At 57.2% G+C, this 56,229-nt stretch carries 52 protein-coding genes and 1 tRNA gene (1 of these 53 only partly in view); 22 read left to right on the top strand and 31 right to left on the bottom strand.

Annotation, left to right across the window (positions count from 1 at the left end; translation table 11 throughout):
• The 3 genes in view from lpxK to ACYVG7_RS20445 are tightly spaced (at most 42 nt apart) and all read right to left on the bottom strand, a layout consistent with a single transcriptional unit that may run on beyond the window.
• Positions 1 to 211, bottom strand: the start of a protein-coding gene (gene lpxK, locus ACYVG7_RS20455) for a tetraacyldisaccharide 4'-kinase (RefSeq protein ID WP_460884951.1). The gene continues 776 nt to the left of window position 1, outside the view; only the first 211 of its 987 coding nucleotides appear in the window; the start codon lies at positions 209 to 211; the stop codon falls past the left edge of the window.
• A complete protein-coding gene (msbA, locus tag ACYVG7_RS20450; RefSeq protein WP_460884950.1) occupies positions 208 to 1,974 on the bottom strand; it encodes a lipid A ABC transporter ATP-binding protein/permease MsbA in 1,767 nt (588 codons plus the stop codon). The genes lpxK and msbA overlap by 4 nt, the downstream gene beginning before the upstream one ends.
• A 42-nt stretch (positions 1,975 to 2,016) precedes the next feature.
• Positions 2,017 to 4,212, bottom strand: coding sequence for a DNA internalization-related competence protein ComEC/Rec2 (locus ACYVG7_RS20445; RefSeq protein WP_460884949.1), 2,196 nt, complete (start codon positions 4,210 to 4,212; stop codon positions 2,017 to 2,019).
• Positions 4,213 to 4,261: 49 nt separating this feature from the next.
• Here ACYVG7_RS20445 and ACYVG7_RS20440 point away from each other — a divergent pair, with 49 nt between their 5' ends.
• Complete coding sequence (locus tag ACYVG7_RS20440) at positions 4,262 to 4,789, top strand: DUF2062 domain-containing protein (RefSeq protein WP_460884948.1); 528 nt, start codon at positions 4,262 to 4,264, stop codon at positions 4,787 to 4,789.
• A gap of 175 nt (positions 4,790 to 4,964) precedes the next feature.
• Positions 4,965 to 5,585: a DedA family protein gene (locus ACYVG7_RS20435; RefSeq protein ID WP_460884947.1), complete on the top strand. Its 621-nt coding sequence runs from the start codon at positions 4,965 to 4,967 to the stop codon at positions 5,583 to 5,585.
• Positions 5,586 to 5,838: 253 nt separating this feature from the next.
• Here the strand turns inward: ACYVG7_RS20435 and lolE are convergent, their stop codons facing one another.
• From lolE to ACYVG7_RS20420, 3 genes are read right to left on the bottom strand one after another with little or no spacing between them, the layout of a single operon-like run.
• Positions 5,839 to 7,086, bottom strand: coding sequence for a lipoprotein-releasing ABC transporter permease subunit LolE (lolE, locus tag ACYVG7_RS20430; protein ID WP_460884946.1), 1,248 nt, complete (start codon positions 7,084 to 7,086; stop codon positions 5,839 to 5,841).
• Positions 7,086 to 7,772 carry a lipoprotein-releasing ABC transporter ATP-binding protein LolD gene (gene lolD, locus ACYVG7_RS20425; RefSeq protein WP_460884945.1) on the bottom strand — a complete coding sequence of 229 codons (687 nt, stop codon included), beginning with the start codon at positions 7,770 to 7,772 and terminating at the stop codon, positions 7,086 to 7,088. Before lolD ends, lolE begins: the two co-directional genes overlap by 1 nt.
• Positions 7,765 to 9,000, bottom strand: coding sequence for a lipoprotein-releasing ABC transporter permease subunit (locus ACYVG7_RS20420; protein WP_460884944.1), 1,236 nt, complete (start codon positions 8,998 to 9,000; stop codon positions 7,765 to 7,767). The genes lolD and ACYVG7_RS20420 overlap by 8 nt, the downstream gene beginning before the upstream one ends.
• A gap of 82 nt (positions 9,001 to 9,082) precedes the next feature.
• Here ACYVG7_RS20420 and ACYVG7_RS20415 point away from each other — a divergent pair, with 82 nt between their 5' ends.
• From ACYVG7_RS20415 to ACYVG7_RS20400, 4 genes are read left to right on the top strand one after another with little or no spacing between them, the layout of a single operon-like run.
• On the top strand, positions 9,083 to 9,652 hold the full coding sequence (locus tag ACYVG7_RS20415) for a PilZ domain-containing protein (protein ID WP_460884943.1): 570 nt from the start codon (positions 9,083 to 9,085) through the stop codon (positions 9,650 to 9,652).
• Positions 9,653 to 9,661: 9 nt separating this feature from the next.
• Positions 9,662 to 13,123, top strand: a complete 3,462-nt coding sequence (mfd, locus tag ACYVG7_RS20410; protein WP_460884942.1) for a transcription-repair coupling factor — start codon at positions 9,662 to 9,664, stop codon at positions 13,121 to 13,123.
• A gap of 7 nt (positions 13,124 to 13,130) precedes the next feature.
• Positions 13,131 to 13,778: a CsiV family protein gene (locus ACYVG7_RS20405; protein WP_460884941.1), complete on the top strand. Its 648-nt coding sequence runs from the start codon at positions 13,131 to 13,133 to the stop codon at positions 13,776 to 13,778.
• Positions 13,779 to 13,791: 13 nt separating this feature from the next.
• Positions 13,792 to 14,271: a DUF2919 family protein gene (locus tag ACYVG7_RS20400; RefSeq protein ID WP_460884940.1), complete on the top strand. Its 480-nt coding sequence runs from the start codon at positions 13,792 to 13,794 to the stop codon at positions 14,269 to 14,271.
• A gap of 80 nt (positions 14,272 to 14,351) precedes the next feature.
• Here ACYVG7_RS20400 and ACYVG7_RS20395 read toward each other — a convergent pair whose 3' ends face one another.
• From ACYVG7_RS20395 to hinT, 8 genes are all read right to left on the bottom strand, one after another.
• The gene (locus ACYVG7_RS20395) at positions 14,352 to 15,665 is read right to left on the bottom strand and encodes an NAD(P)/FAD-dependent oxidoreductase (protein WP_460884939.1); all 1,314 of its coding nucleotides are present in this window, start codon (positions 15,663 to 15,665) and stop codon (positions 14,352 to 14,354) included.
• A 67-nt stretch (positions 15,666 to 15,732) separates the two neighbouring features.
• Entirely contained in the window at positions 15,733 to 16,272 is a 540-nt protein-coding gene (ycfP, locus tag ACYVG7_RS20390) for an alpha/beta hydrolase YcfP (protein ID WP_460884938.1), read from the bottom strand.
• Between the two features lie 129 nt (positions 16,273 to 16,401).
• Positions 16,402 to 17,247 carry a DUF6279 family lipoprotein gene (locus tag ACYVG7_RS20385; protein WP_460884937.1) on the bottom strand — a complete coding sequence of 282 codons (846 nt, stop codon included), beginning with the start codon at positions 17,245 to 17,247 and terminating at the stop codon, positions 16,402 to 16,404.
• Positions 17,244 to 18,062, bottom strand: coding sequence for a phosphotransferase (locus ACYVG7_RS20380; protein WP_460884936.1), 819 nt, complete (start codon positions 18,060 to 18,062; stop codon positions 17,244 to 17,246). The genes ACYVG7_RS20385 and ACYVG7_RS20380 overlap by 4 nt, the downstream gene beginning before the upstream one ends.
• Complete coding sequence (gene lpoB, locus ACYVG7_RS20375) at positions 18,056 to 18,655, bottom strand: penicillin-binding protein activator LpoB (protein WP_460884935.1); 600 nt, start codon at positions 18,653 to 18,655, stop codon at positions 18,056 to 18,058. The genes ACYVG7_RS20380 and lpoB overlap by 7 nt, the downstream gene beginning before the upstream one ends.
• 2 nt (positions 18,656 to 18,657) lie before the next feature.
• On the bottom strand, positions 18,658 to 19,059 hold the full coding sequence (locus ACYVG7_RS20370; protein WP_460884988.1) for a YcfL family protein: 402 nt from the start codon (positions 19,057 to 19,059) through the stop codon (positions 18,658 to 18,660).
• A 27-nt stretch (positions 19,060 to 19,086) separates the two neighbouring features.
• Positions 19,087 to 20,544, bottom strand: coding sequence for a COG3014 family protein (locus ACYVG7_RS20365; protein ID WP_460884934.1), 1,458 nt, complete (start codon positions 20,542 to 20,544; stop codon positions 19,087 to 19,089).
• 4 nt (positions 20,545 to 20,548) lie between these two features.
• On the bottom strand, positions 20,549 to 20,899 hold the full coding sequence (gene hinT, locus ACYVG7_RS20360; RefSeq protein ID WP_460884933.1) for a purine nucleoside phosphoramidase: 351 nt from the start codon (positions 20,897 to 20,899) through the stop codon (positions 20,549 to 20,551).
• Between the two features lie 223 nt (positions 20,900 to 21,122).
• Between hinT and ACYVG7_RS20355 the strand changes: the two genes are divergently transcribed.
• The gene (locus ACYVG7_RS20355; protein WP_460884932.1) at positions 21,123 to 23,129 is read left to right on the top strand and encodes a methyl-accepting chemotaxis protein; all 2,007 of its coding nucleotides are present in this window, start codon (positions 21,123 to 21,125) and stop codon (positions 23,127 to 23,129) included.
• A 72-nt stretch (positions 23,130 to 23,201) separates the two neighbouring features.
• Here the strand turns inward: ACYVG7_RS20355 and ACYVG7_RS20350 are convergent, their stop codons facing one another.
• Positions 23,202 to 24,077, bottom strand: coding sequence for a 6-carboxytetrahydropterin synthase (locus ACYVG7_RS20350; RefSeq protein WP_460884931.1), 876 nt, complete (start codon positions 24,075 to 24,077; stop codon positions 23,202 to 23,204).
• Positions 24,078 to 24,415: 338 nt separating this feature from the next.
• Between ACYVG7_RS20350 and ACYVG7_RS20345 the strand changes: the two genes are divergently transcribed.
• Positions 24,416 to 24,492, top strand: a tRNA-Pro gene (locus tag ACYVG7_RS20345).
• A 205-nt stretch (positions 24,493 to 24,697) separates the two neighbouring features.
• On the opposite strand, the gene ACYVG7_RS20340 is transcribed toward ACYVG7_RS20345, so the two are convergent.
• A complete protein-coding gene (locus tag ACYVG7_RS20340; RefSeq protein WP_460884930.1) occupies positions 24,698 to 25,162 on the bottom strand; it encodes a DUF3465 domain-containing protein in 465 nt (154 codons plus the stop codon).
• Between the two features lie 248 nt (positions 25,163 to 25,410).
• Between ACYVG7_RS20340 and ACYVG7_RS20335 the strand changes: the two genes are divergently transcribed.
• Positions 25,411 to 25,908 carry a hypothetical protein gene (locus tag ACYVG7_RS20335; RefSeq protein ID WP_460884929.1) on the top strand — a complete coding sequence of 166 codons (498 nt, stop codon included), beginning with the start codon at positions 25,411 to 25,413 and terminating at the stop codon, positions 25,906 to 25,908.
• A gap of 12 nt (positions 25,909 to 25,920) precedes the next feature.
• Here the strand turns inward: ACYVG7_RS20335 and ACYVG7_RS20330 are convergent, their stop codons facing one another.
• From ACYVG7_RS20330 to nifB, 3 genes are read right to left on the bottom strand one after another with little or no spacing between them, the layout of a single operon-like run.
• Complete coding sequence (locus ACYVG7_RS20330; protein WP_460884928.1) at positions 25,921 to 26,538, bottom strand: nitrogen fixation protein NifQ; 618 nt, start codon at positions 26,536 to 26,538, stop codon at positions 25,921 to 25,923.
• Positions 26,502 to 26,717, bottom strand: a complete 216-nt coding sequence (locus ACYVG7_RS20325; protein ID WP_460884927.1) for a 4Fe-4S dicluster domain-containing protein — start codon at positions 26,715 to 26,717, stop codon at positions 26,502 to 26,504. The genes ACYVG7_RS20330 and ACYVG7_RS20325 overlap by 37 nt, the downstream gene beginning before the upstream one ends.
• Positions 26,717 to 28,174 (bottom strand): nitrogenase cofactor biosynthesis protein NifB, encoded by a 1,458-nt coding sequence (gene nifB / locus ACYVG7_RS20320; protein ID WP_460884926.1) that lies wholly within the window; start codon positions 28,172 to 28,174, stop codon positions 26,717 to 26,719. The genes ACYVG7_RS20325 and nifB overlap by 1 nt, the downstream gene beginning before the upstream one ends.
• 565 nt (positions 28,175 to 28,739) lie before the next feature.
• On the opposite strand from nifB, the gene pykF reads away from it, so the two are divergent.
• Both pykF and mscK read left to right on the top strand, forming a co-directional pair.
• On the top strand, positions 28,740 to 30,149 hold the full coding sequence (gene pykF, locus ACYVG7_RS20315; protein ID WP_460884925.1) for a pyruvate kinase PykF: 1,410 nt from the start codon (positions 28,740 to 28,742) through the stop codon (positions 30,147 to 30,149).
• 161 nt (positions 30,150 to 30,310) lie between these two features.
• A complete protein-coding gene (mscK, locus tag ACYVG7_RS20310; protein WP_460884924.1) occupies positions 30,311 to 33,703 on the top strand; it encodes a mechanosensitive channel MscK in 3,393 nt (1,130 codons plus the stop codon).
• 262 nt (positions 33,704 to 33,965) lie between these two features.
• On the opposite strand, the gene nifA is transcribed toward mscK, so the two are convergent.
• Positions 33,966 to 35,534 (bottom strand): nif-specific transcriptional activator NifA, encoded by a 1,569-nt coding sequence (gene nifA, locus ACYVG7_RS20305; RefSeq protein ID WP_460884923.1) that lies wholly within the window; start codon positions 35,532 to 35,534, stop codon positions 33,966 to 33,968.
• The gene (gene nifL, locus ACYVG7_RS20300) at positions 35,531 to 37,054 is read right to left on the bottom strand and encodes a nitrogen fixation negative regulator NifL (protein ID WP_460884922.1); all 1,524 of its coding nucleotides are present in this window, start codon (positions 37,052 to 37,054) and stop codon (positions 35,531 to 35,533) included. The genes nifA and nifL overlap by 4 nt, the downstream gene beginning before the upstream one ends.
• 350 nt (positions 37,055 to 37,404) lie before the next feature.
• On the opposite strand from nifL, the gene rsxA reads away from it, so the two are divergent.
• The 9 genes from rsxA (at position 37,405) to ACYVG7_RS20255 (ending at position 44,843) form a co-directional block, all read left to right on the top strand.
• Positions 37,405 to 37,983, top strand: coding sequence for an electron transport complex subunit RsxA (rsxA, locus tag ACYVG7_RS20295; protein WP_460884921.1), 579 nt, complete (start codon positions 37,405 to 37,407; stop codon positions 37,981 to 37,983).
• Positions 37,984 to 37,998: 15 nt separating this feature from the next.
• On the top strand, positions 37,999 to 38,535 hold the full coding sequence (locus tag ACYVG7_RS20290) for an RnfABCDGE type electron transport complex subunit B (RefSeq protein ID WP_460884920.1): 537 nt from the start codon (positions 37,999 to 38,001) through the stop codon (positions 38,533 to 38,535).
• A complete protein-coding gene (gene rsxC / locus ACYVG7_RS20285; protein ID WP_460884919.1) occupies positions 38,528 to 39,970 on the top strand; it encodes an electron transport complex subunit RsxC in 1,443 nt (480 codons plus the stop codon). The genes ACYVG7_RS20290 and rsxC overlap by 8 nt, the downstream gene beginning before the upstream one ends.
• On the top strand, positions 39,967 to 40,941 hold the full coding sequence (locus ACYVG7_RS20280; protein WP_460884918.1) for an RnfABCDGE type electron transport complex subunit D: 975 nt from the start codon (positions 39,967 to 39,969) through the stop codon (positions 40,939 to 40,941). Before rsxC ends, ACYVG7_RS20280 begins: the two co-directional genes overlap by 4 nt.
• The gene (gene rsxG / locus ACYVG7_RS20275) at positions 40,938 to 41,585 is read left to right on the top strand and encodes an electron transport complex subunit RsxG (protein WP_460884917.1); all 648 of its coding nucleotides are present in this window, start codon (positions 40,938 to 40,940) and stop codon (positions 41,583 to 41,585) included. The genes ACYVG7_RS20280 and rsxG overlap by 4 nt, the downstream gene beginning before the upstream one ends.
• 3 nt (positions 41,586 to 41,588) lie before the next feature.
• Entirely contained in the window at positions 41,589 to 42,290 is a 702-nt protein-coding gene (locus ACYVG7_RS20270) for an electron transport complex subunit E (protein ID WP_460884916.1), read from the top strand.
• On the top strand, positions 42,287 to 42,550 hold the full coding sequence (locus ACYVG7_RS20265; protein WP_460884915.1) for an RnfH family protein: 264 nt from the start codon (positions 42,287 to 42,289) through the stop codon (positions 42,548 to 42,550). Before ACYVG7_RS20270 ends, ACYVG7_RS20265 begins: the two co-directional genes overlap by 4 nt.
• Positions 42,551 to 42,725: 175 nt before the next feature.
• Complete coding sequence (locus ACYVG7_RS20260) at positions 42,726 to 44,051, top strand: SLC13 family permease (RefSeq protein ID WP_460884914.1); 1,326 nt, start codon at positions 42,726 to 42,728, stop codon at positions 44,049 to 44,051.
• 255 nt (positions 44,052 to 44,306) lie between these two features.
• On the top strand, positions 44,307 to 44,843 hold the full coding sequence (locus ACYVG7_RS20255; protein WP_460884913.1) for a flavodoxin: 537 nt from the start codon (positions 44,307 to 44,309) through the stop codon (positions 44,841 to 44,843).
• A gap of 734 nt (positions 44,844 to 45,577) precedes the next feature.
• Here the strand turns inward: ACYVG7_RS20255 and ACYVG7_RS20250 are convergent.
• From ACYVG7_RS20250 to ACYVG7_RS20210, 9 genes are all read right to left on the bottom strand, one after another.
• Positions 45,578 to 45,865: a type II toxin-antitoxin system RelE family toxin gene (locus ACYVG7_RS20250; RefSeq protein ID WP_460884912.1), complete on the bottom strand. Its 288-nt coding sequence runs from the start codon at positions 45,863 to 45,865 to the stop codon at positions 45,578 to 45,580.
• Positions 45,855 to 46,097 (bottom strand): type II toxin-antitoxin system RelB/DinJ family antitoxin, encoded by a 243-nt coding sequence (locus tag ACYVG7_RS20245; RefSeq protein WP_460884911.1) that lies wholly within the window; start codon positions 46,095 to 46,097, stop codon positions 45,855 to 45,857. Before ACYVG7_RS20245 ends, ACYVG7_RS20250 begins: the two co-directional genes overlap by 11 nt.
• Positions 46,098 to 46,334: 237 nt before the next feature.
• Complete coding sequence (gene nifM / locus ACYVG7_RS20240; RefSeq protein ID WP_460884910.1) at positions 46,335 to 47,186, bottom strand: nitrogen fixation protein NifM; 852 nt, start codon at positions 47,184 to 47,186, stop codon at positions 46,335 to 46,337.
• Positions 47,183 to 47,707 carry a nitrogen fixation protein NifZ gene (locus ACYVG7_RS20235; RefSeq protein ID WP_460884909.1) on the bottom strand — a complete coding sequence of 175 codons (525 nt, stop codon included), beginning with the start codon at positions 47,705 to 47,707 and terminating at the stop codon, positions 47,183 to 47,185. The genes nifM and ACYVG7_RS20235 overlap by 4 nt, the downstream gene beginning before the upstream one ends.
• Complete coding sequence (locus tag ACYVG7_RS20230; RefSeq protein ID WP_460884908.1) at positions 47,704 to 48,027, bottom strand: nitrogenase-stabilizing/protective protein NifW; 324 nt, start codon at positions 48,025 to 48,027, stop codon at positions 47,704 to 47,706. Before ACYVG7_RS20230 ends, ACYVG7_RS20235 begins: the two co-directional genes overlap by 4 nt.
• Complete coding sequence (nifV, locus tag ACYVG7_RS20225) at positions 48,012 to 49,190, bottom strand: homocitrate synthase (protein ID WP_460884907.1); 1,179 nt, start codon at positions 49,188 to 49,190, stop codon at positions 48,012 to 48,014. The genes ACYVG7_RS20230 and nifV overlap by 16 nt, the downstream gene beginning before the upstream one ends.
• Positions 49,191 to 49,594: 404 nt before the next feature.
• The gene (nifS, locus tag ACYVG7_RS20220) at positions 49,595 to 50,803 is read right to left on the bottom strand and encodes a cysteine desulfurase NifS (RefSeq protein ID WP_460884906.1); all 1,209 of its coding nucleotides are present in this window, start codon (positions 50,801 to 50,803) and stop codon (positions 49,595 to 49,597) included.
• A 22-nt stretch (positions 50,804 to 50,825) separates the two neighbouring features.
• Positions 50,826 to 51,716 (bottom strand): Fe-S cluster assembly protein NifU, encoded by an 891-nt coding sequence (nifU, locus tag ACYVG7_RS20215; protein WP_460884905.1) that lies wholly within the window; start codon positions 51,714 to 51,716, stop codon positions 50,826 to 50,828.
• 21 nt (positions 51,717 to 51,737) lie between these two features.
• Entirely contained in the window at positions 51,738 to 52,079 is a 342-nt protein-coding gene (locus ACYVG7_RS20210) for a hypothetical protein (protein WP_460884904.1), read from the bottom strand.
• 308 nt (positions 52,080 to 52,387) lie between these two features.
• Here ACYVG7_RS20210 and ACYVG7_RS20205 point away from each other — a divergent pair, with 308 nt between their 5' ends.
• The gene (locus ACYVG7_RS20205; RefSeq protein ID WP_460884903.1) at positions 52,388 to 53,845 is read left to right on the top strand and encodes an HDOD domain-containing protein; all 1,458 of its coding nucleotides are present in this window, start codon (positions 52,388 to 52,390) and stop codon (positions 53,843 to 53,845) included.
• 472 nt (positions 53,846 to 54,317) lie between these two features.
• Here ACYVG7_RS20205 and ACYVG7_RS20200 read toward each other — a convergent pair whose 3' ends face one another.
• Complete coding sequence (locus ACYVG7_RS20200) at positions 54,318 to 55,289, bottom strand: integron integrase (RefSeq protein ID WP_460884902.1); 972 nt, start codon at positions 55,287 to 55,289, stop codon at positions 54,318 to 54,320.
• Positions 55,290 to 55,560: 271 nt separating this feature from the next.
• Here ACYVG7_RS20200 and ACYVG7_RS20195 point away from each other — a divergent pair, with 271 nt between their 5' ends.
• Positions 55,561 to 56,142: a PIN domain-containing protein gene (locus tag ACYVG7_RS20195; protein ID WP_460884901.1), complete on the top strand. Its 582-nt coding sequence runs from the start codon at positions 55,561 to 55,563 to the stop codon at positions 56,140 to 56,142.
• Positions 56,143 to 56,229: the final 87 nt, after the last annotated feature.

Raw genomic sequence — 56,229 nt, 5'->3', positions numbered from 1 at the left:
CCACCAACCAGATCACCAGTGGTGTCTTGCCATTACCACCCACCGAGATATTTCCCACCACGATGACAGGTACATCGGGTCGATATCGGGGCAGCAGGCCATTACTATACAAGGCTCGACGACCATGACTAACCAGCCAAAACAGAAGGCTCAACGGACTCAACAACCAGATCCAGGGATTGGCGCGGTACCACAATTGCTGCAACTTCATGCCGACTCCCCGAACTGGGTATTGCGCAACATGGCATAGGCGCCGTTGAGCTGCATCAGTTCGCTATGGGTACCGCGCTCGATGATCCGCCCCTCGTCCACCACCAGGATCTCGTCCGCCTGCTCAATGGTCGAGAGCCGATGGGCGATCACCAGGGTAGTTCTATCTTTAGACAGCGCATCCAGTGCGCTTTGAATATGGCGCTCTGATTCGGTATCCAGAGCTGACGTCGCCTCATCCAGCAGCAGGATAGGCGCATCCCGCAACAGGGCCCGCGCAATGGCCAAGCGTTGGCGCTGACCACCGGAGAGATTGGAGCCATTCTCGCCAATCACCGTATCGTAACCGGCCGGCATCTGGCGGATAAAACCGTCAGCATTGGCGACTCGCGCCGCCTGCTCAATCTGTTCGCGTGTGAAATCCCCCGCCGCCGCATAGGCAATATTATTGGCCACAGTATCGTTGAACAAATGCACGTTCTGGGAAACCAGAGCGAACTGGCGTCTGAGGGACATCAGACGATAATCGCGAATATTGACCCCATCGAGCAGGATTTCCCCCTCGCTGATGTCATAAAAGCGGGTCAACAAGCTGGCAATAGTGCTCTTGCCCGACCCCGAGCGGCCGACCAACGCCACGGTTTTACCCGGCTCGATCACCAGAGAGACATCCCGCAGAGCAGGCTGCTCTTTGGTCGGATAAGTGAAGGTGACATGGCGTAACTCGATGCGCCCCTGAGCACGAGTAAGCTCTCGCGTGCCATGATCTTGCTCCAGCGGTTGATCCATCAACTCAAACAGGCTCTGACTGGCGGTGATACCTCGCTGGAACTGGTTGTTGATCTGGGTCAGGCTCTTGAGTGGTTTGAGCAGCATCATCATGGAGGTGAGGATCAAGGAGAAAGCACCGGCGGTCAGATTACTCAGCACCCCGGGCATGGATGCCACCACCAGCAGCACCGTCAAGGCGCTGGAGGCGATGACCTGCACCATGGAGGATCCCAGCGCATCCACCACCACCATTTTCATATTCTGTTGCCGCATGTGATTACTGACATTGGCAAAACGCTCGGACTCCACTTCCTGGCCCCCGAACATCAGCACCTCTTTATGACCGCGTAACATCTGTTCGGTCGAGGTAGTAATATTGCCCATCGCCTGCTGAATTTGCCGACTCAAGCGACGAAAACGGCGACTGATGACAGAGAGTAAAACACCGACAATAGGTCCCACGAGAAAGAAGATCAGCGATAACTGCCAGGAGTGATAGAACATCATCCCGAGCAGGCCAATCACAGTGACCCCCTCACGGATCAGGGAAACCAGAGTCGAGCTGGCGGCTGAAGAGACTTGCCCCGCGTCATAAGTGACTTTGGAGAGCAGATTACCGGTGTTGTGCTTGTCAAAGAAGGCCATGGGCATGCCCATCATGTGGGTAAAGACCTGCCGTTGCAGTTTCATCACCACATGACTGCCGACCCAGCTCATAAAGTAATCCGATAAGAAGGCACTAATTCCACGGATACAAACCAAGCCCATGACGACAAAGGCCATCCAAAACAATACCGACGGATTCTTGCCACTCAGGCCGTCATCAATCAGCGGTTGGATCGAGTAGACTAGCGAGGTATCCACCACCCCGTACCCAGCCATGCCGACAATCGCCAATCCCAGACCGCCTTTACGATCCTTGATATAGCCCAGCAAGCGCTTCAGGGTCGCCATGCTGGAGGGGTGCTGTTCTGTAGAAGCAAGCTGTCGCATCGAAATTCCGATCGGATCAAGATAAGCAGGCTATTCTACCGGCTAGTCTCCGCGCAACCAAGCGTCCAGATGCCGGTACCAAGCCCCTTGGGAGCGAAAGCCGTTTATTTGCGCAGATCCATCCTGCACAGTGATGCGAATCAACCCCTGTTCGGCGGTCTTCCATTGCCGAACACCTCGGGCATGAAATCGTGCCACCACCGCCGGATCAGGAAAATGCCAGCGATTAGCATAACCGCTACTGTGGATCACCACTTGCGGTTGCAAACGCCGGATCCAGGCAGCTGTCGAAGAGTGACGACTACCATGATGGCCGGAGACCAGCCAAGTGACCGGTTGCACCAGTCCAGGAATGGCCAGCAGATGGCGTTCCTCATCGCCGGGTAAATCACCAACCAGCAACAAACTATGGCGGCCATCGGTAATTCTCAGCACACAAGAATCCTGATTCTCTTGTCCTGTGCCTACCCCTGCTGGAGCCAGGATCTCTAGTCGCAACCGCAACCAGTGCCAGTTTCTCCCTCGGACACAATGCTGGGTTACCGGGTTCAGTGGAACCGAGGATAGTAAATGTCGTACCGGTAGTGCCTGATAGATCCGCAGCCAGTTACTAGCATGATCCCGGTCGGCATGACTGATGACCAGATAATCCAGTTGCCGGATCCCTTCGGCCCGTAGCACGGGCAAGATGGCGGCATCCGCCATGTTATATCCGCTGGGGAAGGCATCTCCCGTGTCATACAGCAGGCCCCTCTCACCTTGCCGAACCAGCACACTTAATCCCTGGCCCACATCAATCACCAAAACTTCCCACTCCGCAGCCGGTTGTCCGTAAATCAGCGCCGCGACACCACAGGCACATAGACTCAATGCGCGTCCATGTGGCAGCAGCCAGAACAACCCCGCGAACCAGCACAACACGAGAGTTTGGCTTCCTTGAACAGAAAACCAGACCCAGGAATCAATATGTATCTGCAACCAGTCTAATCCGGTCATGAGATATCCCAGCAACCTGTCGCAGAGCCAGAACCCTGTCCAAGCCGCTGATGGCCAGAACGGTACCAGGAGGCCACTGGCCAGCCCCAACGGAATAAGGATCAAGCTAAACACTGGAATGGCGATCAGATTCACCGGTATGGCTAGCCAGCCCAAGCCAGCAAACATCGCCAATTGCAGCGGCAAGAGTCCCAGCGTCATCAGCCACTGCAACCGCCATAAGGAGGCTTTGCGCCACAGCAATGCGGCAACGCCTAACAGGGCCACCGCAAGGTAGGAGAGCCAGAAGCTGGCACTGAACAAAGACCAAGGATCAAGAAGAAGCAACAATACCAGGCTCAACCACCAGATCCGCCATAGCGACCAGTGACGTCGCCAGAGACGGACGCCGAACCACAACAACAACATCAGTAAAGCCCGCTGAGTTGGCAAGGAAAAGCCGGCCAACGCGGAATAGAGTACCGCCACCAGAATAGAAACAACCACCGGTAAGCCAACGGCACGCGGACCCAGGCCTGGACACAACTGCAACACACGTCCTACCCAGAATCCAAGCCAGGCTGCCAGACCGATGTGCAGGCCCGATACCGCAATTAAGTGAATAATGCCGCCATCACGAAGTAACAACCACTCGGCCGCACTGACATCCTGTTGTTCACCAAAAACCAGGGCTAACAGCAATGCCGAATGGGCGAAAGGTTGCAGCAGGGCTCGGCTCTGTTCCAGCCAACTGTGCCGCCACCCTGGATCGGGCAATGGGCCAAGCTCCTGCCACTGCCGGACGCTGCCCGTTGCGGTTATGCCCATCCCCAGCAGCCAGCGCTCTTGATTGAAGCTCGTCGGATTGCCCAGGCCATGAACCGGTTTGAGCGTGGCATCCAATACCACTTGCTGACCCATGCCAAGCGTTGACTCCGGTTGCGGGGAAAACAGGCGTACCATGGGGCGCGGCCAGAGCGGTTGTCCATCCAACTGTTGCAGACGCAGGCGCACGCTAACACCCTCCCCCTGCGGCTGCCATGCCATCACCTCGCCTTTTATGCTATGTTTGCCGCCGGCAATACCCAGTTGGTGCAACCAATCCAACTGAAGAGTGAAAAACAGCAGAAAAAGAATCAGCCCGCACAATCCGCCAATGACGCAGCCCCATCGCCGATACCAAGCCAGCAGTAGCATGCTGATAAGCGGCAATAGCCAGCCCATTGCGGGCAGTTCGGGCCAGAGCAAGGTGGTGAGGGCCATCAGGGTAAATCCTTGCAAAAAACCACGGCCATTGAATGAGTGAGACCGGATGCCAAAAGAGATGATCAAACGCTGGATGCCGGATCCCAGCAAACTCCGCCAGCATAAGCAGCTGCGGATTTTTGCCCGTTGGCTCGGCGAGCCCAATCTGTGGCATCTGAACCGTCGTTCTGCCGCCGGAGCTTTTGCCATCGGTCTTTTCATCGCCTGGGTTCCTGTTCCATTCCAGATGGTACTGGCGGCGGGTATGGCCATTCTGTGCCGGGTAAATCTACCCATTTCAGTCGCCCTGGTCTGGATCACCAATCCGTTGACCATGCCCCCGATGTTCTATGCTGCGTACTATCTTGGTGCTCATCTGCTGGGGCTGCCAGCTGTCGATTTTGAGTTACCGGTCAATTGGGATGGATTACGCTCGGTGATGGCGACGATTGGCGAACCTTTTTTACTCGGTTGTGCCCTGATGGCGCTCTGCTCATCTTTGGTCGGGTATTTGTCGATCCGCTTGCTGTGGCGCTATTCGGTGGTTCGAAAAATGGCGGCTCGCCGTCAGCGTACAATTCCTCGCCAACCCTGAGCATTGCCGGGAAATGACGATGAATTTTGCTAGGCGTGAATCGGCCGCTCGGGTAGAGTGTGCGTCGATGAGCCCAGAGCCCCTGTCGCAGATCTGTCAATAACAGGGGTTATGCTGATGAGACCAGACCTAAGCTAAAGTCATCGTCGGCACCACTCGAGGTAACAAGAGTACGATGGATATCCTGATCGCGATTTTTACCGACTACGGCTATTTTGCCGTGTTTTTCATTCTGCTGATCTGTGGTTTTGGCGTTCCCATCCCTGAAGATATAACGCTGGTTGCTGGCGGCATCATTGCCGGTTTGGGCTTTGCCGATGTGCATACCATGTTCGCAGTCGGTATGGTCGGTGTGCTGATCGGCGATGGCACCATGTTTACTCTGGGCTGGATCTTCGGTGAGCGGATCCTGCAATATCGACCGATCCGCCGCATCTTGCCCCCCCACCGATTCGCCCATGTGCAGGATAAATTTGCCAAATATGGCAATTGGGTGCTGTTTGTCGCCCGCTTCCTGCCCGGTTTGCGTTCACCGATTTTTGTCACCGCCGGTATGAGTCGCCAGATCAGCTATTGGCGCTTCCTGATGATGGATGGTTTTGCGGCGTTCATTTCCGTGCCCATCTGGGTTTATCTGGGATACTTCGGCGCCTATAACCGCGACTGGCTGATGAAGTGGGTCGAACGGGGTCAATTTGGCCTGCTGAGTCTCACTGGATTAATCTTCTTGTTCCTGGCCGGATGGTATGCCCTCCACTGTTGGAAAAAGCGTCAGCGCCAAGAGGGCAATGACTGAACCGTTACGACTCGATAACAAAGGCGCCCAGGCGCCTTTTGTTTTTACCCCTACGCCGCTAGCCGTTACTCATCAATGGGTCTGAATACCCGCCCCACACCTAGACACCCATCAACGCGTCCCTCGCTTGCTGACGAAAACGCCGCAGAACAGCAGGGTAACGACACCGACTTACCCCAGCATCTAACGCTCATTCTCCATCCAATAAAAAGGCGCCCGTAGGCGCCTTGATGACAGTATGACGAAGTCGATGTCAGCGCCCCAGCTCCCGAGCTGGTTGCAGACTACTGGCATGCCATGCCGGATAGAGGGTCGCTAGTAAGCTCATCAGGACAGCAGCGCCGGTCACAATGGCTACGTCCAGCCCATGCAATTCCGAGGGTAAGAAGTCGATGAAGTAGATCTCGGGATTGAGGAACCTATGCCCCAATAGAGATTCCACACCACGGATGGCCGGTGTGAGATACCGGGATAACCCAGCCCCCAACAGACCACCAAACAGAGCACCCAACAGCCCGTTCATCATCCCCTGCACCATGAAGGTAATGCGGATCTGCCAGGGGCCTGCGCCCATGGTCTTGAGAATGGCGATATCGTTGCGTTTTTCATTCACCGCCATCACGAGCGTGGAAACAATGTTGAAGCAGGCGACCGCGACGACCATCAGCATCACCACATACATCACGGTGCGCACCAACTGGATATCTTGATACAAGTAACCCTGACTGTTCTTCCAGCTACGCACATACATGCGCTCCGGCAACTTGCTGGCCGCTTCGAAGGCCACATCCTGAGCCTGCATCAGATCCTGGACTCGAAAGCTGAATCCTTGGACCCGATCCCCCAGACCCAAAGCCTGCTGAGCATCCTGCAAGTGGATGAAGCCCAACAGACCATCGAGTTGGCCGCCAATCTCCATAAAGCCCACCACTTTGAAACGGCGCTGCAGTGGTGATTTGAGGCTAGCCTCGGCTTGCGCCGCCACATCCGGCAGCAACAGGGTGATATTTTCGCCTAATGCCACGCCCAACTTATTGGCGATAGCTTTACCCAGGATAACGCCATTTTCACCGGGTTTGAGCTCATCCAACCCCTGGCCCGTCATATAGTGACCGGCATCGGAGATACGCTTTTCCGAGGCTGGCAAGATGGCGCGCAGTTGCACCGCTTTGAGCTTGTCGCCTCGCTCGAGCAAACCATTCAAGCGGACAATCGGCGAGACAGCCACCATTCCCGGAGTATCCAGTAACATGGCTTCGGCACTGCGCCAGTCACTGATCTCGCCACGCACCATCTCGGTTTCGGCGTGAGGCACCACCGCCAGAACTCGAACCCGTAACTCGCGCTCGAAGCCATTCATCGCCGACAAACCGAGGATCAGCGCCATCACCCCAAGAGTAATACCGATGATCGAGGAGGCCGAGATGAAAGAGACAAACCCGCTGGAGCGGCGAGCGCGGCTGTAACGTAACCCAAGAAAGAGAGCCAGTGGACGATACATCAACTCTCCTCCGCCACCAGACCATCCACCAGCGAGATGCGGCGATGCAACTTGGCCGCCAACGCCCGATCATGGGTCACCACCACGAAGGCGGTACCCAGTTGGGCATTGAGCTCACACATCAGGCTATAAATACTATCCGCGCTCTTATGATCCAGGTTGCCCGTCGGCTCATCGGCCAACACCAGCTTGGGTTCATTCACCAGAGCCCGGGCAATCGCAACCCGCTGCCGTTCCCCCCCCGAGAGCTCCGAAGGCTTGTGATCCAGACGATGACCAAGCCCGACCCGCTCCAGCATAGCCGCCGCCTTAGCACTGGCGGCCTTGACCGACACACCGCCAATCAACAACGGCATAGCGGCGTTTTCAAGAGCCGAGAACTCCCCCAGCAGGTGGTGGAACTGGTACACAAAACCCAGCTCCCGATTGCGAAATTGTGCCTGAACCCGATTGGACCAAGCATGAATGTTCTGACCATTAAATTGAACCGTGCCATCACTGGGGGTATCCAGCGCCCCCAGCAGATGCAACAAGGTACTCTTGCCGGAGCCGGAACTACCCACCACCGCCAGCATTTCACCCGCTTGCAGCGTTAAATCCACACCCCGCAACACCGGAGTTTCCAGCTTGCCTTCGCGGTAAATCTTGGTCAGCCCCTGACAGGACAACAGGAGATCGTTATTCATAGCGTAATGCCTCGGCAGGACGGATTTGTGCGGCGCGATAGGCCGGATAAAGGGTCGCCATGAAACTGATGGCCAGCGCGCCCAATGTGATAGTGACGATTTGCAACGGCGCGACACTGACCGGTATCCCGATCCCGCCAGCGGCCATATACAGGTTCAACCCCATCAATTGCAGCAAGGGATTGATAAACCAGGCCAAGCCCAATCCCAACAAGGTGCCAAACAGTGCGCCCCAGAAGCCGCTCCAGGCCCCCTGAACCATGAAGATGCGCAAAATGGCGCTGTCTTGCATACCCATGGTGCGCAAAATAGCCACCTCCCCTTGCTTATCCAACACCACCATCACCAGAGCCGACAGGATATTGAACGCGGCCACCATGATGATCAGCACCAGCATCAAGGCCATGATGTGTTTTTCCATGGCTACGGCGCGAAAGAGCTCGCCGCGCTCCTGACGCCAGTCGGTCACCTGCAATCCCTGCTGCGGCAACTGCTGTGTCAGGCCATCGACGGCGAACGCATCATCCAACCAGAGTCGCAGGCCAGAAATGGTCCCGGCCGGATAACGCATCAAACGACGGGCATCCTCCAGATTGACAAAGACCACCTGATCATCGACATCTGCACCGACCTCGAAGGTTCCGGATACGGTAAACAAGCGCTGGCTGGGTGTCCGCCCCATCGGCGTGTAGCGACTGCCCTCACTGGCCAGAATACGCACCTGATCACCCGGTAGGACATCCAGTTTGCGAGCTAGGGAAACCCCGAGGATCACCTTGAACTCACCAGCCCGCAGCGTGCCGAGCCGGTCTTCCCCCATGCTGTTGCGTAGCAGATCATGCGCCGGGTAGCTCGCCGGATCGACACCTTGCAAGATCACGGCAGCCAACTGCCCGCGGCCTTGCACCATCGCCTCGGCACGCACCAGAGGCGCAACCGCCTGCACATGGGGTAACTGCGCCAAGGGTGCCTGTAACGCCTGCCACTCGGCCAGGCGCCCGTTACTGTCGCTGACGATGGCATGGGGCACCACGCCGAGGATGCGGTTTTTCAGTTGACCTTCGAAACCATTCATCACCGAGCTGACCAGGATCAACGCCATGACGCCAATCGCGATCCCGAAGGTGGAAAACAGAGAAATAAAAGAAGCAAAACGGTTGTCACCGCGCGCTCCGGCGTAACGCAGGCCAATAGCCAAGCTTACCGGTTGAAAGATAGTGGATTTCACGCCAATCCTGAGCGTTGCTATTAAAGAGGGATAGCGGATAATAAATGTAAAGGTGTTACCGCAACAAGGGATCTCTTCAGTCGTGAGCGAGCAGTTTTTCAGTGTTGTCCATAGTTTAGCCATCAATGTCGAACCGCTGGCCGACGGGTTTGTGCTGCCCAGCCTCGACGAACTGGAACAAGAACTACCGGAGCCCTTTCGCATCGCGGGTGCCATCAGCCATATCGACATGAGCACGGCCCGACAACTCCGCAACCTGGGTGAAGAGTTCAGCCTGCTGGTGGATGTCATCAATCAGCAATCGGGCAAGATCAATATGCTGCTCAGTTTCTTGCTGTCGCAACTGGACGAGCCAACCCAACGATTCCAGACGGTCAGCATTGGCGGCAGTCAATTGAGTTTTTTATGTCATCAACCATTACATCTGCACCAACAGTTGCGACTGAAATTGTTCCTGCATGAAGAAGCATCGGCCATTTATTGCTATGGCAAGATCACCGAGCTAGAACAAAAGCCGGGCGGCACCTTAGTGCATGTCAGTTACAGCCGGATCCGCGGTGAGGATCAGGAAGTTCTGGTTCGGGCCAGCCTGCATATTCAGTCTCGTCAGCTCAAGCAACGCGCCGAGCAGCGTGCCAATCAACCCAAATAAGTCTTTGCCATGACCCCATTGTTCTCTCTGGCTTCACTCATCAAGCCGGGCGCCCGGCAGACCCTCGGTCAACTCGAAGGCAGTGGCCTGGCGCTGGCCGTTGCCGAGCTTGTTGCTGGCCATGACCATCCCGTCGTACTGCTGGTCGCCGATACACCCAGCGCCTTGCGTCTGGAGCAGGAGGTGCAGTTTTTACTGCGCAACCAGCCTAAACCACGCCCGGTGTTGCTGTTTCCAGATTGGGAAACCTTGCCCTACGACAGCTTTTCCCCTCATCAGGACATCATCTCCCAGCGTCTGGAGACTCTCTATCACTTGCCGCGCATGCAGCATGGCTTGTTGATCATTCCCGTCGCCACCCTGATGCTGCGTACACCACCCCAAAGCTTTATCGATCGGTTCAGCCTATTGGTGAAACCCGGCGACAAGCTGGATCTACACGGTTTGCGCCGTCGATTGGAACAGGCCGGCTATAACGCCGTGGAGCAGGTGCTGGAACATGGCGAATTCGCCGCTCGCGGCTCCTTGCTGGATCTGTTTCCGATGGGCTCGAAAGAGCCCTATCGCATCGACTTCTTCGATGATGAGGTCGATACTATCCGTGCCTTCGATCCCGACAGCCAGCGCTCCAGTGAGCCGGTGAATGCCGTCCGGCTATTGCCCGCCCATGAGTTCCCCACCGATAAAGAAGCCATCGAGCTGTTCCGTCAACGCTACCGGGAGCGATTCGAGATCAGTAGGGCACCGGAGTGCGTCTACCAACAAGTCAGCAAGGGATTATGGCCTGCCGGCATCGAGTACTACTTACCGCTGTTTTTCGAACACAGCAGTACCCTGCTCGACTATCTGCCCGCCGAGAGCCTGCTGCTGACCCTCGGCGACATTCACACCGCAGGTCAACAATTCTGGCAGGATGTAGAGCGGCGCTATGAGGATCGGCGCTACGATCTGAATCGTCCATTGCTGCCACCGCCGACCCTGTATCAACCGGTCGATGAACTATTCGCGGCCCTCAAAGGCTACAGTCAGTTTACCCTGCAACCCCTGCCTGCCGAAGAAAAAGCCGGTCGCTACAACCTCAGCATCCATCGGCTACCCGAGCTGACCGTGGATGCGCAGCGCAGTGATCCTCTGAACTTATTGCGGGATTTCCTCGGCAATTATCAGGGCCGGGTGCTGTTTTGTACCGAGTCCGAAGGCCGTCGTGAATCCCTGCGTGAACTACTGGCGCCCCTGGATCTGCGCCTGGCGGAGTTTTCTAGCCTGGATGATTTCCTGACCGCCAAACCCCGCTGTGGCATTCTGGTCGCGCCGTTGGAAAAGGGCTGTCTACTGAGTGATCTGGGATTGGCACTCGTCTGCGAAGGTGAACTGCTGGGCCAGCGCATCGTGCAACGTCGACGTCGCGATAAACAAAAAGCCAGTACCAATAACGATGCCATCATCCGCAATCTGGCGGAGTTAACCCTGGGTCAGCCCGTGGTGCATCTGGATCACGGGGTAGGCCGCTATCTCGGTTTGCAGACCATAGATGCCGGCGGCATCGCCACCGAATACCTGACGTTGGAATATGCCGGAAACGACAAGCTCTATGTGCCGGTGACCTCCCTGCATCTCATCAGTCGCTACAGCGGCAGCGAGAATCCGCCGCTGCATAAGCTGGGCAGTGAAAGCTGGCTCAAGAGCCGCCGCAAAGCGGCGGAGAAAGTCCGTGATGTGGCCGCCGAATTGCTGGATGTCTATGCCAAGCGTGCCGCCCGCCCCGGGCTGGCATTCCGTCATGACAAACAAGCCTATGCCAGTTTTGCCGCCGGATTCCCCTTCGAGGAGACCCCGGATCAACTCAATGCTATCAACGCGGTGTTGGGAGACATGTGTCAGGCCAAAGTCATGGACCGGCTGGTGTGTGGCGATGTTGGCTTTGGTAAAACGGAAGTCGCCATGCGTGCCGCTTTTGTCGCCGTACATGGTGGTAAACAGGTCGCCGTACTGGTGCCGACAACACTGCTGGCCCAACAGCACTACGATAATTTCCGCGACCGCTTTGCCAACTGGCCGGTCAATATCGAGGTCATGAGCCGCTTCAAGAGTGCCAAGGAGCAAAAAGCAGCTCTGGGCCAACTGACCGAGGGCAAGATCGATATCATCATCGGCACCCACAAACTGCTCTCTGAAGAGGTGAAGTTCAAGGATCTCGGCCTGCTGGTGGTGGATGAAGAGCACCGATTTGGCGTGCGGCAGAAAGAAAAGATCAAGGCCCTGCGCGCCGATGTCGACATCCTGACCCTGACCGCGACACCTATCCCCCGCACGCTGAATATGGCCATGTCCGGCATGCGCGATCTGTCGATTATTGCCACACCGCCGGCCAAGCGCCTGGCTATCAAGACCTTCGTGCGCGAGCATGACAAGGCGGTGGTCCGTGAGGCCGTACTACGGGAGCTCAAACGGGGTGGCCAGGTCTACTATTTGCACAACAATGTCGAAAGCATCGAAAAGTGTGCCGCCGAGCTGGAAGCGCTGCTGCCCGAGGCACGTTTGTGTATTGCTCACGGCCAGATGCGCGAGCGGGATCTGGAAAAGGTGATGAGCGACTTCTATCACCAACGGTATAACCTGCTGGTCTGTACCACGATTATCGAAACCGGGATCGATGTGCCCAGTGCCAACACCATCATCATGGATCGCGCCGATCATCTTGGTCTCGCCCAGTTGCATCAGCTCCGTGGTCGTGTCGGCCGCTCTCACCACCAAGCCTACGCCTACCTGCTGACCCCGCATCCAAAGCAGATGACCAAGGATGCCATCAAGCGCCTGGAGGCCATCGAATCACTGGAAGATCTGGGTGCCGGTTTCGTCCTGGCTACTCATGATCTGGAAATCCGGGGTGCCGGTGAGTTACTGGGCGATGAGCAGAGCGGGCAGATTGAATCCATCGGCTTCACCCTGTACATGGAAATGCTGGAGCAGGCGGTCAAAGCGCTGCGCGAAGGCAAGGAGCCTTCTTTAGACCAACTGCTGGGCGAACACACGGATATTGAACTGCGGATCCCGACGCTGTTGCCCGAGGATTATATTCCGGACGTTAACATGCGCCTGTCGATCTACAAACGGATTGCCAGTACCGCCAGCGCCGATGAGCTGGAGGATCTGCGCATCGAGCTCATCGACCGCTTCGGTCTATTACCCGCTGCGGCGCAAAACCTGATGCAGGTGGCCGAATACCGGCAACAGGCCACTCACCTCGGCATCAAGCGCATTGAGGTCACCGAGCGGGGCGGCTATATTGATTTCGCCGAGCAGACCCGGGTCAGCCCGGCTTATCTGGTTTCGCTGTTACAGAGCCAACCGCGGATCTATCGGATGGAAGGGCCAACCCGGTTGCGCTTCCAGATCCCGAGCCCGGATGCAGCCGCACGGTTGCAACTGGTTGCCAATTTACTAAACGAATTGACGGCGCACCAACTCTAAGGAGCATATGTTGAAACACCTGTTTTCTCTGCTACTGGCCCTGACGATGAGCCTGCCGGTTCAAGCCGCAGATCCCGTCTATGAAGTCGAGATCATTGCTTTTTCCCGTACCGCGGATCCGGCCCTATCCGGTGGTGAAGATGCCAGCCTGTCGGCCCATAGACCCGATCTGGACAGTGGTTTTAGTCTGGACATGCTGGGCGGTTTGCCGATTGATAATCTGCAACTGGGCAACGTGGTCGCCCGTCTGAAAGCCGATGGCAACTATCAGGTTTTGCTGCATCAAGCTTGGCGTCAACCAGTCGGGACCTCAGCGACAGCTCCCTGGTTGCACCTGAGTGCCGGGAGTGTGACCGATGCATCGGGTAGCCAACCCGAGTTTGATGGCTTGGTGAAGCTGTATCGCAATCCACATCTGTTTATGGATGCCGACCTGTTGCTGCGCCGCCTCGGTATGAAAAAACCATCGGTGCCCTCGGTAACCCAATACGTCGGCAGCAGTGAAACGACAGCCAGCGAACCTGCGCCCGTTGAAGCCATTCCTGAGCTCAAGGAGTATCCACTGGTCAGCAGCAATCGGGTCATGGAGGGACAAATCACCTACTTCGACGGCCCCATGTTGGGTTTGCTGGTTCAGGCCCGTCCCGCCAAGTGATGCGGCTCAGAGGATGACCGTCTCACCATTCAAGCATTTGGATCTGGAGGGACGCAGCCCGCTGCCCTTTTCCTTGCAATTGTGTCTGTGGGCACTGATGCGTGGTTATATCCTGTTGCTGCTGGCACTGGCCAGTCAGCAACAGAGTCAAACCTTGCTGGCGCTGTTTTATCCGGATCCACAGCAACTCTACCTAGCGTTGGCACTCGGACTTCCAGCGGCGATCACCTGGCTGGCGTCTGGCTATCGGCACCGAGCCGGACATCCGCTCTATCACCGCATCTGGCGGCTAGGGCGCGGATTGTGCCTTGCCTCGGCGGCCGGTGAATTGCTGCTGCAGGTGTGGCAACTACAACGTCATGGTTGGTACTTCAGTTGGCCGCAAGCCGCTGCACTAGCCATCGGTATCTGGTGCCTGAGCTATCTGCTGCTCGCTAAGGGGCTGACACTAGCCTTTACCCCACAGCCACCCGAAATCAATGTGGCTGAATAAGCAGGCGTCGATGGGCGTCCACCCATAAAAAAAACCGCCGTTGAAACGGCGGTTTTTTTATTCAAGGTACAAGCCGATGATCAATGCAGTTTCAGACGCGGACGTAAAATACGGTTGATTTGGCCGACCAGCATCATCAGACCCGTCTTGATATAGCCATGCAGTGCCACTTGATGCATGCGATACAAGGAGATATAGACGAAACGGGCAATGCGTCCTTCCACCATCATGGAGCCGCGCATCAGATTACCCATCAGACTGCCGACGGTACTAAAACGGCTCATGGAGACCAGCGAGCCATAATCCATGTAGGAATACGCTTTCAGCTCCTTGCCTTGCATCATGGCCAGGATATTGGCCAGAGCACGATCCGCCATCTGGTGCGCTGACTGGGCGCGCGGCGGTACCATTTTACCGTCTTCCATGGCGCAAGCCGCGCAATCACCAATAACGAAAATGTGTTCGTCACGGGTAGTCTGCAGGGTGTTTTTAACCACGAGCTGATTGATGCGATTGGTCTCCAGATCACCGATATCCTTCATGAAATCCGGTGCCTTGATACCGGCCGCCCATACCATCAGGTTGGCCTCAATCAATTCACCATCCTTGGTCTTGAGACCTTCCGGTGTGGCTTCACTGACAAAGGTGGCGGTGCGTACATCCACCCCCAGATTACTCAGCTCCTGATGGGCAGCCGTCGAGATACGCTCTGGCAGCGCCGGCAGAATACGCGGGCCCGCTTCAACGACCGTCACCTTCAAGCTGTCACGGGACAGGTTTTTGTAGCCGTATGAGGCAAGCTCTTCGACCGCGTTATACAGTTCAGCTGAGAGTTCAACGCCAGTGGCACCTGCACCGACGATGGCAATCTTCACCTTTTCACTCGGCTTGCAGTTGTCATCACCCGGTTTGCAATCGGATGCAAACTGCAGGAACTGGTTCATCAGCAGCCCATGGAAGCGGAATGCCTGATCCGGGCTATCGAGGAAGATGCAGTTGTCGCGCACGCCCGGCGTGTTGAAGTCGTTGGACACAGAGCCAATCGCCATCACCAGATAGTCATAAGCCACTTCACGTTCACCCAGCACCACTTCGCCTTTCTCGCCCAGGATCGGCGCCAGAACGATACGCTTCGCCTCGCGATTGATATTGGTGAGAGTGCCCAGCTGAAATTCAAAGCCATGATTACGGGCATGGGACTGATAGCTCAGCGCATCGATCCCCGCGTCCAGTGAGCCAGCAGCAACTTCGTGCAATAACGGCTTCCACAGGTGAGTACGGTTCCGATCCACCAGCGTGATCTGGGCCTTGCCAGAACGCCCCAGCTTACGCCCTAATTTAGTGGCCAGCTCCAGGCCACCGGCACCACCGCCGACTACAACAATCTTGGTCATCAGTACCTTCCGTCCATAAAACAAAGGGAGCTCGACGGAGCTCCCTGAAATCGCAATTCAAAACCGATCAGGCAAGCTTGAAAGCTTTGATCGTCTGAAGGTGCGCGGAGATATTCTTGAACTTGTGGCTCTCGCGCTCATCCCAGACAATGTTGTAATAATCCTTCAGCTCACGCTCTGTGGACCTATTATCTATCACTTCATCGTTAACAGAAAGGATACAAATACAATTACCTGCATTTTTTTTACGAAATTCAGTTACACATTTGGTCGAGATATCCGTGTATTCTTCCGGCCGCTCGATACGCCCCACCATGGTGACTTCCGGATGCAGATTCGGGTTGAACATGACCTGCTTGATCCCGCATAAAAAACCGATCCGCTCGCTCCAATAACCGCCCAAGCCCACCCCACAGATCAGAGGCTGGGTGTCATTGCTCATCGCCAATTGTTTGTGCACTTCCTTGAGCAGGTGGCTCATGTCATGACGCGGATGCACTGTGCTGTAGTGAACAAAGCGCACATCATCATCAATAAACTGCAACTGCAGAATTTTTTCATGATTTCCCGAGCTGGTAGCGTCAAAACCGTGCAAATAGATAATCATACTGTTCCCTCATCCCATGCGGATTACGATGACCATATCAGGATTACGCGCCTCGACCAAACGCAACCGATTGAAGCTTGTGACGGATCAAATTCTGTCCCTTCCGACATGATGCCAGCGATCGAAAAATCACGAGCTGCGACTTAACACCTCGAGATCAGCCGCCAGTTCACTGAGTTTACGCCGTAAATATTGTCGTTGCTCAGGGCTCAGGCTCGCCGACAACGCGGTAAACCACTGGATGGAACGTTGACGGGAATCCGCCACATACTGCTTGAAACGCCCATCACCCAGTTCATCCCCTTTGACCACCACGGCGACTAATCCCGCGCCGAAGCCAGGCTGACCACGCTGTGCCAGGGTCTGCTCGAGGGCCTTGAGCCAGACCTCCTGATAGTCCAGCCAGGTTGCATAGTACTGACGCTGCCATTGGGACGATTGATCAATCAGCGGCTGTTGTGCCGGCTCTACGTCACCCAGCCATTGATCCAAATTCTTCTCCAGCTTGCGCTGAAAACTGGCGTAGACCTTATTGCCATGTTCCTGAGCAAACTCTTTGCGTTGCTCTTGCTGTTTTTTCCAGCGCTCTGCCATAAACCGGCGCACCTGTTCATCACTCAGGGTCACCGCAAAGCGATTAGCGGGCTCCTGAACCCCTTCCGCCAGCTGACGCATCAACTGTTCAAAGGTTTGCAGATGGATGGCGACTTCGGCCTCGGTCAGTGGGCGACGTAAGTCAAAGCTCAAACTGCGTAACGCCCGGACATAGCCGGGCAGAGCCTCATGGCGGTGCCACTGCAAGATCTGCGCGACCTGGCGATCCAGCTCCGAGGATTGTTGACTGCTGAGCTCAAAATAATCATCCAGCTTCCAGGCTATGGCCCAGTCCAGCCAGTTATAGAGCATGCGTACCGCGCAGCCGGTCAATAGTAGCGGAACCAGCAACAGCACAATGACGATGCGACGCGGGATCATGATGACAATCCCTCCGCCAGACACGGCTGGTGCAGTTGCGATTCAAACATCTCACGATACCGGACATCGTGGCTGTGCTCCCAGAACACATTGGCCCACAACAACGCCACAAAATCTGCCACCGTCAGCATCTCGGCGACCCGTGACCAGGGGCAGCCCCCCCCTGCTTGCTGGTATCGCTCCAGCAGCTGTCGAGCCTCATCGTCATTCAGGGCAAAAGAGCGGATGAGGCACGCCAGATCAAACGCCGGATCGCCAATACCGGCATATTCCCAATCGACGAGGAGCATCGACTCCCCCAGCACATTGGCCGGGCTGATATCGTTGTGACAGAACACCGGCGCAATCGAAGGCAATCTCTGCAGCAAGGCAACCATGCGGTGGAAGAGCCGAGTGACGCGTGGATCGCGATGACAGATCCGCGCCAGATAAAAACGTAAGTGTGCTTCCAGATCCAGCGTCAGGGCTGGCGCAGGGGTGGCATGCACCCGTGCAACTAACCCAGCCAAGCGCGTCATCGCCTCTGGCGTGTGCCAATCGGGCGGCGATATTACCGGCTCAACCCAATCGGTAATCATCAATCCCAATTCGGCATCGACATACTGCAACCGCGGAGCCAACCCCTGCTCGGCGGCCAGTTTATGCAACACCAGTTCACGCCCGCGCTGGATACCCAGCCGGGACGCAAAAGGAGTGCTGACCCGCAAGAAGTAATCGCCACGGGGTAAGGTCAAGCGGTAACTGGTATTGGTCAGCCCACCTAACAACAGCGTGTGTTGGCCTCCCCTGAACGGCCCCGGGAGCTCGATTACCATCCCAATGTTTTCTTCTTGCTCTGCTTACGGATTTCTTGCTGGTCAGCCCAAACCAACTCGCCACTCTTGAGATCCATCAGATTCATGGTCAATTGGTAGAACACGTCCTTCACCTTGCCGTTATCTTTCACAATGCTGGCCAGGTTGCCATATAACATGTACTGGGCTCCGGTTTGTTTGCCCATGCGCACCATGGAAGCCGGATCCACCATGCCCGCCGCCTGTTGATACTCGAGCTGTTCCTTCACGGCCGCGACCTTGCTCATATCGACGAAGCGAACCTTGCCGGAGCGCAATAACTGGGTTCGCATGGTATCGGTCAGCGCTTCGGTATCGATATGCTCGGAGGTTTTGTTGCGGATGCTATCCACAAACAGGACCGGACGACCGGTGCTACTGATCTCGGTCATCACCGGGTTATCGATCAGCGACTGCACCATCTTGCCGGACATGGATTGCAAGTCGGTTGAACCATAATCCACCGTCACAGTTTCTGTGGCCTTGGCATCGCCATAAGACACTTCGGTCGAACAACCGGAAACCAGTGCTGCAGCCAGCAGGCCGAGCACAAGGGCTTGATTCGTCATCTTCATCGTTAATCCTTCACTACATCACGGACAGAAAAATAGAAGGCTGTGGCCTGCGGCAGCAGAGCGGAGGCCTGAATAACCCGTTGCTCCCCCCCATGCAGGGTCAGCGGTTGCCAACTGGTGCTATCCGGCTCAACCGGCATGCCCGCCCCATCGAACCAGGTCACACGGTATTGCAGGTTTTGGTCATAGGCAATATGGCTCTTGAGGCGAACCGCAATCTGTAACCGACCATCACCAGCACTTCTCTGCTGCTGGGCCAGATCCAATTCCAGTCGCTGTTTCATGCCCGCGTTGTCCACTTGTAGGCGCGATTCCTGCCCCTCGGCCCCACTCAAGGCAATACCGTTGGTGGAGGAACACGCCACCAAGCCACAGAATAACAGTGCTAACGCTATTGATTTCATCACGGGATCTCGTTGTTTCATCGACCTTCAGGATATCATTTTTACCATGCTGACTATATTGGCACCCAGCTGATTTACCCAAACCAGAGTGACCTTACCTTTGACCACGGGAACCGATAATTGTTGCATCGCGGTCCCCTGCCCGACCGCTATGGCGTGATTGCCAGCAGGAACCGAGCGACGCCAGATGCTGACCCCCGCAGGCAGGGTTGACCAGGAGCGAGTGTCCGCATGCTCGGAGAAGGTGTTATAGAGCCCGACCAGAATATTGCCTAAATCACCCCCTTGCGCACTGGCCTGATGGCGCAAGGCTTCTTTGCTGGCCAAGCGGAGCAGCTGGCGCATCATCAACCCCGGTAACCGCTCCTGCAACGATTGACTCGCCAACCCCTGCAACGAGACTAGCGGTTCGGTTTGAGTACTTTGACCATCGAGCAGAAATTGACCCGCCGCAACCGGGATCTGAGTTGAACCATACCAGGGAAACGCCACGGTAAAGGTACGAAAATCCCCGGCAGAGGTTGCTATCGGCAACGGCAGGAAAAACTCCTGTAATGGCTCCAGCATCCCCTCTTCATACAACACCAGGATCTGGCCCTGATCGGTAGAGCTCGATTGATCGGTTGTCGTTGCTGCCGATGGGCGACCAAAACGTTGTTGATAGACAGCATGCTCACTCTTCAGCCCCAGCCGGGCGGTGACCCGCAACAGATCGTCCTGCAACACACGGTTGTTCGGTGCAACTTCAAGAGCCCGTTGGTAATCAATGTAGGCGTCATTCAGCGCTCCGGTTGCCTCATACAAGAGCGCCGACACGTAAAAGGTATAACCGCTCTGGATCCGCCCCTTGAGGCCATCCGGGCTAACCGGTAAGTCCGGTAATCCCTGTTGCGCCAACGCCAGCTCCTGACCCAGACCAGCCTGCTGGATCTCCTCTTTTGCAGCCTGGAGCTCTCGCTCCCGTGTCGCCAGAGCCCGCTCCTGGACCTGGTTGGCTTTGCGCACCTCGACCAGGGCATCCTGGGTCTGCCCCAGAAACAGATAATTTAATGCCTGATAGTGATGAAGCAGGGTCTGTTCATAATCGGCAGCCTGGTAGGCAATCGCCTGATCATTACTCAGCAGAGAGCCTGCCTGCTGCAAGCCATGGCTGATACGGTATTCTGCCTGCTGATCTAGCCACGCCAGTTGGCTTGCTGCGGCATCCAGTTGCTGTTTGCTGGCATGCCAGTCTCGAAGCAAAAACGCAATTCGCCCCTGCTGCAGCCGATCCAGCACAAAGTTATTATCATTCGGCTCAGATGCCGGGATCGCCGCCATAGCTTCCGGCCATTGCCCCAACTGCAGTTGGGTCCGTACTGGTTGCATGACACTGCTGTAACTGAGAAATAAGTCACTCAGCCCCATAGTGGCACATCCGGACAGCAAAACACCGGCTACCAGCAAGGAGGCTTGTCGCCAGCGCCGGATCGTTACCTTTGGCATGAAATCACTCAGCCAGCAGTGGGCCGAGAGGCTTACCACCCACCAGATGCATATGCAGGTGGTACACCTCTTGTCCGCCATGCCGATTGCAATTGACGATCAATCGATAGCCATTCTCGGCAATCCCTTCTTCTTCCGCTAACTGCCGCGCCACAGTAAATAGCCGTCCGAGCGCTTGCTCATCCTCGCGGGTGACCTGATTCGCAGTCGGAATTAATTTATTCGGTACAATCAGGATGTGAGTAGGCGCCTTGGGTCCGATATCACGAAATGCGGTTACCAGTTCGTCTTGGTATAACAATTTGGCCGGGATCTCCTGACGGATGATCTTGCTGAAAATAGTCTCTTCTGACATGACAAAATCCTTAAAAACAACGGTATGCAAGAAAAAGGAGCGAACTGATAATCCAGGACATCATTGAGTCTGTGGCCAGGAGGGTGAGTGTGATTCAGCTCCGGCTTTACCTGCACCAGCTCGAAAAAGAGTTAAATATTTGACAGCTTTTACAGAAGATATACAAGTTCGGACGCTTAAAGACGTCTAGCGAACTGCAGTCAACTTGGCGGGTGTTAATACAATGAAAATTAAAATAGCGGATCTATCCTTTTTGCATCGAGTCTATCTCAGCTTTGCCGTGCTTATTGGTGTGCTGATTGCCGGCTCCATGCTCAATTATTCCAGTCAAAACCAGCTCAACTCTGCCTTGGTCTCCGTGACCGAAGAAGCAGCGCCGATTGTCTTGCTGGCCAATAAGCTGGAAGTAAGCCTTCTGTCCACCAACAAGCATCTGACCGACGTCTTGTCGGAAAAAGATCCTCAGCAATTGCTCGAGCTGACCAAGGAACTGGAGACGTCGCGGAAATTGTTCACCCAGTCGCTGGATAACTTCAAACAGCAAGCGGACAAGCTGCCGTTGGTGAAGACCTATATTCCTACACTGGAAAAAGCATCCAAAAGTTATCTGGGAGAGACCGCTGATCTGGCTGCTCAACGGGCGCAACTGCTGACCCTGCTGCGCCAGACCAACAAGGCCAAGAGTGAATTCCAGGCCATCATGCCGTTGTTCAAACAAGAACTCTCCGACATGCTGGCGAAGATCGATGACAGCTATGTGCAAGGAGTGTTTCGTTCCATGCAGGCCAAGCAGTCACCGATTGAAGTGACTACCTTTGATGCCCTGAACCAGAGTAGCCCGACCCTGGTTGCAGCGGCGCTGGAGCGCAACCGCAAACAAATTGCCGATTACGACAAGGCCGTGGCCGATCTCAAGCTGGAAATGCCTAGCTTGGAGAACGATATAGGTCTGTATATCAAAGGCTTCATCCTCAACACCACCCAGGACAAGGGTCTGTTGGCTCGTTATCTGGAGCTGGTCAAGACCCAGGTTGCAATGGAGAAGAAAGCCAAGGACGCCAGTTTACAAGTGGTCGCAGTCCAGGCTGAGCTTGGCCGTCTGCAACAAGTGGCGCAAGGAGTGATGAACCAGAGTATCGAGAACGCCAACAGCACCTTGGCCACAGGTCGTATGCAGCTACTCGGTACCGTCATCCTGGCCGTTGCCTTTGCCTTCGGCGTGGCCATGCAATTGGCCAAGAGCATCCGGAATCCGGTTCGCCAATTGATCGATGTACTTCACGCTGCCACGCAGGGCGATATGACCCGGCGAGTTGGTTATCGCAATCAGAACGAATTTGGCCGTTTGGGCACCCAGGTTAATACCCTGGTGGAACAGATGGGTGATGTGCTGAAGAAGCTGTCCCTGGCCTCCAGCCAACTGAACCGGGCTGCACACGACAACCGCACCACCGCCGAACGCTCTAGCCGGGAGCTGAATCTGCAGCGTCAGGAAACCGCCAGCGTCGCCGCGGCCATGACAGAGATGGAAGCCTCGGTCCGTGAAGTGGCCCAAGCCGCCAATCAGACCCTGGATCAGGTCATGGCCGTCGAAAAAGCATCCGAAGCCGGACGCAGCATCATGGCCACCAATATCTCGACCACTCACCAGTTGGCCAACAAGTTGACCGAAACCGGAAAAGTGATTGGTGACGTCAATAACATGAGCAGCAACATCGGCAACATCCTCGATGTGATCCGCAGCATTGCCGAACAGACCAACTTGCTGGCCCTGAATGCGGCGATTGAAGCCGCCCGAGCAGGTGAACATGGTCGTGGTTTTGCCGTTGTCGCCGATGAAGTCCGGACACTGGCTCGCCGCACCGCTGACTCCACCTCGGAAATCCGCTCCATGATTGAGGGGCTGCAACAGGCTGTGCAACGCGCGGTGCGGGTGATGAACGAGTGCAGTGGAGAAATGGAGTCCAGTGTCCAACAGAGCTCCAACGCCAACAGCTCGATGGAAGAGATCCAGGCCATCATCACCATGATCAGCGACATGTCGAGCCAGATCGCCTCGGCCGCCGAGCAACAACAGGCAACCAGCGCTGAAATTTCGTCCAACATCAACCGGATTTCCGAGATCTCCGACTCCAACTATGAAGGCATTCAAGAGGTAGCCAAGACCAGCTTGATCCTTGATGAATTGGCAGAGCAGCAGCAAGAGCTGGTTCATCGATTCCAGCTGTAACCTCGCGATAAACATCAAAGGGGAGCCATGAGCTCCCCTTTTGTTTTTCTAGTCCTGGCGCATTTCCCCCGCTTACAACTCGGCGATCGCGCCCTTCCCCACCCCCTCATACGCCACAACACGCACCAGGTGCTGAGCAAATCGGGGTTTGAGCTGCCGGGCAATGTAGTGGGCAAGCAACTCGACTGTGGTATCCGTGTCCACCAATTCGGTTTCTGCCGCCGCAATCGCCAATTGGAAATCCCCTTGCGGCGCTTGATAGCGAAAACCCAGATGCTGGGCACCCAGATGTTCGGTTGCAAGTGGGCTCAGTTGTAACTGTTGCAGCGGCACTACATCTTCCTGGGAGCCCAGATAGATATCCGCCCAGCGTGCGGCCCACTCTTGTTCCAGCGCCAGCTCCCGGCGTTCATCTACCCACAGCTCGATCATGGAACGATGACCATGGGCAATGCGCTGACAATTGCCGTCATGCTTTTTCAGGCCATGACTGTAGTGATAAAAAGCGGTCGGGATAGCTTCTGGACGTAACCGGATGGTCAAACCATCAATATTGCTGGGCAACCGAGCCTGGATCAGCTGATGCAAATAGCGGGTCACACTCTCCTGAGTGATGCTCTCTTCAGGAATAAACGCAAAAGCTTCCGAAGGAGCATTCAGATGCAGACTTCGCCCTGCGCGGAGGAAATCCACGAAATGGTAGCCACTTTCGGCCGCGGCCACCTGGCAGCAAGATGCAGCGATCGGCACCAGCAGCCGGTGATCCACTTCGGCATCAATGATGGCCTTGAGCTGTTTCTTTACCCGCGCGAAATCCAGCAGCATGCTCATTTCATTGAGGGTGCCGGTTAACTCGATATCTACCAACCAGCTCTCGCCCACCATGCCACGCTCAGCGCTCAAATAGGAGGCATCAATCACCGTCAAATCACGGACAAACAACTTCATTCTGCTTCAACACCTCAACGGGATGGGATTGACCATTATAACCAGCAACTCGAGCCACAGCAGTGTTGTTTCGTCATGCCCCAGAAGACATCTGACCTCAGGGGATGAACACCCGGATGATGGGAGCGAGAGCGCCCATCCATCAGCCTCCAGTTCATCTACACGGACACCATCTGGCCTGGAATAGCCGGTAAAATTGGCCTGACCAGTAAGCTTTACCTATTGATTGCACAGATATTCAGCGAATAAACAGCCGGGCTGGCTGAAGTGGTTGACAGCCAAGGAGCAGACCCCTAGACTCTGCCTCCGTTGCCCCGCTTGTTCAGCGGTACAACTATCGGCGCGTAGCGCAGCCAGGTAGCGCACTGTCATGGGGTGTCAGGGGTCGGAGGTTCAAATCCTCTCGCGCCGACCATACAACCCTCGGAAAAGCCTCACTTTTTAGTGAGGCTTTTTTGTTTCCGGATCTTGCCGTGGGTAAAACATGGGTAAAACTCGGCTAAAACCATCCCCCTTGCCTGCCGCCACCCGGGCAATATGAAGAAACAGATCCGCTAAAAATCAAAAACCGCCTGTTCAGGCGGTTTTCTCTCGCTTATTGGTTCAAGCCCAGATAGCCATCAAGGATAGCGGCGGCCCGAGAACTCAATCCAGCCAGTTACCCACTCTCCTTGCGGATCTTGATAGCGATCATGTAACTCGCCACCACTCGGATTCCAGACATAGAAACCGGCAACCGTGGCTTGACTGCCATAGGCTAGGTCAGGGATGACACCCGCCACCTTACTGTCATGCACCACCTGCAACGTCATGCCATTACCAATCTCGATGGTAAAACGTTGGTGTCCATCATCAGGAGCGTTCGCGGGCGACACTTGAATGATGCGGCCGGAAACCGTAACCGGCACATCCCCTTTTCCTTGCTGATAAGCCTTGGCCACAATGGACTCGTCCCGCTTTGCCGCCTGGCGCCATGATTCTTCGGCCGACACCTGCACCATCTGGGCTCGCAGCGACTTGATGCCAACATAGCCCAAGAGAGCGATGACCAGAATACCCAATACCACCATAGAGCTACGTCGCATGGCTCCCCTTACTCCAAAACAGCAATACCACTCCGGCATCATACACAGCCAGTCACAAATTTCATCGGGGTTGCAGCTGTGGCTCGGCCTCTGAATGGCAAAGGGTCAAGATGTGACCGTCACCACTTTCGAGAATTTCTTTAGCTCTCTGCGTGCGAATTTTGTGACAACCGCGCTTTTTGCATCAAAGGCGAACTCATACGATGCCCTGGTACCGATTTCATGTCTAATTATTGCACGGGGTGGTTATGTCGTTGTTCAAACCTGCGTTAGCGGCCTATTTTGAAACATGCGGAGTGGGCACTGCAGACGCCAAGCGAGTACAAGCTCGGTTTGGTCAAAACTACACCGCCATGGTGCAGCAGATGGAAGTCATGGGCTCCAAGGGAGATAGCAAAGCGCTGGCGGCGGTCCAGATCGCCGACGACGCATTTTTCACGCCGAGCCATTATCCTGATGGTCCGCATTGGGGCTATATCGAGTCAGAAGAGGATATTTATCAGCTGATCGACACCATCCGTGCCGCGGGAGTTTGCAGCATTGCTATTTATCGTCATGCCTTTGGTCAGGATGTAGTCCATGACTATGCCGACGTGTTCAACCGTTTCCTGCTAGAGGCCCAACAGCAGGCACAACGCCGCTCCATGCGAATTGACATTGCACCCTTGCTTACCCGGTTCCTGCAGGACACCCAACAACTCAAAGCACCACGTACCAGCAAGGGGCTCACCGCACTCTTCAGCTGACAGGACACCTCGTCATGCCGGCTCATCGGTGGTGAAACACAGGGTTCGTTCCGGACAAACATCGCAGCTGGGAGCCCGACAGACATAGCTCCCCGCTTGCTCACACAACTGGCGATAGAAGAATTTTTTCCAGCGCATATCCTGCTGATTCAATGCCACCAGCTGCGGAAAACAATCCAGCATCAGGTTTCGCAACTGAGCGCGGGAATCCAGACCCAGATCTTCCCACAGATGCTTAAAACCCATGCTGGCCGTGGCCAGGATGAGACTCAACTCAGCGAATGGCGCCGCCAGATAACCGCTGAGCCAGGTAGCCAGATCATCCCGCTCCTGATATCGCGACTGCAATAACTCCGACACCAGGAGCTGGCGCCTCTGCACTTCACTGGCCACAGACATCGGCCCTCCGAACGCCTCGCTCAAACGGGAAAACTGCTGCTCTCCTAACCCCATAGCCGGAGGTAACAGGGCTTGTCCTGCCATGAAACGTTGGTATAGCTGGCCCAACCAGTAATGACAGGCCACATAGCGCTGATAGGCCTGACTGACCCGGGCAGCCTGCTGCTGGCAAGAACAAACACTCGGCTCCAGCGTTACTTCTCCGCCTTGCATAATTTCACCATTTTGCATATGGCCCCCTCCACCGGACAGATGAGTTGACAGCGAGGACCGGGTTTGTTTTCCCGACACTCATTACAGCGCTTCACCCGAATAGCAAAGTGGCCCGCCTCTTCGACAATGGCGCCCCGCGGACACACCTCCAGGCAGTTGTAGCAGCCGATGCACGATGCCGTGATCTGGCAACTCATCAGGCAACCCCTTGTTGACGCCGACCCTGAATTTTCCGGACTGAGCCTTCGGCTTGTCCTCGGGTTTCCCACCATTGTTGCAACGCCTCGCGGATCGGCTGCCAGGCATAGTCGACGACCGGAGTAATCCCGGACTCTTCCAACTGCTGCCAGGGAGCCATTCCGACGCGGGCACAAAACACAGCATCAACATCAGTCAGCAGATCCAGCATGGTATTAAAAGTGTCCATCTGGGCATCGGTGTCACAATCACTCTCACCCTGGCAATAGAGCGGCACATGACGCTCACCGACCCGGACGGCGCCCTCACTGGAAACCGCATAGATTTGGAAACGTCGGGCGTGACCAAAATGCTGATCGATCACTTCGCCATTCTGGCTGGCAACCGCCACCAGGCAGGCATCATCATCTTCTGATGCACCCTGAGTCGATAGCGCAGCCTGGATCCGCGTCCGTCGCTGCATCACGTTGGCATAAGGCTCGGACTCGACCGCCAATTGCTCGAGAGTAAACTCCTGACTGCGGTCTTCACCCAGCATGCCGACTGCATCGGCACGACACTGCTGACAGTGGCTCATCTGGGGCATGGCCCCGCCACACAGCTCACGCACCTGATCGACCTCGTAGGGCAAGGGCTCACGCTGGCCATTCAGGCCAAAGTAGGTACCGTGCTCCGGCTTGGAAATCAGTGGCATGATGTTGTGTAAGAAGGCTCCCATGTCTCGGATCACCTCGCTCACCTCGGGCAGATGCACATCATTGACTCCCGGGATTAGCACCGAATTGACCTTGACCAGCACACCGCGCTCGATGAGCTTTTGCATCCCCTCCAGCTGACGGTCGATCAGCGCCTGGGCGCCGTCTCGTCCGCGCAACCGCTGCCCATCCAGATAGACCCAGTCGTAGATACCGGCACTGACATGGGCATCGATGGCGTTCATGGTGATGGTGACATGATCCACCCCCAGCTCGACCAGATGATCCACGGCAGCCGGCAAGGCCAAGCCATTGGTGGAGATACACAACTTCACATCCGGCAGGGCGCTACGCAGCCCCTCGAGGGTGTCAAAGGTGCGAGTGGCATTGGCCAGGGGATCGCCGGGGCCGGCAATGCCGATCACCGAGAGTTGCGGGATAGCCGCCGCCACCGCTTTGGCTTTACGGATCGCCTGTTGCGGGGTCAACAGCTCGGAAACCACGCCCGGACGCGACTCATTGGCGCAGTCGTACTTACGATTGCAATAATTGCACTGCACATTACAAGCGGGCGCGACGGCTAGATGCATCCGGGCATAGCGATGGTGCGCGGTCGGAGAGTAACAAGGATGTTGAGCGACCTTGTCGATGACCGAGCGGGAGAGGCCCCCACGGGAGACGGAAGTGGTCTTGCTGCCACATCCACCGGCAGACGCATTACCACTGCCACAGCGCTGTTGAGAAGAAGATGATGTATTCATATCTGGCTATCCTTGCACGGTAAGAGCGAGTCCAGGCGACTGTATTCCTGTAGTGCAAAGAGCAAGCCGTTCTTGGCAGACAGCATATCCAGTTGAATTTTAAAGAATTATATAAATTGAAGAGGGCACGTCATGGCAAAGTTGTGACGCCAGAATCCGACATTGTGGCAAAACACACAGAAAAAACGGGTCGTGACATGACGACGAACCCTCGCCTCCGGCCGTGAGCTGGATCAGAGCGTTTCTCGAGTGAGCTCCGCACCCCAGGATCAAGGGGCCTTCGCCGGCGAGAGGTAAACGTTTTTGCAAAGATCGAGTCTGAAGCCCCGAAAAAGTGATGTCGCTTAAATTTTTGCCGAAAATATGCGCAACTCCGTGGATGGGGTCGCAGTAAAATTGTGCAGATAATGAACTTTTCCGTCTTAACCCTGAGCTAGCGCAAGAAAAATGAAGAAATTACATAATGAAACGCTTTTCCTGCCTCACCACTTTTCAGCAATCCCTGTAGAATGCGCCCAAGAAAATTTTGAAATCATAAAATCACTATTAATCGGAGACCCTGTCGATGAAAAAGACCAAAATCGTCTGCACCATCGGTCCTAAGACCGAATCCAAGGAAATGCTGACCAAGATGCTGGATGCCGGCATGAACGTCATGCGTCTGAACTTCTCCCACGGTGATTACCAGGAACATGGCAATCGCATCAAGAACGTGCGTGAAGTGTGTGCAGAATCTGGCAAGCAATGCGCCATCCTGCTGGACACCAAGGGTCCGGAAATCCGTACCATCAAGCTCGAAGGCGGCAATGACGTGGATCTGGTTGCCGGTCAAACCTTCACCTTCACCACCGACAAGACTGTCGTGGGTAACAAGGAGCGCGTTGCTGTGACCTACCCAGGTCTGGCTGCTGACCTGAAGCCAGGCAACATCGTTCTGGTTGACGATGGTCTGATCGGTCTGGAAGTGACCTCCGTCACCGCCACCGAAGTCATCTGTAAGGTTCTGAACAACGGCGCCCTGGGCGAGAACAAGGGTGTAAACCTGCCGAACGTCAAGACTTCCCTGCCAGCTCTGGCTGAAAAGGACAAGGCTGACCTGATCTTCGGTTGCGAGCAAGGCGTTGACTTCGTTGCTGCTTCCTTCATCCGTAAGAAGGAAGACGTGATCTCCATGCGTGAGCACCTGAACGCTCACGGCGGTCAGAACATCCAGATCATCTCCAAGATTGAAAACCAGGAAGGCCTGGACAACTTCGACGAAATCCTCGAAGTGTCTGACGGTATCATGGTTGCCCGTGGTGACCTGGGTGTTGAAATCCCGGTTGAAGAAGTTATCTTCGCCCAGAAGATGATGATCGAGAAGTGTAACAAGGCGCGCAAGGTAGTTATCACTGCTACCCAGATGCTGGACTCCATGATCAAGAACCCGCGTCCGACTCGCGCCGAAGCCGGTGACGTTGCCAACGCCGTTCTGGATGGTACCGATGCAGTCATGCTGTCTGGCGAATCCGCCAAGGGTAAGTACCCGCTGGAAGCCGTTTCCATCATGGCTACCATCTGTAACCGTACCGATGGCGTTATGTCTTCCCGTCTGGACATCGTCGAAGCCACCAAGCGCAGCATCACCGAAGCCGTATGTAAGGGTGCTGTTGAAACCACCGAGAAGCTGGACGCCCCGCTGATCGTGGTGGCCACCGAAGGCGGCAAGTCTGCCAAGGCCATTCGCAAGTACTTCCCGAAGGCTTTCATCCTGGCTCTGACCACCAACACCAAGACTGCCCAGCAGCTGATGCTGTCCAAGGGTGTGGTTCCGGTTGTGGTTGACAAGATCGCCTCTACCGATGACTTCTACCACCTGGGTAAGGAACTGGCTCTGAAGTCAGGTCTGGCTGCCAAGGGCGATACAGTGGTTATGGTTTCTGGTGCTCTGGTTCCGAGCGGTACCACCAACACCGCTTCTGTACACGTACTGTAAGCCTACCCGCGAGCCTTGCGCTCGCCCGGGTAACCAAGAAGGCGGCTCTTTTGAGCCGTCTTTTTTTATGCGCGCCGTCAATATCTGGTGCTAGAATGCCGCCAAATTGTGAGATGGCTTACACAAGTGGCCGCTCTTGGTGCTAACCCACTGGATGACCCATGCTGAACCGATACCAATCCCATCGTTCTGCAACGGCAGGCTTCCGCGCTTGTCTGTTGCTGCTAGCCACACTGCTGCTGCCAAGCCTAGGTGTAGCCTCGATCAACAATCTGCCTGATCTGCCCAGCCGCAGCACAGTCGAGAGTCAACTGACCACGCTGAGCAAGCGGGAGACCCTGACGGTCAACGAGAAAAAACAGCAGGAAGATCTGGAAAAGACCCTGACGTTGCTCGATGCCATCGATAAAGAAAACGAAAAGAGCAAAGCCCAGCAGAAGCGTCTGGCTGCAGCACCGCAAAAACTCCAGCAATACAGCAGCCAGCTGGAAAACATGAAGGCGGTGCCTGACGATGCCAAGCTCTCCAAACAGCTGGATGCGCTGAGCCTGACCCAGCTGGAAAAGCGTATGACCGACGCTATGGGCGAGCTGCAACAGGCCCAGGAAGAGCTGGCAACCGCCAGCAGTCAGTTGACCAACCTGCAAACCCTGCCAGAGCGGGCCCAGTTGGCCATGAGCCAGGCCTATCAGCGTAGCCAGGACATCCGCAATCAGCTCAACCAGGTGGGTAGCAAGGACGAGGTCAGCAGCAGCCAGCGTCTGGCGCTGAATGCCGAGTTGAATCTGTTGGCCCTGCAACTGGATCAACAGCAAAAGGATCTGGACAACAACACCAAGCTGCAAGATTTGGCGCTCAAACGCCAGACTCTGGCCGGCACCCAGATCGCCCGTCTGGAACATCTGGTTCAGTTGCTGCAAAACAGTATCAATGCCAAGCGGATGGACAACACAGAGCAAACCGCTGGCAACATTAATGCGGAATCCCAGGACCTCAGCACACTGGATCCCTTGCTGCAAAAAGAGCTCAAAACCAACCAGCAACTCAGCCAGCGTCTGGTCAGCACCACGGAACAAATCAACCAGATGGTGCAGGAGAACATCAAGATCAAGACCTGGCTGGATCGGGTCACTCAGACTGAGCGCAACCTGAACGAACAGATCTCGGTGCTCAAGGGTAGTCTGCTGTTGTCACGTATCCTCTATCAGCAACGCCAGATGCTGCCCGACCCCAAGATCACCCTGAATCTGGACGAACAGATCGCCGATCTGCGTCTGGCGCAGTTCGACCTCAACCAGCAACGCGACCAGTTGTTCCAGCGCAATCAGTATCTGGATAAGCTAGTAGCCAATGCCACAGATCCGGTGACACCGGAAGAGCGCGATCAACTCGGCGAATTGCTCGACAGCCGCAAGAACCTGCTGGATCAGCTCAATACCCAGCTCGGTAGCCAGCTCAATCTGGCCATCAACATCAAGCTCAATCAGCAGCAGCTGGAGCGGGTGAATAAATCCCTGCAATTGACCCTGCAACAACAGATCTTCTGGGTCAGCAGCAACAAGCCTCTGGATTGGGCCTGGTTGGTCGGTCTACCCAGCGCCATGCTATCGCAGCTACAAGCGGCCAGTATCAGTGTCAACATCAACGAGTGGAGTCAAAAGACCCTGCCACTGCTGTTGTTGGTGATCCCGATGATCATGCTGGGCATAGCCCTGCGCTGGAAGCGGCAACTGCTGCGCGACAAGGTCAAACAACTGAGCAAGGACATTGGCCGTCTGAACCGTGACAGCCACCTGCATACCCCTAAGGCCCTGCTGTTTACCGGACTGGAAGTGCTGCCGGGAGCCTTGCTCATCATGGCGCTGGGCTTCTTGTTCCTGTTCAGTGGTCTAAGTGAGCCCAAGGTTATCTGGTTTCTGTCGCTGCGTCTGACGGCTGCCTACATGGCGTTTGCCATGCTGCTGAAGATCCTGCGTCCGGGCGGCATGGCGGAAACTCACTTTGGCCAGAGCCCGACCGAAGTGGCCCACAAGTACCGCTCCTTGAAGTACGTGTGGCGCTCCCTGATCCCGCTGATCGTCATCGCCACCCTGGGAGAGCTGGACCCTTCCCGTCTGGCGGATGATGCCATCGGTCAAGTCATCACCCTGACCATGCTGCTGGTGACGCTGTTTTTGGTCTATCCGTTGTTCCGCAACCGCGCCCACCACGGCGAACAGGGTGACTGGTTGCACTGGTTCAATGTCGCAGCGCTGACCCTGGCCCCCATCGCCCTGATCGTGCTGATGGTGCTGGGCTACTACTACACGGCGCTGAAACTGACCAATCGCTTCATCGACACCTTCTACCTGTTTATGGCCTGGAGCATAGTGCAGCAGACGGCAATCCGCGGTCTGGCCGTGGCCGCTCGTCGTCTGGCCCATCGCCGTGCCGTGGCACGCCGCGAGCAACTTAAACAGCAGGAGGATGTCGATACCACAGAGCTCATCGAAGACAAGGTGATGGCACTGGAGGAGATCAACCATCAGTCCCTGCGTCTGACCAAGATAGTACTGTTCATGATCTTTGCCGGCTGCTTCTACTGGCTGTGGTCCGATCTGGTCGCCGTACTCTCCTATCTGGACAGTATTGCCCTCTGGCATCAGAGCGTCGGTACTGCCGGCAACGAGGTGCTGCAGCCGATCAGCCTGCGGGATGTGCTGATGGCAGGTACCTTCGCCGTGGTGGCCTGGGTGTTGACCAAGAATTTACCCGGTCTGCTGGAAGTGCTGGTGCTGTCACGACTGCAACTGGGTCAGGGCACCAACTACACCATCACCACCATGCTCTCCTACGCCATTACCAGCATCGGGGTGCTGGCTACCCTCTCGACCCTAGGCATGTCCTGGGACAAGCTGCAGTGGCTGGTCGCCGCCTTATCCTTGGGGATCGGCTTTGGTCTGCAGGAGATCTTCGCCAACTTTGTCTCGGGTCTCATCATACTGTTTGAGCGTCCGGTGCGAATTGGCGATGTCATCACCCTGGGTACCTTCTCGGGCTCGGTGAGCAAGATCCGCATCCGCGCGACCACGGTCACTGACTTTGACCGCAAGGAGATCATTGTTCCGAACAAGATGTTCATCACCACCCAGCTCACCAACTGGTCGCTGTCAGACACCACCACCCGGGTGATCCTGCGCATCGGCGTGGCCTATGGCTCGGATCTGGACAAAACCAGAGCCCTGCTGCTGCAAGCCGCCCGCGAAAACAGCCGGGTGATGAAAGATCCGGAGCCCGTGGTCTACTTCCTCAATTTCGGCGCCAGCACCCTGGATCACGAGATGCGGATGTTTGTCAAAGAGCTCGGGGATCGCAACCCAGCCATCGACGAAATCAACCGTCGTATCGACCAGCTGTTCCGCGAGAATGGCATCGAGATCGCCTTCAACCAGGTGGATGTCTATGTCAAGAACGTGACCACGGACCAGGAACTCAAACTCGAGTCCAATCCGACCGTGATTGCCGCCGCCGCGGCAGCCGGTAAGCCGGCCGCACCGCTGCCGCCGGCGGTCTGATATCCCCGCCGTTACCCAGCGACCGGGATGACCGGTTCGCCATATAACAAAGAGGACGCCCTGGCGTCCTCTTTGCTTTTCTATTGGCGTGAATGAATGGCGCTCAATAGCTATTCCTAATAGCCGATACTCACCATAAGCGACTGGGTAGCGCTAAGCTGACCCTCCGCGCCAGGGACGGCGCGGTGGAGCCCCCATGGAAGGGTTTACGGCGTGTCAGCGTGAGCTTCCCTGTCGATACAGCATGATTCGGATCGACTCATTAGATACGGCGCATATTGATATTCATGATCTGGATGCGGTAGGCAATTTGCCGTGGTGTCATGCCCAACATACGGGCGGCCTTGGCTTGCACCCAACCACATTTTTCCAATGCGGCGATCAAGCGCTGACGCTCATCCAGATCCGACTCTTCCCCTTCCGGCAACATAGGCAGGGCCGTCGGCAACAACCCGGGCTTCTGGTGTTCCTGATTGTTGAACAACACCACATCCCGATCGATGAGTCCGGTCTCCGACATGATGGCGGCCCGCTCCAGACAGTTTTCCAGCTCGCGGACGTTACCCGGCCAGCTATGCCCCACCAGCATACGAATGGCCCCATCACTGATCTTCAACTCACGGCCCTGCTTTTGCGACAGCTTCTGCAACAGGAAGCGCGCCAGATCCGGAATATCTTCCAAGCGCTCGCGCAAGGCCGGCAACTGAATGGGCATCACATTCAGGCGGTAGTAGAGATCCTCGCGGAAGCTGCCTTTGCGCACCTCCTCTTCCAGATTGCGGTTGGTGGCCGCCACGATCCGTACATCCACCGAGATGGTCTCGCTGCCACCGACCCGCTCCATCTCCCCCTCTTGCAGGATCCGCAGCAACTTGGCCTGAAACGAAGCGCTGACTTCGCCGATTTCATCGAGAAACAGGGTGCCACCATCGGCCAGCTCAAAACGTCCCTTGCGCAATTTCACCGCCCCGGTAAAGGCACCCTTCTCATGGCCGAACAGTTCGCTTTCCAGCAAGCTGTCGGGCAGCGCCGCACAGTTGAGTTTGACGAAAGGGCCACTGGCCCGTGGCGAGTTGTAGTGAATGGCGTTGGCGATGAGCTCCTTACCGGTACCACTCTCGCCGCGAACCAGTACGGTCGTATCCCACTTGGCCACCTGGCGGATCGAATCGAAGATCTGTCGCATCGAGGGGGTCTGCCCCACCATGTTGTCGAAACCATATTGATGGCGCACCTTGCGGCGCAGGCTATCGCGCTCACTGCGCAGAGCCTCGCTCTCGCGATGGGCCTGACCGACCAGACGCACCGTCTGGGCGATGAGATTGGCCAGCATCTCCATGAAACGGGTGCGCGCCGGCAGGCTCTCTTCATCCGGGCTCAGCGGCTGGGCCGCTAGCACCCCGATCGGGCTGCTATCGACTCCGGGGATTGGCACACAGATAAAGGGCAGGCCGTATTCGAACACGTTCAAGCGATCCAAAAAGCGTGGGTCATCCGCCACCTTCGGGATCACCAGCGAATGGCCCTGATGCATCACGGTACCGAGAATGCCCTCACCCATCCGGTAGCGGACGCTCTTCACATCCTTGATCACCTCCGGGTCGACGCCATGCATCGCCTGAATAAACAGAGCGCTGCGGTTGTGGTCAAACAAGGAAACCAGCCCATGTTGCATCTGCGCCTGCTCATGCAGGCTTTGCAACATAGCCGCCAGCGTCTGCTCCAGATCCAGCGAACGGCTCAACACCACGCTGATCTGGTGCAGGGCATTGAGCTGCTGCTGCATGCTCAGGCCGCGTACCAGCGTCGAGGTGGAAGGATGGGTGCTCATGATGACCTCCTGTCGTCGAGCGTTAAGGGGAATTCCAACAACACCAGGCAGCCACCCAGTTCACTCGCCGTTACCGACAGCACGCCACTGTGATCATTGACGATGCCCTGCACCAGAGACAGGGCAATGCCAGTCCCGCTTTCTTCCTGGACCAGGCAGTTAAAAGGCAATACCCGGCCCGGGAGCAGCTCCTCGGGCAGAGAGCCGTTGTCTTCCAGTTGCAGTTGTACGCTTTGCTCCGCCTGACGAACACTCAGACGAATGATCCCCTCGGTCGCTGGCAGGCGTTGCCGAGCCAGGGTCATCAGCTGTTGTAAGGCCATCATCAACCGCAGACGCTGCCCTTCAACCTGCATGGGCTGAGCCGGGATATTGATCTGACACTCCGCCTCTTCATGCTGGGAATTCAGTGCCTGCAGATCACTGAGCAGCTGGCCTAATTCAAAACGGCTGGGGGTTTCCTTGAGCTGACTGGGTCGAGCGTCCTGCAGCCACAACAAGGCGCGATCCCCTTCGGTCAGGGCGGCGCTGATGGCGCGATGACCACTGCCCTCCGGCTCCAGACGCTGGGCGGCCTGCAGCAAATTCAGCGGCCCTTGCAGCTGCAAGGATGCGGCATCCAGCGCCTCATGGATCGCGGCAATCAACCGCTGCTCTTCCAGTTGCAACCGCAACTGTTCGATGCGATCCAGCTCCTGCTGCTGATGGCGCTCGGTCTGATCCTGGATCAGCAGCAAGGTATAGGAGCGCTTGCCCTGGCCAAAGTAGTTAGCGGCTTCCTCATTCAGACTCTCCATCGGCTGGCGAGTACGGCTGAACCAGCGCGTCTGCCCACGGATGGACAGCGCCACCAGCGGCGGCGCTATAGACTCCTGAGCCTCGGCCTGCTCCAGCACGCTCAACGGCTCGGCGCCCTGCAAATCGCTACGCAAGGTCTTGTACGCCAAGTTATCCAGCAAGATATGGTGCTGATCATCCAGCACCGCTACGGCCATGGGCGCGGCATTGAGCACCGACTCCAGCAGCGCCTTCTGGTTCTTCAGCCGCTGCTCCAAGGCATAGTGCTCACTGATATCCCGGTGCATACCCAGGTAATAGGCAACCTGATGCTGCTCGTTCAGCACCGGCGTCACCGTCACCTCCGCCAGATACAAGGAGCCATCCTTGCGGCGATTGATCAGTCGGCCATTCCAGTTGCGCTTACTGCTCAACGCCCCCCACATCGCCTGATACCGACTCTTCGGCGTTTGCTGGCTGGCCAGCAAATTGTGGTTACTGCCCTTGAGCTCACTGCGGCTGTAACCGGTCAATGCCGAGAAGGCCGGATTGCTATAGATAATATGGGCCTCCAGATCGGTGACCGAGATGGCCACCGGGGCCTGCTCGACCACTTGCAAAAACAAGGGAGGAGGCAGCTGCGCCAGCACCCCTTGCAACATCTGGCTCTCCAGTAGCGGCTCGGGTCGGGCGACAGCTCCCTCCTCCCCCCCGGTGATTGAGGGGAACGACATCCAATTCATAGGGCTCCTCCCTGTTACAGCTGTGTACGCAATGCCACAAATTGTCGGGCTACGTCGCGGCAATGGCATATCTCTGCGCGCTATGCCACGGAGAATGCAATTCCCAAGCCGAAAACGATACGTTTCGAGTCTCAAGCCTCAGACTGTCATTTTTGCAACAAAACCATAGTCTTGATGGGGCTATTTTGTGGCACCTCCGCCAGCACAGGGGGGAAAGCCGACAGTTTTCGGCCTGCTATGGTGCAGCCTTATCCCTGATTTGGTGCGCATCGCGCTCGTGGGGGCGAGCTGGCACAGCTTTCGCAGAGCAGCCTGCAAGCAACAATTCATCACGCATGAGGCGACCGGGTATGAAGGAGCTGTTTTTGATGGTGCTGGCCAACGGGCTGGTCAATAACGTAGTGCTCTCACGCTTTTTGGGACTCTGCTCCTTTATGGGGGTATCCAACAAGATTGAGTCGGCGATGGGGATGGCCATGGCCACCACCTTCGTACTAACCATGTCCACCTGCGTGGGTTGGCTCATCGAGCATCTGATCCTGCAGCCCCTGGGGCTGGAATATCTGCGCCTGCTGGCGTTCATCATGGTGATCGCCTCGCTGGTGCAGTTAACCGAACTGTTTATTGCCAAACAGAGCCCCGAGTTACATCGCACCCTGGGGATCTTCCTGCCGCTCATCACCACCAACTGTGCCGTGCTGGGGATCGCCCTGTTGACCGTGCAGGAGAAACTCACCTTTCTGGAAACCCTGGTCTACGGCCTGAGTTCAGCCTTGGGTTTCTCGTTGGTGATTGTGCTGTTTGCCGGTATGCGCGAACGCATGGAGCAAACCAGCCAACCGGCGCTGTTTCGCGGTGCCCCGATCGGCTTTATTACGGCCGGAATTCTGGCCATGGCCTTTGCCGGTTTTGCCGGGCTGGCTGGTTAAGACAAGGAGTCCATGATGCTGACACTCATCTCACTGCTGTCCATTCCGCTGCTAGCCGCCGCTATCGGCTATGCCTTGGGCATTGCCGCGCTGCGCTTGAAGGTTGAAGGCAATCCTCTGGTCGAACAGATCAGTGAATTGCTACCCAGCGGCCAATGTGGCCAATGTGGCTTCCCCGGCTGCGGACAGGCGGCGCAAGCCATCGTCGATGGCAAGGCAGCTCCCGACTGCTGCCCGCCCGGTGGCAACGCCTTAGCCCAGAAGATTGCCGCCCTCTTGGGCGTGTCCCTGGAAGCCTCGGTGGGCAAGGGTCCGTTGCTGGCCGCCATCGATATGAGCGAATGCGACGGGTGTGGCCGCTGCTTCAAGAAATGTCCGTTTGACGCCATTGTCGGCGCACCACGCCAGCTGCATGGCGTCATCGCCGATGCCTGTACCGGCTGCGGTCTGTGCAGCAATGTCTGTCCCCATGGCGGCATCAATCTTTACCCGGATCCGCTGTTTGCGGCGCCACTCACCAAACCCGTAAGCGGAGGGGCTCACCATGCTTAAGGCTCGCCTCAAACCCCATGGCGGCATTCATCCGGACAGCCACAAGCAGCTGACCAGTGATAAGCCGATCAAGACCCTGGACACCCCTTGGCGCCTGCTGCTGCCGCTGAAACAGCATGCCGGAGCCCCCGCACTGCCGGTGGTCTCCGTCGGCGAGCAGGTACTGGCTAACCAGTTGCTGGCCAAGGGCAATGGTCGCTTCTCCATGCCGATCCACAGTCCGCTGGCGGCCACCGTCACCGCCATCGATGGCAGTCAGATCACCCTGCGGGTGGCATCTGAGGCGCAGCGCAGCGTGCCGCCGCTGGCCCGGGATGGCGAACTGCCCGAGCGGGAGCAGATGATTGGTCTGGTCGAACAGGCCGGTATTGTCGGCATGGGCGGAGCCATGTTCCCGACCGCTGACAAGCTGCGCCTCTCCCTGCGCCATCCCATCGACACCCTGATCATCAATGGCAGCGAATGTGAACCCTACCTGACCTGTGATGATCGCCTGATGCAGGAACAAGGGGTGCAGATCCTGGGCGGGATCCGCTATCTGATGCAGATGACCCAAGCCAGCCGCTGCTTTATCGGTATCGAATCCAACAAGCCAGATGCTATTGAGGCCATGGAGAGTGTGTGTCGGGATGAAGCCGGGATCGACATCGTCGCCCTGCCCGCCCTCTACCCCATGGGATCGGAGAAACAGTTAATCGAAGCGGTGACCGGTATCCAGGTGCCCAGCGGCAAACTCTCGGCCGATGTGGGAGTGCTGGTGCAGAACGTCGCCACCTGCATCGCCGTGTTCCACGCCCTGCGCTTTGGTCGGCCGCTGACCCACCGCGTCATCACCCTGAGCGGCGATGCGCTGGAGGAGCCGACCAATGTCTACGCCCCCATCGGCATGCCGATCAGCGAGATCATCAGCCAGTGTGGCGGCCTGAAAAGCACGCCGGAGCGCATCGTGCTCGGCGGCCCCATGATGGGCAAGGCAATCCATAATATCCATGCCCCGGTCACCAAGGGCACCAGCGGCATCCTGCTGCTGACCCGCCAGGAGGTGCCCCATCCCAAGGCCAGTGCCTGTGTCCGCTGTGGCCGTTGCGTAGCCGCTTGCCCGATGAGCCTGACCCCACTGGACTTGGTCGGTGCCCTCAAGCAGGACAAGCTGGATGAAGCCAGTTCGCTGGGGCTCGCCGACTGCCTGTTGTGTGGCTCCTGTGCCTATGTCTGCCCGGCAGCGATCCCGCTAACCGAGTATTTCGACTGGGGGAAACAGACCCTGCAACGGCAACGGCTGAGCGAACAAAAATCGAACCGCACCCGCGCCAACGGCGATGCCCGTCGGGAACGACTCAGCCGGGAAGCCGCCGAGAAAGAAGCCGCCAAAGCGGCCAAGGCAGCGGCCTCGCCACGCCGACCACGCCGCCAGACTACGGAGGAAGCATCATGAATCTGCGCGCACCCCATGCCCACGAAGGGATCACGATCCCGACATTGATGTTCAAGGTCAATCTGGCGCTGCTGCCGGCGGCCCTGCTTGGCATCCTGCAGTTTGGTGTCCCGGCGCTGTTTTTAACCTTGACCTGTCTGATCACCGCCCTGTTGTGCGAATCAGCCTGTCATCGTCTGAATCCCCAGGCGGCTGGCCGGCTGAACGATGGTTCGGCGCTGCTTACCGCACTGCTGCTGGCCATGAGTCTGCCTCCCCATGCCCCGCTGTGGCTGGGAGCGCTGGGTACCGGCTTTGCCATCCTGTTTGGCAAGCAGATCTATGGTGGACTGGGACAGAATCTGTTCAACCCGGCCATGCTGGCCCGGGTGGTACTGCTGATCGCCTTCCCGGTGGAGATGACCCACTGGATCAGCCCCAGCGATCTGTTTGCCGGTCACTGGTACGGTTTGAATATCGACGGTATCTCCGGCGCCACCACCCTGGGGCTGCACAAGGAGGGCAAGGAGCAGTTTGACCTGATGGCCCACCTGACCGGGCTTTCCAGCGGCAGTCTGGGCGAAACCGCCTCGATCCTGTTGTTGCTGGGAGGATTGTGGCTGATGCAACAGCAGGTCTTCACCTGGCATGTGCCGGTCGCCACCCTGATGTGCTGCCTGCTACCTGGCAGTCTGTTGTGGTGGTTTGATGCCACGGCCATTCCCAATCCCCTGGCGCAATTAACCAGTGGCGGTCTGCTGCTGGGGGCCTTTTTTATCGCTACGGATCCCGTAACCAGCCCCACCAGCGCCAAGGGCAAACTCTGGTTCGGCGCAGGACTGGGACTATTAGTCTTCGTGATCCGCGCCTTTGGCAACTTCCCGGAAGGGGTGGCGTTTGCCGTGCTCATCATGAATGCCGCGACACCGCTCATCGACAATTTCACCCGACAAACCATCTATGGCAGCACGGTAGCGGAGGAAAAAGCATGACCACGACCCTACTCCCGCTGCGTCAGCAACCCCGATTCATGGCGCTATTGCTGGGTGGTTTCGCCTTGCTGGTGTGCGGCTCTGTGGCCATCAGCAGTCGCCTGACGGCACCGCAGATCCTGCTGCGGCAACAGGAGGATACCCAGCGTCTGCTGACCCAGGTGCTGCCGAATTCCCTGTACGACAACATGCCGAGCCAGGATGAAGTGACCCTGACCCTGGATGATCAACCGATTCATTTCTTCCGCGCCCGGCAAGGGGGCAAGGTCAGTGCCATCGCCCTGTTCGCCAGCTCACGGGGTTACGGCGGAGACATCCAGATGCTACTGGGTATCGATGCCCAGGGCACGCTCACCGGCGTACGGGTCATCAGCCATACCGAAACCCCGGGTTTGGGCGACAAGATTGAAACCGCCAAGGGGGACTGGATCCTCGGCTTCGATGGCCTCTCCCTGCACAAACCCGATGACCAAGGCTGGCATGTGAAGAAGGATGGCGGTCAGTTTGACAGCTTTACCGGCGCGACCATTACCCCCCGCGCCGTGGTCAAGGGGGTGCATGAGAGCCTGCAGCTGTTTGCCCGTCACAGCGCCCAAATACTCGACCAGAGCCCCGTCGGTTCGACCAGCACAGACAAGGAGTAAGTCATGAACAAGAATCCCTATTGGGAGCTGATGGCCGATGGCCTGTGGCGTAACAATGTCATCTTTACCCAGTTACTGGCGCTGTGTCCGCTGATGGCGGTGACCACCACGGCCACCAATGGTCTGGGCATGGGACTGGTCACCTTGCTGGTGCTGGTCGCCTCGAATGTGCTGGTATCACTGATCCGCAACCAGGTGCCCAGCCAGATCCGCATCCCGATCTTTACCCTGCTGATTGCAGCTCTAGTCACGCTGGTGGATCAGGCGATGAACGCCTGGCTGCATGACTTGCACCGGGTTCTGGGGCTGTTTATCGCCCTCATCGTGGTGAACTGCGCCATCCTCGGCCGCGCCGAAGCCTTCGCGGTGAAGAATCGACCACTGGCGTCTGCGGTGGATGGGCTGGCAACTGGATTGGGCTTTACCCTGGGTCTGGTTATCGTCGGTGGTTGTCGGGAAATTCTCGGCAGCGGCACCCTGTTTGCCGGAGCCAGCTTGCTGCTGGGGCCCCAGTTCCACTTTATGGAGTTAACCATTCTTCCCGGCTATCGCGGCTTCCTGCTGATGATGCTGCCGCCGGGGGGCTTTATCATGATGGGTCTGTTGCTGGGCGGCATCCGCCTGGGGAAACGGTTGACCAGTAAGGAACATGCCAACGATTCCGTCGCACCTGCGGCCGAAGCTCAGGGAGGATGTCAGCCATGAAAATCAGTGTTGCTCATGCCAGAGGCGCCCAGGGACATTGGTATCCGCTGGATTTACCGGAGCCGGTCACCGCCCTGCAGGCGCTGCAGGCTTCCCCGCTGTTGGGTCAGTATCCGGATCTGGATCCGGCGGTGCACAAGATCGGGATCTTCGGCAAACCCTGCAGCCCGGATACCCAGCTGCAAGCCGGAGACCGCGTCGAAATCTACCTGCCCCTGCAGCGTATCGCCGGGGATGAGGACGAGGATGAAGAAGAGTAAGCCTTTGCTGTATAATGGCTTTTTGGCCGCCCTGCGGCCTTTTTTATCGCCACAACACCCGGCATGACACCCGATACCGGTGCGGGGTGGAACATTCACAGGCGTTATATTCCAGCCCGTTTGGACCTGCGTCTGATGGACGGCTTGACTACCAAGGAAGAGGAAGGAGTTATCTATGATCACCACACTGAGTCACCCCTGGCACCGCGGCTTGCTGCTGCTGGTGGGTCTACTGGCCCCGGGCTTTGCTCTAGCCGCCGAGAGTCATATGCCGGCGCTGGGCGGCATCCGCCTGGAGTTTATCCTGTTTGCAGCCACCTTGCTGGGGGTGGCACTGTTCCATCACTACACCATGTGGATCTCCCTGGGCGGCCTGGCGGCTGTGCTGATCAGCAAGTATCTGTTCGTCGATGACTTTTCCCTGCTGCACCATCTGCTGGGCAGCGCCGGGCACGAGGGGGAATGGCGAGTGCTGCTCAACCTCATCGGCTTGCTGTTCGGGTTTGCCATCCTGGCCAAACATTTTGAAGAGTCCGAGCTGCCGCAGATCCTGCCCAAGTACCTGCCGAATGACTGGAAGGGCGGCTTTGTGCTGTTGGTGATGATCTTCGTCATCAGCGCCTTCCTCGACAACATTGCTGCGGCCATGATCGGCGGTGCGATTGCCTTCGTGGTGTTTAACAAGCGGGTGCATATCGGCTATCTGGCCGCCATAGTCGCAGCCAGTAATGCCGGTGGCTCCGGCTCTGTGGTCGGTGACACCACCACCACATTGATGTGGATTGATGGCGTCAACCCCTTGCATGTGCTGCATGCCTATGTGGCCGCCGGGGTGGCGCTGGTGTTATTCGGTCTGGTTGCCTCATTCCAGCAGGATAAATATCAACGCATCGTCAAGGATGCCCCGGTCGGGATCGCGATTGAATGGCATCGACTGGCTGTAGTCGGTTTTATTCTGGTGATGGCCATCGCCACCAACTACTTCCTCGACTTTCCAGCCATCGGCGTCTGGGTGGCGATCCTGCTCGGCGCCCTGGTGGTCAAAACACCCTGGCAGGAGCTGAAAAATGCCACCGGCGGCACCATCTTCCTGATGGGGCTGGTCACCTGTGCCTCCCTAATGCCGGTGGATGAACTGCCACCGGCCAGCTGGCTGACCACCTTCTTCCTCGGCTTTGTCTCGGCGGTGTTCGACAATATTCCGCTGACCAAGCTGTGCCTGGAGCAAGGTGGTTATGACTGGGGTGTGCTGGCCTATGCCGTGGGCTTTGGCGGCTCCATGCTGTGGTTCGGCTCCTCGGCGGGCGTGGCCCTCTCCAACATGTACCCGGAGTCCCGCTCTGCAGTGCAGTGGGTTCGCCATGGCTGGCATGTCCCCGTCGCTTATGTGGTGAGCTTCTTTGTCATGCTGGCACTGGTCGGCTGGGAGCCTCATGCGCCGCACAAGGAAACCTTCGTAGAAGCACCCGCGCCTGTGGTCGCAGCGCCCAGCGCGTCCTAAGCCATCCCGATCCTTACTTCCCGGCCCTCCATCACTGGAGGGCTTTTTTGTTTTCGCCAGCCATGCGTCTGCAGCCATAGCACGGCTTGCAACAGGGGGTAGCCGACACTCCCGCCGCATTTGTCGGCTTTCTCACAGTCCATTGCGTGGCATAAATCATCAATATCGTTATAAATCATAATCTTAAAAAAATGCCGTGCAGGCACCGTTGTTGCAACAGCTGATACAGCCCATCGAATAGCAAGGAGAACGCTCATGGCCAAAGTCGGCATTTTTTTTGGAAGTGACACCGGCAAGACTCGCAAAGTTGCCAAGATGATCCACGAAGCACTGGCCAGCGACGCCGTCGCCGCTCCGGTGAATATCAACAAGGCCAGCATCGACGATCTGCTGGCATTTGATGCCCTGATCCTGGGCACTCCGACCCTAGGTACCGGCCAACTGCCGGGGCTGGATGCCGACTGTCAGGGCGAAAGCTGGGCTGAGTTTGTACCCGAGCTGGAGAGTGCCGATCTGGCCGGCAAGACAGTGGCCCTGTTTGGCCTGGGGGATCAACAAAGCTACCCAGATGATTTCGTCAGCGCCATGGGCGAGCTGTATGACCTGGTGACCGGAGCCGGAGCCGAAGTGGTCGGCTTCTGGCCGAACAGTGGCTACGAGTTCAATGACTCGACCGCACTGGATGGCGATGACTTTGTCGGTCTGGCGCTGGATCAGGACAATCAATCCGACCTGACCGCCGACCGGGTGGCCACCTGGGTGGCCAGCATCAAACCCGCTCTGGGGCTCTAAATCCCTGTATAGCCTGAGAGCTAACCCTGCAACAACCTCGCTTTGCCCGGCAGAATTGACCCTCCGCCGGGCTTTTTTGTGTGAGCGCGGCTCACACTCGGCGGTTCGCGGAACCGGCGGACCGATGGGCCCGCGTTCAGCCTAGGGCGGCACATCAGCCGATGATGTCGTGATTCATGCCTGGATCCGGTTCCGCCTGGTAGACGCAGGCGTTCTGCCCACCTGCCGTGGGCGGCGGCGGGTCAAGGGGGGAAAGGCCACGCTGCGCCATCCATGGCTGCGCAATCCGCTCGGGCTATCCCTGCCCCCGCGCCAAATCGGGGCCGGGATAATCAATCCCGTCCAAACCCCGATTTGGCCCCTTGACAATCCCTGGCCCATGTCTTGGCCGACTGCCGGGAAGGCCCCGCGCTACGGGCGGATCTCCATCGGCCGGGAGCCACACGCCATCCATGGCGTGACGCTCCCTTTTGCGGTCATCCTGACCGCGCACCGATTCCGCCCCCCCCCTTCACGCGGCCCGGCAGACGGCTGCATGTTTGGGCGAACAAAGACAAAGACAAAGACAAAGGCAAAAGCAGAGGCAAAGGCAAAGGCAAAGGCAAAGGCAAAGGCAGAGGCAGAGGCAGAGGCAGAGGCAGAGGCAGAGGCAGAGGCAGAGGCAGAGGCAGAGGCAGAGGCAGAGGCAAAGTCTATAGGTCAACGACCAGAATCGAATGTGTTGCCCCTATCCGTTAGACCATTCGCGATCCAGCATCCAGATAGACTTGTTCGCGCTCCCGTTTTCCTACCGCAACCACGAATACCACGACTCGCTCATCTTGCACCTGATACACCAAACGATATCCCGATGCCCGCAGCTTGATCTTGTAGCAGTCCGGTAAGCCATGCAGGCGGTTGGCTTCAATTCTGGGTTGTTCCAACACCTTGGCCAGCTTCTTTTTGAACTGTTGGCGCTGAGTATCACCCAGTTTCGTCCACTCCTTCAGCGCTCGCGGATCAAACTCCAGCTCAAAGGTCATCGAGCGAAACTCTTATCCCTTGTTGCGGGTTGGCCAGACGTTCACGGACTAGGGCCAACAATGCTTCCTCATCCGCCGTCACCACAGCGGTGCGAAATGGCAACCGCTCTTGGGTGGCAACATATTCCAGTGTTTGTCTCAGTAAATCGGAGGGCGTTACCCCCAATTTTTCCAACACAGCATAGGAGCGAGTTTTCAGATCATCATCGATGCGAAGATTGATAGTACCCATTGCCATACCTTTCGTCATTACACTTGTAATTACAAAATAGCATCGGTGATGCCATACTGCAAATCCTGTCCAATGGTGGTGATCGGCCCGGCAGACGGCTTGAAGTTTAGGTTAACAGGGCAGAAACGAATGCAGAGGCAGAGGCAGAGGCAACGACAGGATGTATGAACGATGCGAAAACGGTGATGGTGAGGCTGGAGGAGATAGGCCTTCCCCTGGGCAGGGGAAGGCGGGGATTTAGTGGTTGGAGAGTTGACGGTCCAGGGTGCGCTGCAGGGATTTGAGCCAGCGGCGCTGGTGGTGTTGTCGGGCTTGCAACAGATGCTGCTCGATGATTTTCGGCAGCGCCTCGTCCATCGGGATCGGAGCGGCCTCCTGGATATCCAGACACTGGATCAGGTGCAAGCCCATAGGGCTGCGCAGCACCGGGCTCAAGGCCCCCAGCGGTAGGGCAAACAGGCAGCGGTCCAGCTCAGGGTAGAGCTGGCCCGGGGTGACCACGCCGATGCGGCCGCGCTCCATGGCGGTCGGACACTCGGAGTGGCGCAGCGCCAGCTCGCCAAACTGATGGGGCTCGGCCAGCAGGATCTCGCGCAGCCCCAGCATGCGGGCCTGCACTTCCGGCTCGCTATCCGGATTGTCATCCTCGGTGGTGATCAGAATATGGCGCACCTCGCGGCGCTCCGGGCGCAAGAAGCGCCGTGGATGATCCAGGTAGTAGCGGCGCGCCTCGCTGTCACTCATCGCCGGAACGTCGGCACTGCTCAGCGCCAACACCTCGTTGACCTTGAACTCATGACTCAGGGCCTGCAGCAATTCGGCATCGCTGATGGCGGCTTGCTGCTGAATTTGCAACAGGGTGGCTTCCGAGCCGTACTGGCTCACCAGCTGGCTGCGCGCCTGATTCACCATCTGCGGCGTCACCTGTACCTGGCTGGCCAACTCGCTGGCCAACACCAGATCTTCCAGCGCCAGTTTGCGGGCCAGTTGCCGCTCCAGCTCCGGCAACTGCTCGGCGGACAGCTCCCAGGGCAAGGCGGAAAAATTCGCCAGCGCCAGTTGCCAGCGCGGATAGGCGTGCCAGCTCATAGGGTCACCTCCTCGCCACTGCTCGAACGCAGGGTGTTGCGACCCAGTGGGCGTTGATCGTCGAGCGGCATCTCACCCAAGGGTTTGAGCGGCCAGCGTATGGCCGAACGCGGCACCTGCAGCAGACGCGCGCCAAACAGCACTTCGTAAACCAGCGGTTGTTGATCCCGACGCACCGACATCACCTGACCGCGATCCCCGGCCAGCGCCAGCATCTTGCCCTCCATCGCCAATGCACTGGCCGCTTCCACCCAGTCACCGAACTCGAAGTCGCTGTCAATCCAGGGCGCATCCCCCGGGATCAGCTCCTGCTCGCGGCAGCCGACTGTGTACCCCAGCTCGACAAAATGGACCTGATAAATCACCTGATCCTGCAAGATGGTGCCGACATCGCGCACATAGCCCAGCGTGCCCTTGCGCACCAGCAGATCGCCGCGCTGCTTGCCCGGAAAGCTGCCATCGTCCCGCACCGCCCGCACCAGCCGTACCGGTGCGCCGTAGTCAAATTGCGCATCCCTCATAACAGCACCTCCTGCAATTGGCTCAGCGGAATAAAAAATGGCTCCAGGCGCTGATAGACCTTGAGGCTGGAATTGCCGCGCACCGGCTGATGGTGGAAGGTCTGATAGGCCTCGCCCAATAACTGTTGCGCCAGGGCAAAACGACCCGCCTCGTCCAGCGCCGAGCCGTCGGCGGCACTGAGCGCCTGATGGAAGCGGTGCATGATATGCAGGCGGCTGATACGTACCTGCTCTGTCTCAAAGGGGAGCTGAAAATGGCTCAGAAACTCTTCGGCAGTCTCCAGCTCATCCACACCCGGCAGGGTTAAAAACCACTCCATAACACCTCCTCGTTCATCCGATTGACTGCGTGTGACCGGCAGAGCAAGGTGCGGTACAAGGCCCGCAGCTCGCCCTCGTCAGGATTTCGTTTACGATTCTCCGCAAATTGGCGGATCGCCTGTAACACCGGCTCGGCATCCCCGTCCGCCAGTGGTAACCCGAGCGCGGAAAAGATGGCCATCACGCCGTGACGGCCCGAGTGCTTGCCCAGCACCAGACGGTGCTCGCGCCCCAGCAGATGGGGATCGACCCCCTGATAGTTGCGACAGTCCTTGAGCAGACCATCCACATGCAGGCCGGACTCGTGGGTAAAGGCCAGATCGCCGACCAGCGGTTTTTGCGCCGCGATCTGCCGCCCGGCCGCGGCCGCCACCTGCTGGCACAGACCTGGCAGCTGCAGCGGATCGATCCCGGTCTGACGGCCATAACAGTGACTGGCCGCCAGCACCACCTCCTCCAGCGGCGCATTACCGGCCCGCTCGCCCAGGCCGATCACAGTGGTGTTGGCGTGGGTGGCACCGGCGCGCAGCGCGGCCAGGGTATTGGCGGTGGCCAGCCCCAGATCGTCATGGGCGTGGATCTCCAGCTGGCCGTGCCAGTGCTGCCGCAGCAGACTGATGCGCTCGAAAGTAGCGAAGGGATCGAGAATGCCCAGGGTGTCGGCAAAGCGCAGCCGCTCGGCCCCCAGCTCATGGGCCAGGCGGGCAATGGCGGTCAGCTCGTCGGCCGTGGCCCGGGAGGCATCTTCACAGCCGATACAGACCCGCAACCCGAGCACGCGGGCCCGCTCCACGGCCAGCATCAGGCGATCGTCGGCCTGCTGACGGCTGATGCCCAGCTTGTGGGCCAGCATCTGCGCCGACAGCGGCATGGAGATATCCACCCACTCCACCGCCAACCGCGCGGCCTGCTCGACTTCCGGCAGCGTAGCGCGGCACCAGACCATCAACTGACTGTGGCGGATTTGCGCCCGGACCGCGGCGATACGCGCGCACTCCTCCGGGCCCATGGCCGGAATACCGACTTCCAGCTCGGGCACACCCGCCGCTTCCAGCGCCAGGGCAATGGCGATCTTCTCATCCCGGGTAAAAGCCACCCCGGCTGACTGTTCGCCATCCCGCAGGGTGGTGTCATTGATGATGATGGGTGCTGTCTGTTGCATACACGCTCCCTTGGCCAATCCATAGCGAGATACAGCAAGAGGCGTTCCATGAAATAATCGTTGCTATTCAATGAATTGCGTTTCTATATCCGCCACAACACCACGCCAACGCCCCACATTGTGGGAATTACGACAACTCCATCCCGACTGACTAACAGTTAAGAGGTTCGGGAGAGACACCCTCTCTCGCCAACACGCCGTAAACCCTTCCATGGGGGCTCGATGGCGGCATCCCTGCCGCCAACGGTTGGCTCAACAGGCTATCTCTCCTTCGCTAACGCAACTGGCATTCCCTACTCCTCCCCCCTTTCTTTTCCAAGGAGGAGGCAGGGAGGGGGTTATCTTTGAGCGCAAAAAAAGAGCCGCACAGAGGCGGCTCACCGGTTGAACAGAGGCGGTTAGTGTTAACCGTAAGCCGGAGCGAACTCGCCATGGCTGGCCAGTTGCGGCTTGTTCTGTTGCCAGTAGGGCGACATCGAACGCAAACGCTCGATGATCATCGGCAGTTGCAGGATCACCTGATCAATCTCCCGCTCGCGGCTAAAGCGCGACAAGGAGAAGCGGATACTGCCGTGCGCTGCCGTGTAGGGAATGCCCATGGCGCGCATCACATGGGAGGGCTCCAGGGAGCCGGAGGTACAGGCGCTCCCGCTGGAGGCGGCAATCCCCAGCTGATTGAGCATCAGCAAGATGGCCTCCCCTTCGACAAACTCGAAGGCGATATTCAGGGTGTTCGGGGTGCGGTTCTGCGGATCGCCGGTAACCATGGCGCACGGTACCGCCGCCAGCAGCGCCTGCTCCAGCTTGTCGCGCAAGGCGCGGATCGGCCCCTCCAGCATGGACATATGCAGCTCGGCCAGCTCGCACGCCATGCCCAGCCCTATGATACCGGCGCTGTTTTCGGTACCGGCGCGGCGTCCGCGCTCCTGATGACCGCCGCGCAATAACGGCCGGAAGCGGGTACCACGGCGCACATACAGGGCGCCTACCCCCTTGGGGCCATGCAATTTATGGCCGGAAAACGACAACAGATCGATGGCGCTGCTGGCCAGGTTGATGGGCATCTTGCCGACCACCTGGACCGCATCGGTATGGAACAGAATGCCTTTGTCCTTGGCCATCTGCGCCATCTCCAGCACCGGGAACAGGGTGCCGGTTTCATTGTTGGCCCACATCACCGACACCAGCGCCACCTGGTCACTGAGCAGGGCGGCGTAGGCGTCCAGATCCAGACGGCCTTGGCCATCCACCGCCAGACGATGGATCTGATACCCTTGGCGCTCCAGGTGTTCACACACCTCGAGGATCGCCGGATGCTCAACCACTGTGGTGATGATCTGCTTGCGATCGGGCAGCGCCTCCACCGCCGAGAGCAGAACTGTGCTATTGGCCTCTGTGGCGCAGGAGGTAAAGACGATTTCGCTGTCGTGTTCGGCACCCAGCAGGGTCGCCACCTGATGGCGCGCGACTTCCAGCGCCTTGCGCACCGGCTCGCCAAAGCCGTGGATGGACGACGGATTGCCATAGTGCTCGGTCATAAACGGCATCATGGCTTCGAGCACCATGGGATCGAGCCGGGTCGTGGCGTTGTTATCCAGATAAATGGCTTTCATGGCATTACTCCTTGCTGGGACCTTAGGCAACGGCTTCGGTGACGCTGACGACCTGCACATAGCGGCCGAGGGCTTCCATCAATTTTTGCTGGATCCAGGCCAGCGTCATGTCGGTCATCATGCAGCCCATGCAGGCGCCGGAGAGTGCGACCTCGACCTTGTTCTCGCTGACGCCGATCAGCGCCACATCACCGCCATCGGCCTGCAGATGGGGACGCATGGCCTCCAGCACCGCCTCGACCTGAACCCAGGACGAGCTGCGTTCGGCCACCGGTTGGGGCGCCGCCGGAATGGCCACACTCCCGGATTTGGCATAGGCGCCACTCTTGGCTTCGCCGCAGACACCGCTAGCCAGCACCTTGTCCAGCACCTGTTCAATCTTCTCGTGGCAGGTGCTGCAACCACCGCCCGCCTTGGTGTAGTGGATGACCTCCATCAGGGTGGTCAGGCCGTTCTCTTTCACCGCCTTGACGATCTTGCCCTCGTCGACGGCGAAGCATTTGCAGATCAGCGCGCCCTCTTCATGGTCATCGCTCCACACCTCGCCACGGAAGTTGGCAATCGCCGCTTCCAGCGCTTCGCTGCCCATCACAGAGCAGTGCATTTTTTCCGGGGGCAGGCCGTCGAGATACTCGGCGATATCCTGGTTGGTCAGCTCCGAAGCCTGAGTCAAGGTCTTGCCGATCACCAGCTCGGTCAACGCCGAAGAGGAGGCAATGGCGCTGCCGCAGCCGAAAGTCTGGAACCCGGCGTCGGTGATGATTTCAGTCACCGGATCCACCTTGAGCATCAGGCGCAGGGCATCCCCGCAACTGATGGAGCCGACATCGCCCACCGCATTGGCATCGGCCAGGATCTTGGCGTTACGGGGGTTGAAGAAGTGATCCTTAACTTTCTCTGAATAATTCCACATATGCTGTTCTCCCGCCCTGAATTAACAACTGGAGCCGGCCGCGGTTGGCTCGCAGCGACCCGTATCACACTGGCAACCGGCTGGTTGCAACTTGATTTCCAGACCCGTCTCACCCTGGCGCTCGGCCAGCGTAATCACGGCTCCCTTGAGTTGAGGCCATTGCCGACGATCCGCCACCAGGCTCAGGCCCGGCAGATCCAGCCGCAGGTCGTCACCCAGCATCTGCGCACTCCAGCCCACCGCCAGCTTCCAGCCCTGACAGGCATCGCCGCTGACCACGAGGCGCAAGCCAAAGTGCGGCTGGGTCAGGGATTGTTGCAGTGCCTGCAGGGTCGCCAGGGCTTCGGGCTGAATATCGATCATGATGGGTACTCCTCAAGCAATGACCTCTGAACAGGAGCAAAGGCTGCGCCAAATAAATTATTGTTATTCATCAATGAGTTAATTTATCAAGTGGTAAAATCGAGGCCACAAAAGCACAGAAATTGTCGCCTTTGTCACACTAGCGACAGCCTCCGGCAATGCAGGAAGGATGCCCAGACCCGGAACAGTGATGGAGCTCCAAGCTTGCGCGGAAAACAGTAAGACCCCTTGTATATCAAGTACCTTCCCCGGTGCTTGCCCGCTATGCTTGAGAAAGAACTTCTTTATGACCTGTCACTATGAGCAGTATGCCAACCCGAGGAACCGATGCGTGGGTCGAACGCATCAGCAATAAAGAGATGCCAGCCCTGTGCTCGACCGTGCGCATGCTCGAACAGATGGCCAAGGACGACACCGCCTCTCTGGCGCACCTCGGCCAGTCGGTGCTGCATGATCATGGCCTCACCACCCGCATTCTGCGGGTCGCCAACAGCGTCACCTACAGTCGCAGCGGCAATCAGGTCAACACCATGAGTCGCGCCGCCGTGCTGCTCGGCTTCAATGCCCTCAAACACATCTGCATCACCGCCACTCTGGTCGATAGCCTGCTCAAGAACCGGGATATCAGCCAATCGGTGTATGACCGCCTGTTGCGGCTGATGGCGCAATCTTTCCATGCCGGCATGCTGAGCAAGATGTTGCTGGAGACCCATGATGAGGAAACCCGCGAAGAGGCATTTATCGCCGCCTTGCTGCATAACCTGGGCGAAAGCGCCTTCTGGAGCATGGGGGGGCCGCTGGCCGAAGAGCTGGATGACAAGCTGAGGCTCAACCCCGATGCCGAGGAAGAGGTGGTGCGCGATATGCTCGGCACCAGTTTCAACAAGATGAGCATTGGCCTGGCCAGTTCGTGGAATATGGGCAAACTGCTCATCACCTCGCTCACAGATCCGGATCGGCGGACCCCCGAGGTGCAGGCCATCAATCTGGCAAACCGCTTTAGCGCCCTGATGATGAACCCGCACACCACCCAGGCCCAACTCCAGCAGGGGCTGAATGAACTGGGCAAGGTCATGGAGCTCGATGCCGCCCAGGTCAAGCAGAAGGTCAAACGTTGCAACTACGATGCGGTGCGCCTGAGCACCACCTATGGTGCCCGCATGCTGACCCCCTATCTGGACAAGGGCGCCAATGCCCTGTTATTGCCGGAGCAGGAGCCAGAGCCCGCCGCGCAACCCGCCGAATCCAGCGAGGCCCTGCAACTGCGCATGCTGCGCGAGCTCACCTTCCTGACGTTGGAAAAAGCGGATATCAACCTCATCATCCACACCGCGCTGGAGGGCATCTATCGTGGCATCGGCATGGATCGGGTGCTGGTATTGATGCTCAACCGGGAGAAAAACCGGCTCACCCCGCGCTTTGTCACCGGCCAGCAGGGGGACTTGCTCAAACAACGCTTCACTCTGGATGTCAGCGCCCGCAATCACCTGTTCAGCCAACTGTTGAGCAAGCAGGAGCCGCAGTGGGTCACCAGCCTCACGGATCAGAAGTGGAGTCCGCTGATCAGCCCCGAGCTGCGTACCGCTGTCTATAACAAGGGATTTTTCATCGCCCCCATCATCGTCGAGCAGCAATCCATCGGCCTGTTCTACGCCGACCGCGCTGATAGCAAACGCCCCTTGAGCCGCGATGACTTCTTCAGCTTTACCCACTTCGTGCAGCAGACCAACCTCTGCCTCGCCGCCGTGATCAAGCAAAAGGAATAGCCCGACCGGCCCGCGGGAAATCGAGCTCTTGCGCACAATTTTTAGATTAATGACTCCAAGTAATTCCCATATGAACCCAAAGGCCGTAGCATGGTTTTTCGAAAAAGATAGGGATATCAGAGAAGAAACACCCTCACCTTGTCAGCTTTGCCGCATGGATGCGCAGGTTCCACTTCTGGCGATTGAAGGCCAGACCCGCCATCCATACGCCGCCGATCAAGTTCTATCCTCTGAGCCCATCCGCACCACCGATCAGCAACTGGGAGCTGTAACCTAGTGGCGGTAGCTTGGCCCACGCGCAGCGGCCAGCACTGATCCTCTGGCCTAAATAACCGCCTCATCGACCGGGAAGCACACGCTGACACGCCGTGAACCCATCCATGGGGGCTCCGCCGCGCCATCCCTGGCGCGGAGGATCAGCTTAGTGCTACCCAGCCGCTGAGCTGAATGACCTACTATTTGGAACAATGAGTTAGAGATCGGAAAGCGGACTACGCACCCCGTTCGCCCCCTGCTGCAGCACATGGGTATAAATTTGTGTGGTCCGGACATCGGAATGACCCAACTGCTCCTGCACGGTGCGGATATCGGCACCCCGAGCCAGCAAGTGCGTAGCAAACGAATGACGCAGGGTGTGGCAGCTGACCGGCTTGCCGAAGTTGAGTTGCCGCGCCGTGGCCCGCACCGCTTTTTGCAGGGTGGAAGGGTCCAGATGATGGCGGCGTAGTGCCCCGTCCCGCGGATCCCGACTCAGCACGGCAGAAGGAAACAGATAGTGCCAGCCCAGCTCCTTGCAAGCCGACGGATATTTCCGTGCCAACGCGGTGGGCAAAGCCACACCGGCATACTGGTCGTTCAGGCAATCGCTCAAGAAAAAGCGCTGGGCATAGGCAATCTGCTCGCGCAGGGCCGGGATCAGCTCCGAAGCCAGGGTCACACGTCGGTGCTTGCCGCCTTTGCCGTTCCAGACCATGACGCAGAGATAGTTGAAATCCAGATCCTGAATACGCAACCGCATCACCTCCATCAGCCGCAGGCCGCTGCCGTACATGAGTTGCGCCAGCAGTCGCAGCTGTACCGGCATCGCCAGCAGCAAGGCCCGCACCTCGCTCTGGGTCAGCACCGAGGGCAACTTGGGAGCGCGCTGGCTGCGGGTGAACTCCATCTGCAACTGCAGCGGCCGTAGCAAGATGGTTTTGTAGAGAAACACCAGCGCATTGAGCGCCTGGGCCTGGGTCTTGCTGGCGACCCGACGCTCGGTCGCCAGATGAGTGAGAAAACTCTGTACCTCGGCCTCCCCCAGGGTCGACGGGTGCTGCATCTTATGAAAACGGATAAACGCGGTGATCCAGTGCAGATAGGCTTCAATCGTTGCCATGGCATAGCGCAACAACAGCATCTGCTCATAGATACTGGCCAAAAACGCCGAATGGGGTTTACGCATAATAGCCACCTCGGACATATGTATATATAACCAGTATATATCCGAGTGAGACAAGCAACAGACTAAGTGGAACTTTTCCGCATTGTTACAAAAACTATGCAACGCCACGCCCATAACCATATGGGCAATAAAGGGCTTTTAAGCCCCGGCGTTGTTCCCATCCACAGACTATGTCGAACCTTTCCCCGTGCTATGGAGGAAAGGTTCCGGACAATAAGTTGTTAACCAAAGTGATCCCTACAAAACCGAGGTCAGATTGAGAACAAACTATGTGTTAATTGATTTTGAAAATGTCCAACCTGAGAACTTAGATGTGTTTTCAGCAGATCACTTTAAAGTCATTGTATTTGTTGGGGCTTCTCAAACAAAAGTGCCGTTTGATGTTGCAATTGCAATGCAAAAGCTAGGCTCTCGGGCTGAGTACGTGAAAATATCTGGGAATGGCCCCAATGCTTTAGACTTTCATATTGCATTTTACATTGGGCAAATCTCAGCAAAAGAACCGGATGCATTCTTTCACATCATTTCAAAAGACACTGGTTTCGATCCATTAATTCAACATATAAAAACAAAAAACATATTTTCATCCAGAACAAAAGACATCAAAGAGATCCCTGTAATAAAGGCTTCCATATCTAAAACCCCAGAAGAAAAAACGGACGTAATAATTGTAAAACTGCAGCAATTGAAAGCATCGAAACCCAGAACCACGAAGACATTAACGAGTACCATCATTGCTTTATTCCAAAAGAAAATTCCAGAATCAGAGGTGCTAAGTTTGATTAGCGACTTAGAAAGCCAAAAAATACTAACAATCAGCAACAACAAAGTTAGTTATAATTTACCGCAATGAACGGTTAATCGGGTAGCCGGGGGTTTCTAGCCCCCAGCCCCCACAACACCCTGCGTGCGGGTCCGCACAGGGCGTTTCACTTAGAAT

The organism is Pseudaeromonas pectinilytica (assembly GCF_054780855.1).
The sequence above is the reverse complement of the archived record's forward strand: the minus strand, read 5'-3'. Positions and strand labels throughout refer to the sequence as shown.

What these genes read in the sequence shown, in the direction of transcription:
- msbA (WP_460884950.1), bottom strand. Translation starts at nt 1,974, where the DNA reads ATGCGACAGCTTGCTTCTACAGAACAGCACCCCTCCAGCATGGCGACC.
- ACYVG7_RS20445 (WP_460884949.1), bottom strand. Translation starts at nt 4,212, where the DNA reads ATGGCCCTCACCACCTTGCTCTGGCCCGAACTGCCCGCAATGGGCTGG.
- ACYVG7_RS20440 (WP_460884948.1), top strand. Translation starts at nt 4,262, where the DNA reads ATGCCAAAAGAGATGATCAAACGCTGGATGCCGGATCCCAGCAAACTC.
- ACYVG7_RS20435 (WP_460884947.1), top strand. Translation starts at nt 4,965, where the DNA reads ATGGATATCCTGATCGCGATTTTTACCGACTACGGCTATTTTGCCGTG.
- lolE (WP_460884946.1), bottom strand. Translation starts at nt 7,086, where the DNA reads ATGTATCGTCCACTGGCTCTCTTTCTTGGGTTACGTTACAGCCGCGCT.
- lolD (WP_460884945.1), bottom strand. Translation starts at nt 7,772, where the DNA reads ATGAATAACGATCTCCTGTTGTCCTGTCAGGGGCTGACCAAGATTTAC.
- mfd (WP_460884942.1), top strand. Translation starts at nt 9,662, where the DNA reads ATGACCCCATTGTTCTCTCTGGCTTCACTCATCAAGCCGGGCGCCCGG.
- ACYVG7_RS20405 (WP_460884941.1), top strand. Translation starts at nt 13,131, where the DNA reads ATGTTGAAACACCTGTTTTCTCTGCTACTGGCCCTGACGATGAGCCTG.
- ACYVG7_RS20400 (WP_460884940.1), top strand. Translation starts at nt 13,792, where the DNA reads ATGACCGTCTCACCATTCAAGCATTTGGATCTGGAGGGACGCAGCCCG.
- ACYVG7_RS20395 (WP_460884939.1), bottom strand. Translation starts at nt 15,665, where the DNA reads ATGACCAAGATTGTTGTAGTCGGCGGTGGTGCCGGTGGCCTGGAGCTG.
- ycfP (WP_460884938.1), bottom strand. Translation starts at nt 16,272, where the DNA reads ATGATTATCTATTTGCACGGTTTTGACGCTACCAGCTCGGGAAATCAT.
- ACYVG7_RS20385 (WP_460884937.1), bottom strand. Translation starts at nt 17,247, where the DNA reads ATGATCCCGCGTCGCATCGTCATTGTGCTGTTGCTGGTTCCGCTACTA.
- ACYVG7_RS20380 (WP_460884936.1), bottom strand. Translation starts at nt 18,062, where the DNA reads ATGGTAATCGAGCTCCCGGGGCCGTTCAGGGGAGGCCAACACACGCTG.
- lpoB (WP_460884935.1), bottom strand. Translation starts at nt 18,655, where the DNA reads ATGAAGATGACGAATCAAGCCCTTGTGCTCGGCCTGCTGGCTGCAGCA.
- ACYVG7_RS20370 (WP_460884988.1), bottom strand. Translation starts at nt 19,059, where the DNA reads ATGAAATCAATAGCGTTAGCACTGTTATTCTGTGGCTTGGTGGCGTGT.
- ACYVG7_RS20365 (WP_460884934.1), bottom strand. Translation starts at nt 20,544, where the DNA reads ATGCCAAAGGTAACGATCCGGCGCTGGCGACAAGCCTCCTTGCTGGTA.
- hinT (WP_460884933.1), bottom strand. Translation starts at nt 20,899, where the DNA reads ATGTCAGAAGAGACTATTTTCAGCAAGATCATCCGTCAGGAGATCCCG.
- ACYVG7_RS20355 (WP_460884932.1), top strand. Translation starts at nt 21,123, where the DNA reads ATGAAAATTAAAATAGCGGATCTATCCTTTTTGCATCGAGTCTATCTC.
- ACYVG7_RS20350 (WP_460884931.1), bottom strand. Translation starts at nt 24,077, where the DNA reads ATGAAGTTGTTTGTCCGTGATTTGACGGTGATTGATGCCTCCTATTTG.
- ACYVG7_RS20340 (WP_460884930.1), bottom strand. Translation starts at nt 25,162, where the DNA reads ATGCGACGTAGCTCTATGGTGGTATTGGGTATTCTGGTCATCGCTCTC.
- ACYVG7_RS20335 (WP_460884929.1), top strand. Translation starts at nt 25,411, where the DNA reads ATGTCGTTGTTCAAACCTGCGTTAGCGGCCTATTTTGAAACATGCGGA.
- ACYVG7_RS20330 (WP_460884928.1), bottom strand. Translation starts at nt 26,538, where the DNA reads ATGCAAAATGGTGAAATTATGCAAGGCGGAGAAGTAACGCTGGAGCCG.
- ACYVG7_RS20325 (WP_460884927.1), bottom strand. Translation starts at nt 26,717, where the DNA reads ATGAGTTGCCAGATCACGGCATCGTGCATCGGCTGCTACAACTGCCTG.
- nifB (WP_460884926.1), bottom strand. Translation starts at nt 28,174, where the DNA reads ATGAATACATCATCTTCTTCTCAACAGCGCTGTGGCAGTGGTAATGCG.
- pykF (WP_460884925.1), top strand. Translation starts at nt 28,740, where the DNA reads ATGAAAAAGACCAAAATCGTCTGCACCATCGGTCCTAAGACCGAATCC.
- mscK (WP_460884924.1), top strand. Translation starts at nt 30,311, where the DNA reads ATGCTGAACCGATACCAATCCCATCGTTCTGCAACGGCAGGCTTCCGC.
- nifA (WP_460884923.1), bottom strand. Translation starts at nt 35,534, where the DNA reads ATGAGCACCCATCCTTCCACCTCGACGCTGGTACGCGGCCTGAGCATG.
- nifL (WP_460884922.1), bottom strand. Translation starts at nt 37,054, where the DNA reads ATGAATTGGATGTCGTTCCCCTCAATCACCGGGGGGGAGGAGGGAGCT.
- rsxA (WP_460884921.1), top strand. Translation starts at nt 37,405, where the DNA reads ATGAAGGAGCTGTTTTTGATGGTGCTGGCCAACGGGCTGGTCAATAAC.
- ACYVG7_RS20290 (WP_460884920.1), top strand. Translation starts at nt 37,999, where the DNA reads ATGCTGACACTCATCTCACTGCTGTCCATTCCGCTGCTAGCCGCCGCT.
- rsxC (WP_460884919.1), top strand. Translation starts at nt 38,528, where the DNA reads ATGCTTAAGGCTCGCCTCAAACCCCATGGCGGCATTCATCCGGACAGC.
- ACYVG7_RS20280 (WP_460884918.1), top strand. Translation starts at nt 39,967, where the DNA reads ATGAATCTGCGCGCACCCCATGCCCACGAAGGGATCACGATCCCGACA.
- rsxG (WP_460884917.1), top strand. Translation starts at nt 40,938, where the DNA reads ATGACCACGACCCTACTCCCGCTGCGTCAGCAACCCCGATTCATGGCG.
- ACYVG7_RS20270 (WP_460884916.1), top strand. Translation starts at nt 41,589, where the DNA reads ATGAACAAGAATCCCTATTGGGAGCTGATGGCCGATGGCCTGTGGCGT.
- ACYVG7_RS20265 (WP_460884915.1), top strand. Translation starts at nt 42,287, where the DNA reads ATGAAAATCAGTGTTGCTCATGCCAGAGGCGCCCAGGGACATTGGTAT.
- ACYVG7_RS20260 (WP_460884914.1), top strand. Translation starts at nt 42,726, where the DNA reads ATGATCACCACACTGAGTCACCCCTGGCACCGCGGCTTGCTGCTGCTG.
- ACYVG7_RS20255 (WP_460884913.1), top strand. Translation starts at nt 44,307, where the DNA reads ATGGCCAAAGTCGGCATTTTTTTTGGAAGTGACACCGGCAAGACTCGC.
- ACYVG7_RS20250 (WP_460884912.1), bottom strand. Translation starts at nt 45,865, where the DNA reads ATGACCTTTGAGCTGGAGTTTGATCCGCGAGCGCTGAAGGAGTGGACG.
- ACYVG7_RS20245 (WP_460884911.1), bottom strand. Translation starts at nt 46,097, where the DNA reads ATGGGTACTATCAATCTTCGCATCGATGATGATCTGAAAACTCGCTCC.
- nifM (WP_460884910.1), bottom strand. Translation starts at nt 47,186, where the DNA reads ATGAGCTGGCACGCCTATCCGCGCTGGCAACTGGCGCTGGCGAATTTT.
- ACYVG7_RS20235 (WP_460884909.1), bottom strand. Translation starts at nt 47,707, where the DNA reads ATGAGGGATGCGCAATTTGACTACGGCGCACCGGTACGGCTGGTGCGG.
- ACYVG7_RS20230 (WP_460884908.1), bottom strand. Translation starts at nt 48,027, where the DNA reads ATGGAGTGGTTTTTAACCCTGCCGGGTGTGGATGAGCTGGAGACTGCC.
- nifV (WP_460884907.1), bottom strand. Translation starts at nt 49,190, where the DNA reads ATGCAACAGACAGCACCCATCATCATCAATGACACCACCCTGCGGGAT.
- nifS (WP_460884906.1), bottom strand. Translation starts at nt 50,803, where the DNA reads ATGAAAGCCATTTATCTGGATAACAACGCCACGACCCGGCTCGATCCC.
- nifU (WP_460884905.1), bottom strand. Translation starts at nt 51,716, where the DNA reads ATGTGGAATTATTCAGAGAAAGTTAAGGATCACTTCTTCAACCCCCGT.
- ACYVG7_RS20210 (WP_460884904.1), bottom strand. Translation starts at nt 52,079, where the DNA reads ATGATCGATATTCAGCCCGAAGCCCTGGCGACCCTGCAGGCACTGCAA.
- ACYVG7_RS20205 (WP_460884903.1), top strand. Translation starts at nt 52,388, where the DNA reads ATGCCAACCCGAGGAACCGATGCGTGGGTCGAACGCATCAGCAATAAA.
- ACYVG7_RS20200 (WP_460884902.1), bottom strand. Translation starts at nt 55,289, where the DNA reads ATGCGTAAACCCCATTCGGCGTTTTTGGCCAGTATCTATGAGCAGATG.